Source organism: Streptomyces sp. NPDC015171, from assembly GCF_043079545.1.
Classification (GTDB): domain Bacteria; phylum Actinomycetota; class Actinomycetes; order Streptomycetales; family Streptomycetaceae; genus Streptomyces.
The window spans coordinates 115,344-169,577 of the sequence record NZ_JBIBUO010000011.1 but is presented as its reverse complement, the minus strand read 5'-3'; the positions used below and the strand labels follow the sequence as shown (position 1 = coordinate 169,577).

Below are 54,234 nucleotides of genomic sequence, written 5' to 3'. Positions count from 1 at the left end.
GCTTCAGGGCAGCGGCGGCCAGCGCGGCCCAGGTGCCGACGGCCAGGGCGAGCAGGCTGGCGGCGACGGCCGTGACCAGGCTCGTGGTGAGCGCCTGGAGGGCCTCGCCCCGGGTGGCGGCACGGTAGTTGGCGGTGGTCAGGCCCGAGGGCAGGACGCTGGACCAGTGGGTGGAGAAGGAGGCGCCGAGGACGACGAGCAGGGGCAGCGCGAACAGCGGCAGGAAGAGGACGAGGAACAGCGCCCACAGCGCCCACCTGGACTTGCGGCTATGCACCAGCACGACGGCTCACCACCCGGTACAGGCCGTACAGGCCCACGGATATCAGGACGTTGACGACGGCGACCGCGCAGGCGCCCGGGTAGTCGGACTCCAGGATCGCCTTGCTGTACACGAGCATCGGCAGGGTGGTGACCCCCTTCGCGCCGGTGAACAGCACGATCCCGAACTCGTTGAGGCACAGCACCAGGACGAGGCTGCCGCCGGCCGCGAGCGCGGGCAGCGCCTCCGGGAGGACCACCTGCCGGACGATCCGCGGTGCCCGCGCCCCCAGCGAACTCGCCGCCTCCAGCTGGGCGGTGTCGAGCTGCGCGAACGCGGCGAGCAGCGGGCGCATCACGAACGGCGTGAAGTAGGTGACCTCGGCGAGCAGCACGCCCCAGGGCGTGGTGAGGAACTGGAACGGCCCCTCGGCCGCACCGGTGAGGTCCGTCCACGCCCCGTTGGCCATGCCGACGCTGCCGTAGACGAACAGCAGCGCCAGGGTGATCAGGAAGGACGGGAAGGACAGGAACACGTCGATGAACCGGGCCACCGCCTTCGCCCCGGGGAACGGTACGAACGCGATGACCAGCGCCAGCAGGAAGCCGAGGACCAGGCAGCCGGCGGTGGAGGCGAGGGCGATCCACACGGTGGTCCACAGCGCGTGCCGGAAGGCCTCCGAGGCGAAGACGTCCGTGTAGGGCTGGAGCGAGGTGCCGCCGGTGTCCGGCTGGAAGGACTGCTGGACGACCAGGGCGAGGGGGTAGAGGAAGAACAGGGCCAGGAGGGCGAGCGGGGGCAGGGCCCACAGCGGTGCGGTGGCTCTCGCCGCGCGGCCGGCGCCGCGCGGGCGGGCCCGGCCGGGGGCGGCCCGCGGCTTCTCGGCGGCCTCAGCCACGGCTCACCCCCGCGGGCAGCAGCACCGCGTCCTCGGGTGCGAAGTGCAGGGTCACCGGCCGGCCGTGGACCGGCGGCTCCTTCAGTTCCCGTACGTCCGCCATGAGCCGGTGCCCGTCGACCTCCACGTACAGCCGGTGGGTCGCGCCCCGCCACTGGATCTCGGTGACGGTGCCGGTGAGCCGGTTGGGGCCCTCGCCGAGGCCGACGAGGTGCGGCCGTACGCACAGCGTGGCCCGGGCGCCCGCGAGCGCGCCGGCCGTGGCGACCTTCAGCTCCCGGCCGGCGAAGGCGACGCCCGCGGCGCCCACCGTCACCGGCAGCAGGTTCGCGCCGCCCACGAAGGACGCCGTGAACGCGTCGGCGGGCGCCCGGTACAGCTCCTGGGGGGTGCCGCAGGACCGCAGGCGGGCCTTGTCCATCACGGCGATCCGGTCGGCCAGGGTCAGCGCCTCGACCTGGTCGTGGGTGACGTACAGCATGGACACGTCCGGCAGTTCGCGGTGCAGCCGGGCCAGTTCGGCGAGCATGCCGGAGCGCAGCTGGGCGTCGAGCGCGCTCAGCGGCTCGTCCAGGAGCAGCACGCGGGGCCGGATGGCGAGGGCGCGGGCGATGGCGACGCGCTGCTGCTGGCCGCCGGACAGCTCGCGCGGGTGCCGGCGGGCGTAACCGGCCATGCCGGTCATCTCCAGCGCCTCGGCGACCCGGTGGCGGATCTCGTTCCTGGGGGTCTTGCGGGCCTTGAGGCCGAAGGCGACGTTCTCCTCGACGCGCAGGTGCGGGAAGAGGGCGTAGCTCTGTACGACCATGCCGATGCCCCGCCGGTACGGCGGCAAGTCCGTCACGTCCTCGCCGCCGAGGTGCACCCGCCCGGACGCGGGCCGCACGAACCCGGCGACCGCCCGCAGCGCGGTGGTCTTGCCGGATCCGGACGGTCCGAGGAGCGCCATCACCTCGCCGGGCCCGACGGTCAGGTCGAGCGAGTCGAGGACGACGTTGCCGTCGTAGGCGACCGTGACGGAGTCGAAGCGGATGCCCATGTCACCGCGCTCCGGCGAGCAGGGCGGGCAGGGCGGCGACGGAGTCCAGGACGTGGGTGGCACCGGCGGCGGCGAACTCCGCGTCGCCGTGGGCGCCGGTGCGCACGCCGGCGACCAGGCCCGCCCCGGCGCGTACGCCGCTGAGCACGTCGTACGAGGTGTCGCCTGCCACGGCGACCTGCCGTACGTCCTCGGCCGCCTTCGTCCGCAGGAACGCCTCCAGCACCATGTCCGGGTACGGCCGCCCGCGCCCGCCGGCGTCGGCCGGGCACAGGGTGAGCGGTACGAGGGTGCTCCAGCCGAGCGCGGCCAGGATGGCGTCCTGGGTGACGCGGGCGAAACCGGTGGTCAGGACGACGGTACGGCCGCTGTCCAGCAGTTCCTCGATGGTCTCGCGGGCCCCGGCGACCGGCGCGATCAGGCCGCTCTCGACCAGTTCGCCGTACGCCTTCTCGAAGGCGGCGTTGGCGCGCTGGGCGCGCTCCTCGGTGCCGAACAGGTGCCGGAAGACGGAGATCTTCGACTCGCCCATGGTGGCCCGGACGTAGGCCAGGTGCTCGGTGTGCTCGGCGGAGCCGGGCTCGACGCCCAGTTCGGCGGAGGCGGCCTCGAAGGCGCGCTCGACGAGGCCGCCGTCGGCGACGGTGGTACCGGCCATGTCGAGGACGACGAGACGGATGTCGCGGGTGTCTGTGGTCATGTTCCTCACCAGCCCAGTTCGTTCGCGGTGGTTTCGGCTATCGCCGGGGAGCAGGTCATGCCGCGCCCGCCGGGCCCGGTGACCAGCCACACCCCGTCGCTCACCTGCTGGCGGTGGACGACCCGGCTGGTGTCGGTGCACTGCGCGTACACGCCGGCCCAGCGGCGGCGGATCTTCGGCAGCGGACGGCCGAGGAGGGACTCGACGACCCCGGTGAGGTGGTCGTAGGGGTCCTCCAGGGTGTCGAAGGCGAAGGGGTGCTCGTACTCGTGGGTGTCGCCGATGGTCAGGCCGCCGTCGGCGCGCTGCACCATGAGCAGCTGCATCTTGTGCTCGGCCGCGGTCCGCGGCTGCGGCCGGCCGGCGTTGAGCGCGTCCAGCGCCGCTGAGGCGTAGGCCGGGTAGTAGCGGAAGCTGTCGGCGTCCGCGATCGAGGTGGTGAGTCGCTCGCCCAGCGGGGCGGTCTGCATCATCTGCAGGCGGACGCGGCGCACGGGCAGGCCGGGTCCGGCCAGCTCGCGGACGAGTCCGCCGAGCCAGGCGCCGGTGCACAGGACGACGGCGTCGGCCTCGTGGACGTCGCCGTGGTCGTCGCGGACGGCGCCCGTGCCGACCACGTCGCGCACCTCGCGGCCCGGCAGGAAGGTGTAGTCCGGGGACTTCAGCAGCTCCTCGCGCAGGGCGAGCTGGGCGGTGCGCGGCTCCACGGCGGCGTCGCGCTCGCAGTGCAGGGCCGCGGTGAACTCGCCGCGCAGGGCGGGGTTCAGCGCTCGGGCCTCGGCGGGGGTCAGGAGCTTGTAGCCGCGGTCGGCGGCGTCCGGGCGGGCGACGGCGGCCTCGGCGACGGCGAGTTCGAGGTCCCCGCGCACCGGGGTCAGCGACCCGTTGGCGCGGAAGCCGAGCCCGGGCACCTGCCCGCCGATGTCCTCCCACAGCTCCCGCGCCCTGAGCGCGGTCTCCAGCTCTTCTCCGCCGGCACGGCCGCTGACCCAGATCTGTCCGAAGTTGCGCAGCGAGGCGCCGCGCGCCTCGGCCTCACGCTCGATCTGGACGACCTGGTGGCCGCGCTGCACTGCTTGCCAGGCGTGCATGGTGCCCACCACGCCTGCTCCCACGACTGTCACTCTCACGACGGCAACGCTCCTCGGGATCGGGGAACCGGAAGGGTCCGGCTGACAACGAGAGCGTGAACGACCCATCACGTTTGGGCTAGACCCGTTATCTTCTCGTGATACTCCAAGCGGGCGATAACGGGCGATTTCCGGCCGGATTCAGCCGGTGAGGTGGGCCGTGAAGGAGAACCGGTCCCCCCGGTACAGGGTGCGCACGCGCTCCAGCGGGCGGCCCTCGGTGTCCCGGGACAGGCGGTGGATCAGCAGCATGGGCAGGGCCGGCGGGGTGCCGATGAGCAGGGCCTCGCGTGGGGTGGCCAGCACGGTCTCGATGCGCTCGTCGGCGTCGGCGAAGACGACGTCCTGGGACTTGAGGTAGGCGTAGAAGGAGGAGTCGGGCGCGAAGTCGGTGTCCAGCCGGGGCAGCAGCGCGACGGCGACGTACGTGCTCTCCAGGCCGACCCGCTCGTCGTCGGCGAGCAGCACCCGCTCCAGGTGCCAGACGGGCTCGCCCCGGGTCAGCCCGGTCTCGGCGGCGAGCGGCTCCGGGCAGGGGAAGCGGTCGAGGGTGACGAGCGTGCGGCCGGGCGTACGGCCCTGCCGCCGCACGCCCTCGGTGTAGCTCGCGAGCGAGAGCGGCTGGGCCAGCTTGGGCCCGGCGACGACGGTGCCCCGGCCCCGGCGTCGGAGCCGCCCCTCCAACACCAGCTCCCGTACGGCCTGCCGCACGGTCTCGCGAGCGACGTCGTAGCGCTCGGCGAGGTCCCGCTCGGTCGGGATGACGCCGTCCTCCCCCAGCTCCTCCAGGAGGGCGGCGATCCGCGCCTTCACCGCGTAGTACTTGGGGATGCGCCCGTGCTCGGGGATGCCGGAGCGGACGGGGGCGCCGGGGGCCTGGTCGTTCGGGTAGTCCACGCAGGGATCGTCGCAGACGGGACGGACGGCCGGGGACCGGACCCGGCTTCAGCGGCGGCGGCCCCGGGCCAGCAGGAACGCGCCGCCGGCCGCGCCGAGCAGCAGGGCGAGGGCCAGGACGAGCCCGTGCGCGAGGCCCGGACCGGTCCGCGCCAGCTCCCGCGCCCGCTCGCCGGCGTCCGCCGCCTCGGCGGCGTAGGGCGGGGCCGAGTCGGGGTCGGTGGCGGTGCCGGGCGGGGCGGAGGCGGGGGTGGCGGCGCCGGGGGCGGACGGGACGACCGGAATGCCGGAGGCGTCCTGCGCGGCTCGGGTCTCCAGGGGTTGCCGGGGCTGCTGGGACTCCTGAGTGCCCTGGCTCTCCTGGGACTTCTGGCTCTCCTGGACCTCCTGGGCGTCACCGTCCCTTTCTCCCGCGTCCTCCTTTTCCTCCTTTTCCTCCTTCCCGCCCTCCTTCTTCTCCTCGACCCCGAAGCGGTAGGCGTTCGACTCCCCGACCCAGTCCCCGTCCTGGCCCCGCCGCTGGACGACGGCGGCACTGGCGGTGACCTGGCCCAGGGCGGTGTCGGAGGCGAGCGCGAGCCGGACCCGGACGCTGACGGTCCTGCCGGGCGGCACGGTGAACCCGGCGAACCCGGCGCCGTCCAGCACGCCGACCAGTTCCTGCTCGTCGGTGCTCTCGAAGGTCACCGGCCGGGTCCGGGAGCCGTCGGAGAAGTCCAGGTGGGGCTGGTTCGGCCGCAGGGCGCGCTGGTCGTCGACGAGGACCACGACCGGGTGGACGCCGGCGCAGGTCCGCCGGGTGCCGTTGGTGAGGTCGATGTACCAGGTGCCGCGTCCGCCGCCGGCCTCGTAGGACTCGGGGCCGCCCCGGATCCGGGCGGTCAGCGGGAAGTCCCGTGTGTCGGTGCCGGCGCAGGACGGGGTCGTGTCGGCGTGGGCGACATCCGGTGCCACGGGGGATACGAGGACGGCTACGGGGACGACGATGACGGCGGCGGCTGCGGCAAGGCAGAGGGACAAGGGCGGGCACAGTCGCATAAACACATGACCATGCCGGGTGGGCGGGGGGATGAGCGGCACCACACCGGGGACGCCGGAGAAGTCCGCCCGACCGGCGGGCACCGGCCGGGCGACCGGGGCGGACCGGGCGGACCGGGCGGACCGCGGCCTGCGACCGCGGGCGGTCGTACCGCAAGGGGCGGCACGGGCGGGCGCGGCGGCACCCCGCGAGCGCGGGCGAGCGTCCCGGCCTCCGGCCCGGCACCGGCACCCGCACACCGGCCCGCGTCAGGCGTCCCCCCGTCCGAACAGCGGCGCCAGCAGCAGTTGCGCGGCGCCCTCGGCCACCACCCGCTCCCCGCGCGGAGCGACCCGTACCGGCACGGAGCCCCCACGCGCTCCCTCCCGCCGGGCCCGCGCCCCCAGCACCTCCCCGACCCCCCGCACATACGCCTCGGGCGCCCCGGCGACCGTCCGCCCGCCGAGCAGCACCACATCGATGTCGAGCAGCCCCACCAGGTTCCCGGCCGCCACCCCCAGCACCCGTGCCGCCTCGGCCACCTCGCCCCGTGCCACGGCCCCGAGGCACAGCACCTCCACACACCCCCGGTTCCCGCACTCGCACAGCGGCCCGTCCAGCTGGACCACCTGGTGCCCGAACTCACCCGCCCCGGTCCGCGCCCCGCGGTGCACGCTCCCGCCGATCACCAGTCCGGCGCCGAGCCCGGTGCCGAGGTGCAGATAGGCGAAGGAGCCGCCCGCCACGTCCTCCTCGCCCCCGACCGCGAGGCCGAGCGCCGCCGCGTTGGTGTCCTTGTCCACCACCACCGGCACCCCGAGCCGCTCCGCGAGCGCGTCCCGCAGCGGAAAGCCGTCCCACCCCGGGAACCCGGTGACCCGGTGCAGCACACCGTGCGCGTGGTCCAGCGGACCGGGCAGCGCGACGCCGACCCCCACCAGCGACCCGGCCCGGCCGAGCCCCGGCCCCCCGCCACCGGCCGGGGACCCCTCACCGGCCGCCCCGCCGGCCGAAGACGCCCCAGCGGACTCCGACCCGCAGCCGGACCCAGCGCCGCCGACCGACCGGCCGGCCGTCGCCGGCCCGCCCTCGTCCTCCGGCCCCACGCCGGTCCCCAGCTCCTCCTCCACCACCCCGCGCACCGCCGCGCACACCGCACCCAGCACGGCCTCGGCGCCCGCCCCCAGATCCAGCTCCCCGCGCCGTTCGGCCACCACGGTGCCGTCCAGGTCCACGAGGACCGCCCGCAGCTCGTCGCGGTCCAGGTGCACCCCGACCGCGTGCCCGGCCTCCGGCACCAGCCGCAGCACCGTGCGCGGCTTGCCGCCGGTCGACGCCCGCCGCCCGGCCTCCGCGGCGAGCCCCTGCTCCCGCAACCGCGCGGTGATCTTGCTGACGGCCTGCGGGGTCAGCCCGGTGCGCTCGGCCAGTTCGAGCCGGCTGATCCCCTCGGTTCCGGCATCCCGCAGCAGCCCCAGCACCAGCGCGGCGTTGTGGCTGCGCACCACGCCCAGATTCGCCCCGGCCGGCCCGCCGCCCCGCGCCGCCGTCCGTGCCGTCGCCCCCGGTGCCGTGCCCGCCGTGGCCTTCGCCGTCGCCCTGGTCCTGTTCACCCACCCATTCTCTCCACCGCTTGCACTTTCGCAACAGCGTTGCCAAAGTGGAGGGCATGACTGCTACCCCCCTCCGCGTCGGCCTGATCGGCTACGGCCTCGCCGGCTCCGTCTTCCACGCCCCGCTGATCGCCGCCACCGAGGGCCTCGCCCTGGACACCGTGGTCACGTCGAGCCCGGAACGGCAGCGGCAGGCCCGCGCCGAGTTCCCGGACGTGCGGATCGCCGCCACCCCGGAGGAGCTGTTCGGCCGCGCGGCCGAACTGGACCTGATCGTCATCGCCTCCCCGAACAAGACGCATGTCCCGCTGGCCACGACCGCCCTCCGGGCCGGTCTGCCGGTGGTCGTGGACAAGCCGGTCGCGGGCACCGCCGCCGAGGCCCGCGAGCTGGCCGCCCTCGCCGAGGAGCGCGGTCTGCTGCTCTCGGTGTTCCAGAACCGCCGCTGGGACAACGACTTCCTGACCCTCCGCCGGCTCCTCGCCGACGGCGAACTCGGCGACGCCTGGCGCTTCGAGTCCCGCTTCGAGCGCTGGCGCCCCCAGCCGAAGGGCGGCTGGCGCGAGTCCGGCGACCCGGCAGAGATCGGAGGTCTCCTCTACGACCTCGGCAGCCATGTCGTAGACCAGGCCCTGGTCCTCTTCGGCCCGGCCACCGAGGTGTACGCGGAGACGGACGTCCGCCGCCCCGGCGCCGAGGCCGATGACGACACCTTCATCGCGCTCACCCACGCGAGCGGTGTCCGCTCCCACCTCTACGTCTCCGCCACCACCGCCCAGCTCGGCCCCCGCTTCCGGGTCCTCGGCTCGCGCGCCGGCTACGTCAAGTACGGCCTCGACCCCCAGGAGGCCGCCCTGCGCGAGGGCGACCGCCCCGGCACCGGCGCCGCCTGGGGTGTGGAGGAGGAGTCCCTGTGGGGCCGTATCGGCTCCGGGGAGTCCCCGCTGACCGGCGGCGGCACCCCCGTACCGACCCTGGCGGGCGACTACCCGGCCTACTACGCGGCCGTCGCCGCCGCCCTGCGCGGCGCCGGCCCCAACCCGGTGACCGCCCTGGAGGCCGCCGCCGCGCTCGACGTACTGGAAGCGGCCCGCAGGTCCGCCCGTGACAAGGTGACGGTGACCCTCTGATGCCCGGTACCACCCCCGCGCCGGCCCCGACCGTCGAGGAACTCCAGGACCAGGAACGCCGGCTGGTCCTCCCCCGGTTCACCCACGACGACGCCTGGGCCCTCGGCTCGCTGCTGGTCGAACTGGCCCGGGAGCGCCGGGCGCCGGTCGCCGTCGACATCCACCGGGCGGGCCAGCAGCTCTTCCACGCCGCCCTGCCGGGCTCCACCCCGGACAACGACGCCTGGATCGCCCGCAAGCGCCGGGTGGTGGGGCGCTACGGCGCCGCCTCCTACCTGGTCGGCGCCCGGTTCCGCGCCAAGGGCACGACGTTCGAGGAGTCCTCCCGGCTCGACCCGGACACCTACGCGGCCCACGGCGGCTCCTTCCCGCTCACGGTCGAGGGTGTCGGTGTGATCGGCGCGGTGACCGTCTCCGGCCTGCCCCAGGTCGAGGACCACCGGCTCGTGGTGGAGGCGCTGGAGCGGTTCCTGAGCCGTTCGGCCGACTGAGCGAACGGCGGGAACCGACCCGGGACGCCCTCCGGCCGGCAGTGGCCGAAGACGTGATGATCACGGCACAGCCCACCCCCGGAGGGATCGGACCCGATGACCACCTCAGCGAAGGAGAGCGTCGGCCGGTACGGCGTCTGGAGCGTCGAGCTGCGCTCCGAGGACCCGGCCCGGCGCGGCGAACTGGACGAGGCCGCGGCCGAACTGGAGGAACTCGGCTTCGGCGCCGTCTGGCTGGGCGGCAACAGCACGGCGGCCCAGGCGGCCCCGCTCCTCGCGGCGACGCGCCGCCTCGTCGTCGGCACCAGCATCCAGAGCGTCTGGCAGCAGGACCCGGCCACGACGGCGGCGGAGTTCGCCGCGGTGGAGGCGGCCCGCCCCGGCCGCTTCCTGCTGGGCCTCGGCGTCAGCCACGGCCCGATGGTCAAGGACTACCGCCGGCCCTACGCGGCCATGACCGGCTACCTCGACGAGCTGGACGCGGCGGGCGTGCCGGCCGGGCGCCGGGTGCTCGCCGCGCTGGGCCCGAAGATGCTCGGCCTGTCCCGGGACCGCGCGGCCGGTGCGATCCCCTACCTGGTCACGCCCGAGCACACCGCGCGGGCCCGCGAGATCCTGGGCGGGCGTCCGCTGCTGGCCCCGGAGTTCAAGGTGGTCCTGGAGTCCGACCCCGCCCGCGCCCGGGAGACCGCCCGCGCCGGTCTGGCCCGGTATCTGGAACTCCCCAACTACACCGGCAACTTTCTGCGCCTCGGTTTCACGGAGGCCGATGTCACCGGCGGCGGCAGCGACCGCCTCGTCGACGCGGTCTTCGCCTGGGGCGACGAGTCCCGGATCCGCGAGCGCGTCGCGGCCTTCCACGAGGCGGGCGCGGACCATGTGGCCCTCCAGGTGGTGACGCAGGGCACGGGCGACAGCCTCCCGAGGGAGCAGTGGCGCACCCTCGCCGCCCTGCTCGCGTGAGGGGACCGGCCCGGAGGGGCGGGGGGAATGGCGCGCGGGACCATGACGGGCCCGCGGCCGCCGTACGCGCGCGTCCCCGCCCCGTCAGGCGTCCTTGAGCTCCTGCCGCTGCCGCCCGAGGCCCTCGATCTCCAGCTCGACGACGTCCCCGCCCCGCAGATACGGCTTGGGCTCGGGCTGCCCCATCGCCACCCCGGCCGGCGTCCCCGTGTTGATGACGTCCCCGGGGTACAGCGTCATGAAGCGGCTCAGATAGCGCACGACCTCGCCGACGGGAAAGATCTGCTCGGCCGTCGTACCGTCCTGCTTCACCTCGCCGTTGACCCACAGCCGCAGCGAGAGCCGCTGCGGGTCCGGCACCTCGTCCGCCGTCACCAGCCACGGCCCCAGCGGGTTGAACGTCTCGCAGTTCTTTCCCTTGTCCCAGGTCCCGCCCCGCTCGATCTGGAACTCCCGCTCGGAGACGTCGTGCGCCACCGCGTACCCCGCGACATGCGCGAGGCCCTCCTCGGCCGAGTCCAGATAGCGGGCCGTACGGCCGATGACGACGGCGAGTTCGACCTCCCAGTCGGTCTTGACCGAGTCGCGCGGCACCAGCACGGTGTCGTTCGGCCCGACCACCGTGTCCGGCGCCTTCAGGAAGACCACCGGCTCCGGGGGCGCCTCGACGCCCGTCTCGCGGGCGTGGTCGTGGTAGTTGAGCCCGATGCACACGACCTTCCCGATCCGGGCGAGCGGGGGCCCGATCCTAAGTCCGGCAGCGTCCAGCGCGGGCAGCTCCCCGGCCTCGGCCGCCGCCCGTACCCGGGCGAGCGCGGAGTCGTCGGCGAGGAGCGCGCCGTCGATGTCGTCCACGAGGCCCGACAGATCCCGCAGGGTTCCCTCGGCGTCGAGCAGTGCGGGGCGTTCCGCCCCCGCCGTACCGACTCGCAGCAGCTTCATGGTCACCGTCTCCCTCGATAGCGGGGCGCCCGCCCGACGGGTGCAGCCATCGGAGGACTGGCTGATCCTCCAATCACGCCGTCCACTCCGCAAGACCCTGTTCACGTACTGGACCGTAACCCGCGCCGCTCAGCGGTACGGCGCGCTCGCTCAGCGGTACAGCAGGGTCTGTTCCGCCGCGCTCCAGGCCGTGCTGGTGACCAGGTACAGCGCGGCGGCCAGCGGGACGACCGCCACGGTGACGAGCGTGAAGAAGGACAGGAACGGGGTGACCCGGGTGACCGCGGCGAGGCCGGGCACCTGGTCACCCGCGGCGGCCGGGGCCGGCCGTGCGGCCGTCGTCCGCCTGGCGCGCAGGTAGTTGGCGGTGGCGACGGCCGCGACGACGGCGAACAGGCCGAGGTAGACCAGGCCGGCCGCGCCGAACACCCCGCCGTTGGACAGCGCGTCGGCCCAGCGTCCGCCGAGCGGCGCCGCGAGCAGCCGGTGGTCGAGCAGGCTGTTGCTCCCGCCGCCGATCGAGGTGCCGGAGAAGAGGTGGTAGAGCAGGAAGAACGCGGGCAGCTGGAGCAGGCCGGGCAGGACGCCGGCGAAGGGCGAGACCTTCTCCTGCGTGTGCAGTTCCAGCACCGCCCGCTGCAAGCGCCGCGGATCCTTGGCGTGCTTCTTGCGCAGGTCGGCGATGCGCGGCTGGAGTGCGGCCTGGGCCCGCCTGCCGCGGGCGGCGGCCCGGGACAGCGGGTGGACGAGCAGCCGCACCAGCGCGGTGAACAGGATGATCGCGGCGGCTGCCGCGGAGGCGTGGAAGAGCGGGGTCAGCAGGTCGGCGAGCTGCTCGACCAGGCGGGCGAAGACAGACATGGGTGAGCCCTCCGAGGGGTCTCGTCGTGCCGGAAGTGAGCGGAGATCGGCATGACGACCCGCACGGGGTCACGTACTCAGGAAGGTGCGGACGTGCCCTGCGCGGCGGTCGCCGGACGGGCGTGTCCGGGTGCTCTGGGCCGCCGCCGGCCGGGCGCGTCGGGATCGCGCTGGGGCAGGAAGGCCGTACGCCGGGCCCGGTCGCGTATCGCCGTGCGGACGCGGGTGGGGGGTACGGCGGGCACGCTGCGCGCGGCCAGCAGGGCGCAGAACGCGAGGGCGGCCGCGGTGGTGGCGGTCGCGGCGAGGGCGACGGCGGTACCGAGACCGCCGGTGCCGAGGAGGGCCGCCTGGAGCACCAGCAGCTGCGCCAGCAGCAGCAGGGCGGCAAGGGGGGCCAGCGGTGCGCGCGGAGCGGCCGGGACCGCGGGACGCGTGGCGACACGGCTGCCCATCATCACTCCCCCCCTCCCGCTCGCTTCCGCGTCAGTGTGCCATGGGTGCCGGATCGACCTCCAGGGGCTCCAGCAGCCGCTTGGGCCGCAGCAGCGCCCTGCTGACCGGATCCGTCGGGGCCGAGTCCAGCTCCGGTCCCGGCATCATGACAACGTCCGCGACCGGCACGAGAGTTCCGCATGCGGCGCACGTTCCGTACGACTCGACCCTCCCGCCGCAGTCCACGTGCCGGAAGGTCCGCAGCCGGCTCTCGTCGATGTGGTCACGGCCCCACTGGCCCAGGGCGCGCAGCGCGGGCCACAGCGCGGCGCCGCGCTCGGTGATGACGTACTCGTCGCGGGGCGGCGCCTCCTGGTACCGGCGCTTTTCGAGGAGCCCCTCCTCGGTGAGCGTGCGCAGCCGGGCCGAGAGGACGGCGCGCGGGATGCCGAGGTGGCCGAGGAAGTCGTTGTAGCGCCGGACGCCGTAGATCGCGTCGCGCACGACCAGCAGCGTCCACCGCTCGCCGACGATCTCCAGCGCGCGGGCGATCGAGCACTCCTGCGTCACGTAGTCCTTGCCCAGTGCCATGCCGTCCACTGTAACCACTGCCCAGAAGTTGGTTCAATGAACGAACCAACGGTGCTACGGTGAGGACGACCGGTCAGTTCAATGACCGAACCGAAGGCCGCAGGCTCCGCCGGACCGGGGCCCGTAAGCACAGGACAGGACAGGCCATGACCCGGCTCGACTCCGGTACCGCCACCGCCGGCACCCGCGCTTCTGTGCGCCGCGCCACCTCCCGGGACGCCCCCGCGAACCCCCGCGCCACCCTCGCCCTGACCAGCGCGGCCACCGCCGTGGCCCTCATGACGTACACGGCCCCGATGGTCACGCTGCCGGAGACCGCCGCGGCCCTGCACACCCCGCTCTCCGCGCAGGCCTGGCTGCTCAACGGCACCCCCCTCGGCCTGGCCGCGCTCCTCCTGGTGGCCGGCAGCCTCGCCGACGACTACGGCCGCCGCCGGCTCTTCCTCGCCGGCACCCTCGCCCTCGGCCTCACCACCGCCGCCGGCGCCTTCACGACGTCGACCTGGCAGTTCACCCTGGCCCGCATAGCCCAGGGCGCGGCCTGCGCCGCCCTGCTCGCCAGCTCCCTCGGCCTGATCGTGCACGCCTTCCCGAGCCCGCGCGGCCGGCTGCACGCCACCGCCATGTGGGGCGCCTTCGTCAGCGGCGGCATCGCAGCGGGCCCGCTCCTCGCGGGCGCGCTGCCCAACTGGCGGGTGGGCTACGGCGTACTGGGCGCCGCCGCCCTCCTCGTGGCCGCGCTCGGCACCCGGGCCCTCGCCGAGTCCCGCGCCCCGCGCGGCGGCCGTCCTGACGTGCTCGGCGCGCTCACCTTCGGACTCGCCCTGGTCTCCCTGGTCGCCGCCCTGACCCTGGGCCGGGACGGCTGGCTGCGCGCCCCGGTCGGCCTGCTCCTGGCGGCGGCCGTCCTCCTCGTCGCCGCGTTCGTCGCGGTGGAGCGCCGCACCGGCACCCCGATGATCGACCTCGGGCTGCTGCGCCACGGCCGCTTCCTCGCCTCCTCGGCGGGCGGCCTGTTCACCGGCCTGGCCGTGATCGGCATGTTCAGCTTCCTGCCGGCGCTGCTCCAGCAGACGCTGCGGCTCTCCCCGCTGTCCACGGCCTGGCTGCTGCTGCTCTGGTCCGGCCTGAGCTTCGCCGTCGCCCTCCAGGTCAAGCACCTGGCAGGCCGTATCGCCCCGCGCGGCCAGCTGGCCCTCGGCTTCGCCCTGCACACGATCGCCGTGGTGACGATGCTCGGCGCCATCGGCTCCGGCTCCTGGGCCCGGCTGCTGCCCGGCCTGATCGTCGGGGGCGTCGGCAGCGGCCTGCTGAACGGCGCGCTGCCGCTGCTCGCCGTCGAGTCGGTACCGCGCGAGCGGGCCGCGATGGGCTCCGGCGCCCAGCAGACGTTCCGCTACATCGGCTCCTGCGCCGGGGTGGCCCTGACCATCGCCCTCGCCACCTCCTCCGGCGACCTGGCCCGCGGCACGAACATCGCCCTGCTGGTGTCGGCGGGCCTGGCGGTGGTGGGCGCGGCGAGCGTCCTGACCCTGCGGGACCGGGGCTGACGGGGCGCAGGGGCCCGCGGACCGGCCGCGGGGCAGGGCCGGCTCCCCTCGCTCACCTCGGCCGCACGGACACCAGCTTCGCCCACACCACCAGGCGGTAGCGCGAGGTGAACTCGGGGGTGCAGGTGGTCAGGGTGAGGTAGTGGCCCGGCTCGTCGTAGCCGTACCCGGGGCGCACCCGGGAGCGCGGGACCGCCCGGACCACCCCCGAGTCCGCCGCCGAGGTCCGCGGCAGCACCTGGTCGACGTCGTACGTGTACGTCGCCGAACGGGTCTCCACCTCGATGTCGTCCCCCCGCCGCAGCCGGGGCAGGTAGCGGAAGGGCTCGCCGTGCGTGTTGCGGTGCCCGGCGAGCGCGAAGTTCCCGGCCCGCCCCGGCTGCCCGGTCCCCGGGTAGTGGCCGACGTACCCCCTGTTCAGCACCTCCGCCTTGCTCACGCCCTCGGCGACGGGCACCCGCAGACCCAGCCGGGGGATGGCGAGGACGGCGTACGCCTGGGACCGCCGGGGCGGCGCCGCCGGCGGGTACGGGCCCCGGCCCGCACGGGACTTCCCCGAACCGCCCGGCTTCGCTCCGGAGCCCGCGCCCGGGCCGGCCGCACCGCCGTCCGACCCGCCGCCGGGATCCGCCGCACCGCCCCCGCCGCTCGCCGTACCGCTCCCCCACTCCCGCTCCAGCGCCGACACCTCCCGCTCGGCCCCGCGCCGGGCCTCGCGGTTGGTCCACCACAGCTGGTGCACGACCAGCAGCAGGAGCACGAGGCCGGCCGTCACCAGCAGCTCGCCCCCGCTCCACAGCACCCGTCTGCGCCGGGCCCGCCTGCGCCGGTCCCCGTGCCGTACGACCCGCACCCCCGCCGCCACCCGCGTCCGCATCCGCGCCACCTCCCGCCGGAGCCGCCCGCACGATAGGCGCACCGCCCTCAACTGGCCAGAGCCGGCGCGGAACACCGGCAGGCGGGTTCAGCCCAGCGGCAGGGCGTCCTGGTAGCCGTTGGACGGCCGGGCGATCTTCACGACGGTACGGGCGTCCAGCGCGACCGGCGCTGACCCGGTGCCCAGCGTGCCGCCCGGGTGCCAGGTCCCGGTGACCGCCACCCAGGTGTCGGCGGGCAGGGCGGGCCCGCCGTAGATCCGCACCTTCACCGACTGGGCGTCCGCCGCGCAGCAGTTGAGGATGATCCGCGTCAGTTCCCAGCCGCCCTTCCCGCCGGACAGGGGCGTGACGAACCCGGTCATCCGGATGCCGCGCCCCTTGATGGCCTGTCCCCGGTCCTCCAGCACCCGGCTGGTGAAGTCGGAGAGGGTCATGGGCAGCGGCGAGGTGCGCGGCAGCGGGTCGAAGTCGTCCGTGTGCGTGACGGGCCGGGGCGGCTGCCGGGAGGCGGTGAAGGCGCCCAGGGCGGGAGGGGCGTAGAAGAGCAGGCTGAGGGCGGGCAGGAGCAGCAGCCAGGCGACCCGGGGCAGGCCGGAGTGGTCGTGCCCGTGCCCGTCCCGCTCCTCCTCGCCCCGGTCGAGGACGGCGCCGGCGAGCCCCAGCAGGAGCAGGACGACGCCGGAGACGACGAGCAGGGGCCGCATGCCCTCCTTGACGTACCGCAGGCAGAGGTCGGTGAAGAGGGAGACGTGCAGCAGCCCCAGCCCGCAGAGGACGAGCAGCCCCGCCTGAAGCGACCGTTTCACAGCGTCCTCCGTTTCACAGCGTGCTCCGTTTCACTTCAGCCCCCCGGTTCACAGCAGCCCCCAGCCGATCAGCGCGCTGCACGCGACGGCGACGACGACGGTGGCGGCGGAGAACCGCACCGCGAAGGCCCGCCCGAAGGTCCCCGCCTGCAGGGCGATGAGCTTCAGGTCGACCATTGGCCCCACCACCATGAACGCCAGCCGCGCCACGGGCGGGAACCCGCTCAGCGACGCGGCGAGGAAGGCATCGGCCTCGGAGCACACCGCGAGCAGCACGGCGAGCCCGGCGAGGAAGAGCACGGACAGCCAGGGCGCGGCGGCGAAGGTGTCCAGCACGGAGCGCGGCACCGCGACATTGAAGGTGGCCGCGGCCATCGCCCCGAGCACGAGGAAGCCGCCGGCGTGCAGGAAGTCGTGCTGGAACCCGCGCCGGAACTCGTCCCACCGGCTGTGCCCCGCCCGGTGACCGGTGTGCCGAGGCGTGGGCCGCAACCACTCGGGCCGCCCGAACCGCAGCCACAGCCACCCCATGACGACGGCGGTGGCGAGCGAGGCGAGCAGCCGGGCCAGCACCATGGCGGGGCTGGCGGGGAACGCGATCGCCGTCGCGGTGAGCACGACGGGGTTGACGGCGGGCGCGGACAGCAGGAAGGCGAAGGCGGCGGCCGGGGCGACCCCGCGCCCGATCAGGCTGGCCGCCACCGGCACGGAGGCGCACTCGCAGCCGGGCAGGACGACCCCCGCCGCTCCCGCCACCGGCACGGCGAGTACCGGCCGCCGGGGCAGGATCCGCTGGAAGACCCCTTCCGGCACGAAGGCGTTGATCGCGCCGGACAGGGCCGTACCGAGCAGCAGGAAGGGCAGGGCCTGCACGGTCACGGCGAGACACACGGTCCGCCACGCCTGCACGGCCGGGGCGTCGCCCCACCGCCCGAGGAGGAAGAGCACGGCCCCGGGCACGACGGCGGCCCCGACGAGCAGCAGCGGCCAGTACCGGGGCGGCGCCGCCTCCCCCGCCGCACCCCCCGGTCCACGCCCCCGCACATGCCCGTGCGCGTGCCCCTGTGCATGCCCCGGGACATGTCCCTGGACCAGCCCACCGGTCTTCCGCATGCCCGACTCCGCGTGTAGATGTCGGCACGAAGATATCCGTAGCGCGACGGCCCGCCCCGGGGAGGTCGGTGGCGCCTCTCACACCCCCACCACGCCTCACATTCACCGGCGCCCGGCAGTACGGTGTCCCCCATGCGCCCCGACACGCCTGCCGAGAATGTCGACCACACCGCCGAAGCGGCACGCCTGGAGCGGACCGCCGGCCTGTACCCCGAGGACGCCGAGACCCTCCTCCTGCGGGCCGCGGCCCACCTGGAACTGTCCGGCGACCGCCCGGCCGCGACGACCCTCTACGACCGCCTGCTCAGCTCGGCGGCCGGCCTGGACGACCCCCACCTGGTACGCGCCCTGAAGGCGTCGAACCTCTGGGAGTACGGCCACGAGGCGGAGGCCAGGGCGATCATCGACGGCATCCGCGCCACGGCCCCGCGGGACCCCGCGCCCTGGGTGATCGTGGCCGAGGCCCTCGAATCCCATGACGAGCTGGAAGCGGCGGCGGACACCTTCACCGAGGGAGCCCGCCTCCTGCTGGCGGACACGGCGGAGCCCCCGTCCCCCACCCACCCCCTCCTCTACGGCCGCCACCGCGTCCGCCGCATGCTGGGCCTGCCGCACGACGACTGGGACGCCCTGGCCGACACCCTCCACACCTCCCCGGTCACCCTGGACGAACTCCACGACCCGAAACGCGTCTGGTCCCTGGGCTCGGACAACCCGGCGGAACTGGAAGCGGAGATCTCCCGCCTGCGCGCGGAACTCGGCGCCTACCGGGAGGCCCTCTCCCGCCCGTTCCCGGTGGCGGTCCTGCACTGGCCGGCCCCGGAACTGACGGAACTCCTGTCGACGTACCCGACCCTGTCCACGGAGTACCCGACCCACGCCGACCACCTGACGACCATAGAGTCCTCCCTCCGCGAACTCTCCGCCTCCGGCACCCCCAACCTGGGCATCGTGACCGGCACGGTCCCGTCCTACGAAGCCTTCGCAGCCTCGGAGGGCACACCCCCGACAGACGCCACACTGCTGCCGCAGTACGCGACGACACTGGCAGCACGGGGACGCGCGGTGGCCTGGCCGCCGGAGCGGGGGGCGGGGTGTTGGTGCGGGTCGACTCGGGCCTACGACACCTGCCACGGAGCCTAGGAACGGAAACTGGCCGCCACCATGGAATGGCCACGCGCCTAAATGCCGCAACCCCGGGGCCGCCCGCCCGCTCGTCCACCGCGCTAGGACGACAACGTTGAGATGCGGGCGGCCTTCACGGCTACTACAAGACCCCAGCGGCTGACTCGTACTCGCCCCCTAGCCTTCGTTCTCGGCCCATAGCCATCGCTTGTCTGAGGCTGCTGTTAGAACTGATTCCTATCGGCGCGCGAAGTCGTGCACGAGCATCACAAGGGGTCAGGGGGAGCAGCCGTGACAGAACCGATGGGCCTATCCGAGCCGATCGCGGGCGTCTACGAGAAGCTGATCACACGCGACGTACGCGATGAGCTGGAACGGCACGAGGCAGCCGGTTGGCAGGCCGTCGACGCCGAGGTCAGCGCTGAATCGGCTCCCCACGTCCTGGCTCGCTATATCGGTGACACTGTCGGGCAACGGTTGGCCCAGCTTCCGGCCGACGAACGAGTCAAGGTCGCCAATCGCATCCTTCAGGCCCTGGCCACCGCAGATGCTCCCGAGTCGAGTGACGGCGACGCAGTCAACGCCATCGTCGAAGGCCCACGACAGCTGCTGACTCTCGCGCGGCAAGAGGCCCCGGGCGTGTACGCCTTGCGCCCGCTGACGCCCCTGTCCGAGACCTCGCTCATCACTAACTCACCCGAGGACCTGAGTCTCGGTGCCGAACTCCGGGCAGAGCTGGCCACGGCAGACCGCATCGACCTGCTCTGCGCGTTCGTGAAGTGGTACGGCATTCGTGTCCTGGAAGACGCACTGCGCGCCGCTAGAGACAGAGGCGTACCGATTCGGGTCATCACGACTACCTACATCGGCGCCACCGACCGCCAAGCGCTCGACCGTCTAGTCCGGGACTTCGGTGCGACCGTCAAAGTCAACTACGAGATCCGCTCCACACGTCTGCACGCCAAGGCGTGGCTGTTCAGACGGAGAACAGGCTTTGATACCGCGTATGTCGGCAGTTCCAACCTGTCCAAGGCAGCACTTCTGGACGGCCTGGAGTGGAACGTGCGACTGTCGTCCGTCGCAACACCTGCCGTACTGAACAAGTTCGAGGCAACCTTCGACGCCTACTGGAACGACATCGCCTTCGAAACGTACGACCCGGACCTCCACGGCGTCCGCCTCGATGAAGCACTGGCCCAGGCGAGTGGATCGAGCTCCAGCACGGACCTGAAGATCAGCCTCTCCGGTCTGGAGGTACGCCCCTTTCCCCACCAGCGGGACATGCTGGAGCGACTCACCGTCGAGCGGGAGCTCCGCGGGCGACACCGCAATCTTCTGGTCGCGGCGACCGGAACGGGAAAGACAGTCATGGCCGCGCTGGACTACCGCTACCTGTGCAGCACGTCGGAAGGCAGGCGCCCACGACTGCTGTTCGTCGCCCACCGCAAGGAGATCCTGAAGCAATCGCTGCGCACCTATCGGGAGGTGCTGGACGATGCATCGTTCGGAGAGCTCCTGCATGCAGGGCAGGAGCCGGGCGAGTGGAACCATGTCTTCGCCAGCGTCCAATCGCTCAATGTGCAGCGTCTGGAGCAGTTGGCCGCCGATCACTTCGACATCATCGTCATTGACGAGTTCCATCACGCCACAGCCACCACCTATCGACGGGTCATCGACCACTTCACGCCGAAGGAGCTGCTGGGGCTGACGGCCACCCCAGAACGTATGGACGGGCAGAACGTCCAGGACGAGTTCTTCGACGGCCGGATCGCCGCTGAGATGCGGCTCTGGGAGGCTCTGGAGAACGACCTGCTGTGTCCCTTCCACTACTTCGGCATCCCCGACGGCACGGACCTGACGAACCTTGGCTGGCAGAAGGGTTCGTACGCGGAGCAGGAACTCGACCATCTCTACACCGGTAACCACGCGCGCTCCCGGATCGTGGTGAAGCAGATCCAGGACAAGATCCCTCAACCGGGCGCCATGCGGGCACTGGGCTTCTGCGTGACCAAGGCGCACGCCCACTTCATGGCGGAGTTCTTCCGGCAGGTCGGCTTCAAGGCAGTCGCTCTGGACAGTGACTCATCCCCTGATGTGCGCGCCCAAGCACTGTCCGACCTTCGGGACAGAAAGCTGCAAGTGATCTTCTCAGTCGACCTGTTCAACGAAGGTCTCGACATCCCCGACGTCGACACGCTGCTCCTCCTGCGTCCCACCAACAGCGCCACGGTCTTCCTCCAGCAGCTGGGGCGGGGACTGAGGCGAACCGAATCGAAGCCGGTACTCACCGTTCTCGACTTCATCGGACAGCACCGAGCGGAGTTCCGTTTCGAGGAACAGTTCCGCGCCCTGACCAATCTGTCGCGCAACCGACTCCTCGACCACGTCGAGCATGACTTCCCCCAGCTGCCGTCCGGCTGCCAGATCATCTTGGAAGACAAGGCCAAAGACCTCGTCATCAACAACATCCGGACCCAGTTGGGCGCCACGGTGAAGACTCTGGTGAAGGAGGTCAGCAGCTACGGCACCCCCCACCTCACGGACTATCTCCGAGAGAGCCGCCGGGAGATCAAGGAGCTGTACAAGAGCGACAACTCGTGGACGACGGTCCTGCGCCGCGCGGGCCTGACTGCTGAACCCGCACACCCCAGCGAGGCCGCGCTACTCAAGAGAGTCCACGCGTTCCTCCACGTTGACGACCCGGAGCGCGCGGATGCCTATCACCGCCTCCTCCAGGACGACGCTCCGCTGTACGACGATCTGAGTCCCACGGACCAGACCTACGCGCGCATGCTGTTCTTCAACATCTGGGACAACGCAGGTGGCTTCACCAGCTTTCAGGAGGGGCTGGAATCGTTGCGTACCCAGCGGGCGTTCCGCGACGAGCTGCGTCAGGTGATCTCACATGTCATGGAGCAGGCCGACCACTTCCCCCACCCGCTGTCTGGTCCCCTCAGCAAGGTCCCACTGAAGGTTCATAGCGCCTACAACCGCTCCGAGATCCTCGCCGCCCTCGACGTGGCTCGCTTCGGTGGTCAGATGCCCCGCTCCTTCGCACAGGGCGTGCAATGGGTCGAGGAGCTCAAGACGGACGCCCTTCTCATCACCTTGGACAAGAACGAGAAGGACTTCTCGCCCACCATCCGGTACAAGGACTATGCGTTGAGCCCCACGCTCTTCCACTGGGAGTCCCAGAACGCGACAGCAGTCGACTCCCCCACCGGCCTGCGCTACCAGCAGCACAAGGATCGCGGCAGCCATGTCCTGCTGTTCATGCGGCGCTACAAGAACACCGACATCGGCAAGTCCCAGCCGTGGATGCTCCTCGGGCCGGCCACCTATGAGGGCCACACCGGCAGCAAGCCGATGGCCATCTCGTGGCGCCTAGAGCATGAGCTGCCGGCCGATGTGTGGACCTATGCGGCCATCAACGCAGGCTAGTTGAGCAACATGGATGTCAGTGTGATCAGCTAACGTCAAGGTATGGGCATACCTGCGATCACTCCGGGGCTCCTGACCACCCGAGCGGAGATGGACAAGCTGTTTGGAGGGGGGAACCAGGCAGGGATCCTCCCCTCCACCACCACTCCCAACATCCTGATCTACGTTGACCACGAGAGCGGTAAACGGTACGGCTACGAGGACGGCTGGCTAGCAGAGGAAGACGAGCTCGGGCCGATCTTCGAGTACACAGGTCAAGGCCCTAGCGGGAACCAGACGTTCCTGCGCACGCAGGGGGCGCGCAACGCCGCCGTGCTGTACCACGCGGACGCCGGTAAGTCGCTACGAGTCTTCATGGCAGACGGGAAGGTCCCCGACCCTAAATCCAGCGCCAAGCAGCAACGTTACATCGGCGAATTCGCAGTGGACTCAAAGCAGCCGTACTCCGTACGCGAGGCGCTTGACATTCATGGCCAGCGGCGGCTCATCATCGTCTTCCGCCTGCGGCCCACGGGTGAGTTCGAGCGCCTAACCAAGGACAACGTCACGCGCGCTGGCGAGACGTACGCTCAAAAGGTCTTGGCGACCGTAGCCACGCCAAAGATGCCCGAGCCGAAAATGGTGGCGCCGAAGAAGAAGCGAGTGTCGGAGAGCAGACGCGCAGCCCAACCTAGCGTCATAGCAGAGCACCGCCAGTCGGACCTCCGAGAGGCATACCTCAAGGGTCTCGCAGAGCAAGGGCACAAAGTCTATGCGTATCAAATAAAGATAGCCGGCACAACAACCATTCTAACGACAGATCTGTACGACGCCACCACACATGAGCTGTACTCGGTACGCGGAGAAAGCAGTCGCGACGAAGTACGCACAGCGATAGGTCAACTCAAGGATTACGTACGGCACATACGGCCAGAAAATCCTAGACTGGTCACTTTGCTTCCAGGCAAGCCGCAGGACGACTTGGCGAGCCTTCTTCGCACAGAAGGAATCGATCTCGTGTATCGAGATGACAGCGGGTACGTAAGGATTCCAGCCAAGTAACGCACTTCCCATTACCTCCTGGAGCAGCCGTGGCAACATCGCGAGAGCATGAATATCTATCAAATGCGGCACTTCGCATCATGGAGAGCGCCTCACACTCTGGATTGTTCGGCTACACGGAGGGGCAGCGTAAGCTCTTCGACTTCTCGTGCGACCTCAAGAAGGACTGGTCGAAGGTAGTCGTAGGACAGACGCTCTGGAAGCACGGCGGCGACGGCATCGACAAGGATCTTAGAACGCTCCTCAACGAGCGGGATGTCGCGGCTGCCGTATACATAGCGCGACATGAAAGCCGCCTCCGCGCTCGTTTTGCTGAGGTGACTCAGTCCTACCTTGACACGCCGATGCGGGGCCGCCTCTCTCGTCTGCGCGTCTTCTGGGTACCGGCGGATTTCAAGGTGGGCGACGACAGAGTCACCGAGTCCATCTATGCGTCCCTGAAGGAGGAGATGACGAAAGATCTCCTCCTTCACGTAACACTTGGCGGTCTCAGCCCGCGGGACGTACTACGCTTCTCCTCTTCTAGGCGCCCGGGCCTCCCCGTTGCGATCCTTTCGCACGTCAAGAAGCACGGCTATCGCAGCCATAAGCACACAGCCATGACTCTCGACACAAACCTGAATGCCCTGAAGTACGAAACCGAACGACTCTTTATCATCGGGTTCCTCGAAAGCGAGAGCCTCCAGGGCGGCATTTATCAAGTCACCGAGAGTAGAAATGCCATGCTCGATGTCTGCTCTCGCCTACGTGACTACCTCAACGGGAATCTCGGAGAGGAAAACAAGAACGATGAATTCGAGCACATATGCCGCGTACTGGGTATAACCTATCCATCCATACCAGTCACAGCTCGCCTGCTAGGAAAGGGAGCTGAGGTCGACATACAGGACCCCACAGCCCTTCTGTTGCAGCATGTAGCTCAAGCCGATTCGGATGGTTCAGTAGATTGGTCCACGCCTTACTTCGCACTGCCTTCATCTTCAGCCATGTCAGCCGCGCATTAGGGTGACCGAAAGCAGGCTGGAGATGGCACCGTCACATAAGGCCTACGCCGCCGCCGCCAGATCCGCCCGTCCGAACAACAGCGCATACCCCGGCGGAAGTTGTGACAGCAGGTCGGCCGTCAGGGGCTCGCCCAGGCGGGATGGCAGGACGCTCAGGACCGAGCTGACGTGCCAGCGGGCCGTCGCGGGGGTCGAGTCCTCGATGTCGGTCGCCGCCGCGTCGACGAACTCCCGGGCCGTCAGGGCGTGGAGGGAGGGGATCCGGGATGCGACGAGCCGGCCCGCCTCACTCGGGAGGGCCTGGGCCAGGGCCACGCGTTCGTCGCCGGACACCTGGGCGCCCAGGGCCGTGAGGACCGCGCGGGTCACCCGTTCCGCTTCTGATCTCGTCGGGTACTCGCCCGCCTCGCGTACCGCCTCCGTCAGCTCCAGCCAGTCGGCGTCTTCACGGGGACTCGGGGGCGGGGCGAGGGTGGTGGTGGTCGGCTGCGGGGTCGTCACGGTCATCGGGCTGGCTCCTTCTCCGGGATGCTTGGGGCACCGGAACGCCGATACCCCGTAACCGCACCCGCATGGGAAAGAGTTCGGCCAATGTGTGTCCCGTGTGGCCCCTGACGGCGCCTGGCGGCCCCGGGGAAACTTGATATGCCTCGACTCAAGTCCGGGGCGCCCCGCGGTCCCGGCGTTAGCCTCAGGGCAGACATAAGGGATATCGGACAGCGGATACGAGGAGGCAATCATGGCCAGGATTCCCAGCGCGGTCGTCGCCGCCACCGGGCTCGTCGGCGGGTACGGCGTCGCCCGCTGGACCAAGAAGCGGCAGCTCGGCGGGGCCGTGCTGGCCGTCGCCGGGGCCGCTGCCGCGCAGCAGTGGCGAAGGCAGGCCGGCGGGAAGGCCGCGGGCGCGCTGAGCGCCGCGTACGTCGCCGCGTTCGCCGGGTCCCACCCCCTCGCCAAGAAGGTCGGCGCCTGGCCGTCCGTCCTCGGTGTCGCCGGCGCCGTCGCCCTCGCCTCCTGGGTCGTCGCCGACCGCAACGGATAGCCGCCCCGCAGCGCCCTCCCCTTGCGAGGCCCCCGCAGCCCCAGCGCCCCTACGACACCCGCTCGCCCGACCGGAAAGCCCTCCGGTACCCCTGCGGGCTCGTCCCCACCACCCGGCGGAAGCGGTCCCGGAACGCCGTGGGCGAGCCGAAGCCCGTCTGGGCGGCGATGCGCTCCACCGCGCGGTCCGTCGTCTCCAGCAGGTGCTGGGCCCGGCGCACCCGCGCCCGGTGCAGCCACTGGAGCGGTGTCGTACCGGTCTGGTCGCGGAAGCGGCGGTTGAGGGTACGGGTGCTCATGCCGGCCCGCGCCGCGATCTCGTCCAGTGCCAGATCGCGGTCGCAGTGGTCCTCCAGCCAGGACAGCAGCGGTTCGAGGGTCGCGCCGGCGGGCGCCGGAGGCAGGTCGCGGACGATGAACTGAGCCTGCCCGCCCTCCCGTTCCAGCGGCATCACGGACATCCGGGCCGCGTGCGCCGCGACCGCCGAACCGAAGTCCCTGCGGATCATGTGCAGGCACATGTCCATGGCCGCCGCCGCCCCCGCCGAGGTCAGGAACTGGCCGTTGTCGACGTACAGGACGTTCGGGTCGACCGTCACCTCCGGGTGGCGCAGGGCCAGTTCCGGGGCCGCGATCCAGTGGGTCGTCACGCGCAGCCCGTCCAGCAGGCCCGTCGCCGCGAAGAGGAACGCGCCGACGCAGATCGAGGCGATACGCGTGCCGTCCGCCGCCGCCGCGCGCAGGGCCTCGGCGACCCCCGGCGGCAGTGTCCGCGGCGGTTCCGCGACCCCGGGCAGGATGATCGTGTCGGCCTCCGCCAGCGCTTCGAGGCCGTACGGCGCCCGCACCGTGAAGGCCCCCGCGCCCACCTCCTCCCGCACCGAGCAGACCCGCACCCGGTACGGCTCCCGGCCGTCGGGCAGCCGCGCCCGGCCGAAGGTGTCGACCGGGGCGGAGAGGTCGAACGGGATGACGCCTTCCAGTGCCAGTACGGCCACGGTGTGCATGGCGGGAATCTAGCCGTACGACGGAGTCTCGCCAAGCCGTTCCAGCAGCGCTCGCGAGGGGGGAGTGGCCGCGTGAGCGCCGTGGCGGAAATCCGTTGAAGGGTGGCAGTCCGGCCACTGGTGGCGGATCCCGGCGGCCCCTACCGTCCCTCCGTGACCAAGTTCCTCCTCGCCGTCCACGTCATCGCGGCGATCCTCGCCATAGGCCCCGTCGCCGTCGCCGCCAGCATGTTCCCGCCCGTCGCCCGCCGGGCCCTGGCCGCCGCCGGGCCCGCCGGCCGCGGTAGCTCGGGGAGTCCTACCGGTCCCGACGGTCCCGTCGCCGCCGCATCGCTTCAGCTGCTGCACCGGATCTGCCGGGTCTACGCCGTCGTCGGCGTCGTCGTCCCGGTCTTCGGGTTCGCCACCGCGAGCCGGATGGGGGTGCTCGGCAGTGCCTGGCTGATCGTGTCGATCGCGCTGACCGCCCTCGCCGCCCTCGTCCTCGCCGCGCTGGTGCTGCCGGCCCAGACCGCGTTCGTCGAAGGGGCCGCCGAACCCCGGCTGGCGGCCCGCCTCGCGATGTCCACCGGACTGTTCAACCTGCTGTGGGCCGCCGTGACGGTCCTGATGATCGTGCGGCCCGGCTCCACGACGGGGGCGTAGGCGAGAGCAAGGACAGAGCTACGCGGTCACGGGCTGCTCGCCGCCGGTGGTGCCGTGGGGCCCTGACCCCGGCCCCCGCCTCCCGGCGCGGCGTTCCGCACAGCGGCCTTCGCCTTGCCGGCCACCGCCGTCAGCGGGCGCGCGATGTCCTCCAGGGAACGGCGCTCGGCCGCCACCGCCAGGACCGCCGCGACCAGGCCGGCCGCGCACATCAGCGCCGCGCCGATCGAGAAGGCGAGGACCGTGTCGCCGACCTTCCCGGTACTCGTGAGGTCGGCGAACAGCAGCGGGCCGCTGATACCGCCGGCCGCCGTGCCGAGCGCGTAGAAGAAGGCGATCGACATCGCCCGCGTCTCCATCGGGAAGATCTCCGAGACGGTGAGATAGGCACTGGACGCGCCCGCCGAGGCGAAGAAGAGGACCACGCACCAGCACGCCGTCAGCGTGAGCGCGCTCAGCGAGCCCCGGCCGAACAGCCAGGCCGTGCCGAACAGCAGCAGGCCCGAGAGCAGGTACGTGGAGGAGATCATGATGCGCCGGCCCACCGTGTCGAACAGCCTGCCCAGCAGCAGCGGGCCGCAGAAGTTGCCGACCGCGATCACCGCGAAGTAGTAGCCCGTACGGTCCGTGGGCACGTCGAAGAACTTGGTCAGGATCGCGCCGAAGCCGAACGTGATCGCGTTGTACAGGAACGCCTGGCCGATGAAGAGCGAGAAACCGAGCACCGCGCGCTTGCGGTACTGGCCGAAGACCGTGCGGGCGATCTCCATGAACGTCACGCTCTTGCGCTGGTGGATCTCCAGCTCGCCCTGCGGCTCCGGCAGCCGCTCGCCGCTCTCCGCCTCGATCTGCCGCTCGATGCCGGTGACGATCTCCTCCGCCTCCGCGTCCCGGCCGTGGATCAGCAGCCAGCGCGGACTCTCCGGGACGTGCCGCCGTACGAGGAGGATGACCAGCGCGAGGACCGCGCCGAGGGCGAACGTCAGCCGCCAGCCGACGTTCTCGGCCACGAGGTCCGTGTTCAGCGCGACGATGGACAGCAGCGAACCGCCCACCGCGCCCAGCCAGAAGCTGCCGTTGATGATCAGGTCGACCCGGCCGCGGTAGTTCGAGGGGATCAGCTCGTCGATCGCGGAGTTGATCGCCGCGTACTCACCGCCGATGCCGAAGCCGGTGAGGAAGCGGAACGTGAAGAACCACCAGGCCTCCCAGGAGACGGCCGTCAGCGCCGTCGCCGCGAGATACACCGCCAGCGTGATCATGAAGAGCTTCTTGCGGCCCCAGCGGTCCGTCAGGCGGCCCCAGAACAGGGCGCCGATGCAGGCACCGGCCACATACAGCGCGGCCGCGACACCGGTGACCTGGCCGGAGGAGATCGACAGGCCGCTGCCCGGCTCGGAGAGCCGGCCGGCGATGTTGCCGACGACCGTGACCTCCAGGCCGTCCAGGATCCATACGGTGCCCAGACCGATCACGATCGTCCAGTGCCAGCGCGACCAGGGCAGGCGGTCCAGCCGGGCGGGAATGTCGGTGGTGAGGGTCCGGCCGGTCTCGGCCCCGGCTGTGCTCATGCGCTCCTCCTCGCCGAAGAACGGCTCCTGCCGGAAAACGGGCGTCCCCAGGGACCGTTCCGGAGAACAGACCATCCCGAAGGACGGCTCATCGGGTGCCCCGGCCGCGCCGGAACAGTCCGCCGGAACAATCCGATCGGGTGACCGGCCCCGCCCGAACGGCACCGGCCGGCCGAACGCGCACGCCCGAACGGCACCGGCTGAACGGCACCGGCCGCCCGGACGCCCACGCCCGAACGGCACCAGGACCACGCCGCCACGCCGCCCCGCCCGGAACCACGCAGCCCCGCAGGAAGCGCCCGTCAGGCCCCCAGCCCCCGCGAGACCGTATAGATCACCAGCCCCGCCAGGGACCCCACCACCGTGCCATTGATCCGGATGAACTGCAGATCGCGGCCGATGTGCGCCTCGATCTTCCGGGTGGTGTGCTCGGCGTCCCAGCCCGCCACCGTGTCCGTGATCAGCGAGGTGATCTCCGTGCGGTACGTCGTCACGACATGCACCGCCGCGCCCTCCACCCAGCTGTCGACCTTGCCCTGCACCTTCTGCTCCGTCGCCATCCGCGAACCCAGCGACAGCAGCGCCGCCCGCACCCGCAACCGCAGCTCGCTGTGCTCGTCCTCCGCCGCCGTCACGATCATCGACCGTACGGCCGTCCAGGCGGACGCGATCAGATCCTGCACCTCGCCCCGGCCCAGCACCTCGCCCTTGAGCCGCTCCACCTTCGCCCGCGTCTCCGTGTCGGACTGCAGATCGGACGCGAAGTCGCCGAGGAACCGGTCCAGCGCCCCGCGCGCCGGATGCGCGGGCATGTCCCGCATCTCCGTGACGAACCGCAGCAACTCCTTGTAGACCCGCTCGCCGACCTTCCGGTCCACGAACCGCGGCGTCCAGCCGGGCGCACCGCCCTCCACCGCGACCATCACGTCGTCCCGGTGCAGCACCAGCCAGTCGTGCGCACGGGCCACCACCAGGTCCACCACCCGCCGGTGCCCGCCGTCGGCGACGATCTTCTCCAGCATCGCGCCGAGACCCGGCGCGATCTCCTGCGCCTCGGCCCGCCGGGTGATCGCCTCGCCGACCACCGCCTGCACATCCGAGTCGCGCAACACGGTCAGCGCCCCCCGCAGCGCGGTGGCGAGCTCCGCCGTCACCCGGTCGGCATGCTCCGGCTCGGCCAGCCAGGCCCCCAGCCTGCTGCCGATACCGACCGCGCGCAGCCGCTGCCGTACGACGTCCTCGGAGAGGAAGTTCTCCCCCACGAACTCACCCAGCGAGACACCCAGCTGGTCCTTCTTCGTGGGAATGATCGCGGTGTGCGGGATGGGCAGCCCCAGCGGATGCCGGAACAGCGCCGTGACCGCGAACCAGTCGGCCAGCGCGCCCACCATGCCCGCCTCGGCCGCCGCCGCCACATACCCCGTCCACGCCCCGGCACCCGCGTGCCCGGCCGCCTTCGCCAGCACATAGACCACCGCCACCACCAGCAGCAGGCCCGTCGCCGTCAGCTTCATCCGCCGCACCCCGCGCCGGCGCTCCTCGTCGGCCGGGGTGAACGCCGTCATCGTGCGGTACGACGCGGCCCGCACCGGTGTTCCGCTCTCGCTAGGTTCCATCAGCTCCACCCGTTCGGTGATCCCGCACACAATTGTCCCTTCCTGACCGACTCCCGGAACGGAACAGGAGTTCCCGGCGTCTGTCTGAGCGGGGTCGTGGGCAGGTTCCTGTCAGACCTCTCCGGCCCATGACGCATCATGGGTTCCACAAGATCGGAGCCTCGGGCTCCCATCTCCCGAGGAGAGCAACACAAGCGTGACCAAGCGTCATGGTTATGGGGTGCTCGGTGCGCTGATCGCCCTGGTCGTCGCGCTGTGCGCCGCCATCTACGTCACCGTGTCGGCCGACGCCGGCACCCCCCGCGGCGCGCTCGCCGACAGCCGCCCGCACCGCGACCCCGCCGCCGCACCCGCCTCCGCGGGCACCTGGGTCGGCGCCTGGGCCACCGCCCCCGTCGGCGGCGAACCCGGCACCGAGACCGCCGGCCTCGCCGGACACTCGGTCCGCAACGTGGTGCACACCAGCACCGGCGGCACCGGCGCCCGCGTCACCCTGTCCAATCTCTACGGCCAGTCACCCCTCACCCTCACCCACGCCTCCATCGCGCTGTCCACCGGCGACGGCACCGCGGCCGCCGACGCGGAAACGATGCGGCGGCTCACCTTCAACGGCAGCACCAGCGTCGTCATACCCGCCGGCGGACAGACCGTCAGCGACCCGGTACGCGTGACCCTCCCGCACGACACCGACGTCCTGGTCACCACCTACTCCCCCACCCCCTCCGGGCCGGTCACCTACCACCCGCACGCCCGCCAGCTGTCGTACGTCGCCTCCGGCGACCGCACCGAGGACACCACGGGTACCCCGTACACCGAACAGACCCCGTACTGGCGGTACCTGACGGCCCTTGACGTCCTCAGCAACGAGGCCGCCGGCACCATCGTCTTCTTCGGCGACTCCATCACCGACGGCATCACCTCCACCGTCGGCGCCAACCACCGCTGGCCCGACGTCCTCGCCGGCCGGCTCCGCGGCGCCCTGGAGACCGGACAGCGACTGCCGCGCTACAGCGTCGTCAACGAGGGCATCAGCGGCAACCAGGTCCTCACCGACGGCCTCGGCATCCCCCAAGCGCTCGAACATACTCGTGCAGGGGGGACCCCCATCGCCGAGAACCAGAGCGGCCTCGGCCGCCTCGGCCGCGACGCGCTCTCCCGCACCAACGCCAAGGTCGTCGTCGTCGAACTCGGCATCAACGACATCCTGCGCAACCCCAGGCTCGCCGACCCCGACCGCATCGTCACCGGACTGCGCACCCTGGTCCGCCAGGCCCACGCCCGCGGCCTGAAGGTCGTCGGCGCCACCCTCATGCCCTTCAAGGGCCACCGCGGCTTCACCCCGGCCCGGGAGGCCGTACGCCAGCAGGTCAACGCCGAGATCCGCGCCGGCGGCGTGTACGACGCCGTGGTCGACTTCGACAAGGCCCTCCGGGACCCCTACGACCCGCGCCGGCTGCGCCCCGAGTACGACTCGGGCGACCATCTGCACCCCAGCGACCTCGGCTACCGCACCATGGCCGAGACCTTCGACCTGCGCGCACTGCAGGGCGCGGGGCAGGCGGAGCTGTAACCGGGCGGCGAGGAATACTGTCGGACATGACCCGCCTGATCCTCGCCACCCGCAACGCCGGAAAGATCACCGAACTGAGGGCGATCCTCGCCGAAGCAGGCCTGCCGCACGAACTGATCGGCGCCGACGCCTACCCCGAGATCCCCGACGTCAAGGAAACCGGCGTCACCTTCGCCGAGAACGCCCTGCTCAAGGCGCACGCCCTCGCCCAGGCCACCGGCCTCCCCGCCGTCGCCGACGACTCGGGCCTCTGCGTCGACGTCCTCGGCGGCGCCCCCGGCATCTTCTCCGCCCGCTGGGCCGGCCGGCACGGCGACGACAAGGCCAACCTGGACCTGCTGCTCGCCCAGCTCTCCGACATCGCCGAGGAGCACCGCTCCGCCCACTTCGCCTGCGCGGCGGCCCTCGCCCTGCCGGACGGCACGGAACGCGTGGTGGAGGGCCGGCTGCCGGGCACCCTGCGGCACGCCCCCGCGGGCACGCACGGCTTCGGCTACGACCCGGTCCTCCAGCCGGAGGGCGAGACCCGGACCTGCGCCGAACTGACCCCGGCCGAGAAGAACGCGATCAGCCACCGCGGAAAGGCGTTCCGGGCACTGGTACCGGTGGTACGCACCCTGCTGGGCTGACCAACACAAAAGGGGCCGCCCTGCCGGACGGCCCCTCACCTGTGCGGTCGGTGGGACTCGAACCCACACGGGATTTCTCCCACGGGCACCTAAAACCCGCGCGTATAGCCTATTTCGCCACGACCGCCCCAAAACGGACACTACTCACTCGCAGGCCGCATGACGCCGCCCAGTGTACGGGGCGCCGCCTTTCGCCGTCCGCCTCCTCGGCACCAGGTACTCGTGGACGCGTGGCAGTTGGGGCAGAGCAGCCGAAGATTCTCGCGGCGGTCGTCACTCCAGTCACCGTTGACATGGTCGACCTCCAGAGTCATCGGCCATCCCAGCCACTCCGGCCCGACGCCGCACTCGGCGCACTCCTCCGGCACGCCCACCTCCGCGAGCGCACGGCGCAGGAGTCGGGTTCGCGTCCGGCGGCGGCCGTTGTGCCGGACCAGGACGTCCTCAGGGCGCTTGGCCCACGCGGTGTGCGTCGCGCCCCGCTGGTGCGCCTGACCGAGGAAGTGCACCGTCGGCACACCGTCCTCGACGACCCAGCGTCGCAGCAGCGCACGCTGGGTGCCGGTGTCCGGGCGCCCCAGGCGGCGCAGCGCCTGCGCGAGGGAGACCGATTCGGTGACCGCGGCGCGCAGTTCCTCGGGTGCGGGGCGGGCAGGCCTGCCGGAGCCGGAGAAGTGCGAGGTGTCGATCCCGAAGTGCGCGAATCGCCGCACGAGATAGCGGCGGAGTTTGTCGTAGGGACGCGTGCCGAAGAAGGCGATGACCTCGTCAAGGCTCGTGCACTTCTCGGCGGCCTCGGCCAGCCGGTCGCGCGTGTACCGGACGCCTGTGCTCATCCGGCGCCGCCCCGGGAACGGTGCTTGCCGCGCCCCCGGTACGTGTCCGTGGCCGAATGACAGTTGGGGCAGAGCAGCCGAAGGTTCTCGATCCGGTTGTCGCGCCAGTTGCCGTCGATGTGATCGACCTCCAGCGGGAGCGGACGGCCCCGCCACACCGGCCCCGTGCCGCAGCGGGCACAGCACTCCGGTACACCTTCCGCCGCCATCGCCCGCTTGAGCCGGTCACCCGGGACCCGCCGGGCCTCTCCGGCCGGCTGCTCGACGAGCAGCGTCTGCGGCCTCCGGGCCCGCCAGGGTTCGCCGCGCCTCGTCGGTGCCTGGAAATGCGAGATGTCGATCCCGTACGCCTTGATCCGGCGGGTGATGTGCGTGTGGTGGCCCCCGACGACCTCCAGCCCGAGGTGGCGCAGCACCTCGCACATGTTCGTGGAGGCAGCCGCTGCCTCCTCAAGCACGTCCTTCGTCCACTTCACCCCCTCCCTCTCGAAGTGCGAGACGTCCACCCCGAGCTTCCTCATCCGTTGCAGGACGTACCGCCGGGACGGGCTCTTCGGATCCACCCCCAGCCTCTCCAGCGCCTCCGTCAGCGTCCGTGCTCCGCGAGCCGCCGTCTCCAGGCGGTCCTTGGTGTACGCACTGGTCCTCATCGAGCCCCCTCCGCTCAGGCATGCGTTCGCCATTCGTACGGATCAACGAGTCACCCGGAGCGCGGTCACGCCCGGTGGCAGGAAAGAACGGCTCGCCCCGGGGTGTTCCGGGGCGAGCCGTCTGGGGGCGGAATGCGGGTGGGGCTCAGATCTTCAGGTCCTTGAGGATCTTCGCCACGTGACCGGTGGCCTTGACGTTGTAGAGGGCTCGTTCGACCTTGCCGTCCTCGTCCACGACGATCGTGGAGCGGATGACGCCGACGACCGTCTTGCCGTACAGCTTCTTCTCGCCGAAGGCGCCGTACGCCTCCAGGACCTGCTTGTCCGGGTCGGCCAGGAGGGTCACCTTCAGGGACTCCTTCTCGCGGAACTTCGCGAGTTTCTCCGGCTTGTCCGGCGAGATGCCGATGACGTCGTAGCCGGCGGAGGCCAGCACGTCCAGGTTGTCGGTGAAGTCGCAGGCCTGCTTGGTGCAGCCGGGGGTCAGGGCGGCCGGGTAGAAGTAGACGATGACCTTGCGGCCCTTGTGGTCCGACAGGGACACCTCGTTGCCGTCGGCGTCGGGGAGGCTGAAGGCGGGGGCAACGTCCCCGGGCTGGAGTCGCTCGCTCATCGGACTAGCGTAACCGGGGGGCCTTGCGGTGCGATGCGCTCATGAGCTGACAGACTGTCCGGAACAGGATCAGCAGACTTCGGCAGACTTCGGAGGCCGTACGGTGGCGGACACGTCGGACACCAGAACCCCGGCGCAGATCGAGGCGGACATCAAGCGCCGCCGCGAAGTGCTGGCGGAGACGCTCGACGAGATCGGGGTGCGGGTGCACCCGAAGACCATCGTCGGCGATGCGAAGGCGAAGGTCGCCGCGAATGTCGATCACACGATCGGGCGAGCGTATGTGCAGGTCAACCGACTCGTGAGCGATGTCCGGGCGCAGTTCGTCGATGAGGGCGGGGCGCCTCGGATGGAGCGGGTGGTGCCCGTCGCGCTGGTCGCCGTCGGCGTCGTGGGGCTGCTCGCCCTCGGGGCCCGGCGGCGCAAGGGCTGACCGGGGCAGGTAGGTTCGAGCCGTGAGCGCCAACAGAAACGAGCACAGCACTCCCCACCACGACAAGCTGCCCATCCGGATGCTGCACGACCGGGTTCTCGTGCGGCAGGACGCCGGTGAGGGCGAGCGGCGGTCGGGGGGCGGGATTCTGATTCCCGCCACGGCGGCGGTCGGCCGGCGGCTGGCCTGGGCCGTGGTCGTCGCGGTCGGGCAGAACGTCCGGACGGTGGAGCCCGGCGACCGTGTCCTGTTCGACCCGGAGGACCGGGCGGAGGTCGAGGTGCGGGGCGTGGCGTACGTGCTCATGCGCGAGCGTGATCTGCACGCCGTGGCCGCCGACCGGTTCGAGGGGTCGGAGGACTCGACGGGGCTGTATCTCTGAGCGGCCGCTGAATCTTCGAAACAGGCACGAAGAGGGCCGGTGACCATCGTCACCGGCCCTCTTCGTCGTGCCTTTGCTATGTTCGGAAGGAACCCGACGAGACGCGCCGTACCGGGTCGAAGGCAAAGACGACGCACCCCAGGAAGAACGCGGCGAGGACGCCGCTACGTCTCGGAGGTGCCTGTCATGGCGTGGGTTCTGCTCGTCGTCGCCGGTCTGCTGGAAGTGGGCTGGTCGATCGGGATGAAGTACAGCGAGGGTTTCACCCGGCTGGTTCCCAGTCTGTTCACCGGCGCCGGCATCGTCGCCAGCATGGTCCTGCTGTCGTACGCCGCGAAGTCCCTGCCCATCGGTACGGCCTACGGCGTGTGGGTGGGCATCGGCGCGGCCGGTGCGGCGGTGCTCGGCATGGTGGTGCTGGGTGAGCCGGTCACCGCCGCCCGGATCTTCTTCGTGTGTCTGCTGCTGGTGGCCGTCGTGGGGCTGAAGGCGACCAGCGGCCACTGATCAGGTGCCCGGGCCTCCGCCGATGTCCCCGCCGGGGCCGGTGTCCCCGCCGGTCGGGGAGCCCGGGCCGCCCGTTCCGCCGGCGGTGGTCGTCTGGCCGCCGGTGGTGGGGCTTCCCGTGCCGCCGCCGTCGGCGGTCTGCCGGCCGGTCGTGTCCCCGCCGGTGGTGGCGGCGCCGCCGTCCGTGGTGGCGCCGCCGCCGGTGGTGGCGCCCCCGTCGGTGGTCGTGCCGCCGTCGGCCGGGGTGCCGGTGGTGCCGCCGGTGGTCGGGGTGGCGGTCGCGCCGCCGTTCTGCTCGCCGCCGTCGCCGGTGGTGGTGCCGCCGTTCTGGCCGCCGTCGGTGCCGGGCTTGGCCGTGCTGCTGGCCGGGGGCTCCTGGATCCGGTCGGCGCCCTCCTGGAGCTGGAGGTCGAAGTCGGCGACCGGCTTGCCCTTCAGCGCGTCGCGCGTGTACTGCGCCCAGATCTCGGTGGGCGGGCCGCCGCCGTTCATACGGGGCTGGCCGAGCGCGCCGTACAGCGGCTTCTGCGCGGCCGTGACCGGGTCCTGGCCCATGACGGAGACCACGGTGGCCAGGTCGGGGGTGTAGCCGGCGAACCAGGCGGCCTTGTCGCTCTCGGCGGTACCGGTCTTGCCGGCCGCCGGGCGGCCCGCGGCCTGCGCGGCGGTGGCGGTGCCGCTCTGGACCACGCTGCGCAGGACGGACGTGGTGGTGTCGGCGGCTTCCCGGCTGACGGCCTGCTTGGCCGTGGCGTCGGGCAGCTTGACCTCGTCGCTGCCGTTCTTGGTGATCTTCTCGACCAGTGTGTACGTGCCGTGCTTGCCGTGGTTGGCGAGCGTCGCGTACGCCTCGGCCATGTCCAGCACGCTGGCGGTGGCGGTGCCGAGGGCGATGGACGGGTACGGCTGCAGGTCGCGGGTGTCGGAGGGGATGCCGAGGTCGACCGCGGTCTGCTTGACCTTGGCGGGGCCGACGTCGACGGCCATCTGCGCGTACACCGAGTTCACCGACAGGTCGGTGGCCTTGCGGACGGTGATGTCGCCGTACGACTTCTGGTCCTCGTTCTCGGGGGCGTAGGCGCCGCCGCTCCAGCCCTGGACGGGGCGCTGGTTGGTGCCGTCGTAGACGGTGTTCGGGGTGATCGTCCGGCCGTCCTGGGTGGTGGACCCGTTCTGCACGGCGGAGGTGAACACGAACGGCTTGAAGGTGGAGCCGACCTGGAAGTCGCCCCGGGTGGCGCCGTTGGTGTACTGCTTCACGTAGTCGATGCCGCCGTACATGGCGACGACCTTGCCGGTCTTGGGGTCGACGGAGGCGCCGCCGGCCCGGACGTAGGTGTCGGCCTTGCGGTTCTTCTTGTCCAGCTGGGAGATCAGCTTGTCGTCGACGGCCTTGACGAAGGCGTCCTGCCGGTTCTTCTGGATGGTGGTGGTGATGCGGTAGCCGCCGGCCTCCAGCTGATCGGCCGTGACGATCTTGTTGGTGATCAGGTAATGCCTGACCGCCTCGACGAGGTAGCCGCGCTGACCGGACAGCCCCGTGGAGAGAATCTGCTCCTTGGGCATGGGGAACTTCATGCCGGTGCGCTCGGCCTGGCTGAGCCAGCCCTTCTTCACCATGCCGTCCAGGACGTAGTTCCAGCGGGCGAGGGCCGCCTTCTTGTTCTCGGGGTGGGCGACGACGTCGTACTCGCTGGGCGCGTTGACGAGCGCGGCGAGGTAGGCGGCGCGGGCCGGGTCGAGGTCGACGGCGTCCTTGCCGTAGTAGGCCTGGGCAGCGGCCTGGATGCCGTAGGCGTTGCGGCCGAAGAAGCTGGTGTTGAGGTAGCCCTCGAGGATCTCGTCCTTGGACTTCTCACGGTCCAGCTTGATCGAGATGAAGAACTCCTTGGCCTTGCGGGTGAGCGTCTGCTCCTGGGCCAGGTAGTAGTTCTTCACGTACTGCTGGGTGATCGTCGAGCCGGACTGCTTGCCCTTGCCGGTCGCGCTGTTCCAGGCGGCGCGGACCATCGCCTTGGGGTCGACGGCGGACTCGGTGTAGAAGTCGCGGTCCTCGGCGGCCAGTACGGCGTGCTGGGCGTCCTTGGAGATCTCGGCGAGATCCACGTTCTCGCGGTTGACCTGGCTGTCGCGGGTGTCGCGGGCGATCTGGGAGCCGTCGGCGTACAGGTAGACATTCGCCTGCTTGGTGGCCAGAGCGTTGGCCGGCGGGATGTTCACCATCGAGTAGCCGACGAAGAAGAGGCCGATCAGCAGCAGTACGCCGATGACGAAGGTGCCGAGCACCATGCGCCAGGTCGGGATGATCCGCCGCCACCCGGTGCGCTTGGGCCGCTTGCCCTTCTTGCCCTTGCCGCCGCCGGTGGCCGTGGCGGTGGGTGTGGCGGTGCCGCCGCCGTTGCCGCCGCCCTTGCCGGTGCCGGTGGCACCGGCGGCGAGGGCGGTGGTCGCGGCCTCGGAGCCCGGCGCGGAGGAGGCGGTGGCGGCAGCGGAGGCGCCCGCGGCGGCACCGGCCGCGCGGGCGGCGCGGGCGGCACGTGCGGCGCGGTCCGGGCCCGCGGGGCGGGGGACGGACGCGCCGGGGGCGCGGCCGGCGGGCTTCGGGGCGTCGGCGGAGGAGGCCGCGGCGGTGCCGGAGGCGCCCGGCTCGCCGGCGCGCGGTGCGCTGACCCGCCGGAGCACCTGCGTGGTCTCGGGCGCCTTCCCGGCGCCGGCGGGGGAAGCCCCGCCCTTGCCGGTGCCGGAGGAGGTGCCGGCCGCCGGAGCGGACGGGGCGGCCTCGGATTTCCTGGGCGGGGTGATACGCCGGAGCACCTGGGTGCTCTCGGCCGGCTGAGCCTCCTCGGGACCGGCGGAGGCGGGCTTCTCGGTGCCGGAGGACGCGGAACCCCCGCCACCCTTGCCGGGTGCCGGGGCGCCGCCGGGCCGCGAGCCGCGACCGGGTGCCGGAGCGCCGCCGGCCGTGGCCTGGCCGGTGCCGGAGGCCGTGCCGGTGGGCCCGTCCGGGGCGGCCGGCTGCTCGTTCCGGGCGCCACGGGACGCCTGGCGGGCCCGTGCCATGGAGGCCGTGCGGTCCTGCGCCGCCGCGTCCGGCCGGCCGGCACCGCGCTCGGCCGCGTCGCCGCGGTCGCCGTCGGCGGGGCGGCCGGCGGCTTCGGCGCGCTTGGTGCTCGCGCTGCTCGCGCCCCCGTCGCCGGGCCGGGCGCCGGTGCCCGTGTCGCCCTTCCGGGATGCCCCGGGGTCCACCCCCTTGTCGCCCTTCTCTGCCATACGCGGCTCGGCGGCCGTGTCCTCGCGGCCCCCCGGCTTCCCGGGCCCTTCAGCCGGCAGCGGCCGTTTCGGTGCCACGCCTTCGTTCGGCTGCTGCGGCTGCGGCTCGTCGCTCATGTCGTGCACGGACTCCTGTTTCGCGTCGTACGTTTCCCGTACGCCTCGTACGCTTCTGCGCTCCCCCTGTGTGAAGACTCTCGCACCTGGCGTTCCGTTCCCGGATTCCGGCACGGTTCCACGGAAAATGCGTGGCCGGCCACCGGGCCGTCGGACTAGGCTCCTGCGCTTCGGTGTCGAGCGTCCGAGGAGGTGGACTCGCGTGGGTGCGGGACGGTTGTACGCGGCCGTCGCGGCAGGGGGGTTCCGACGGTACGCGACCTATCGGGCCGCCACTGCGGCAGGGGTCTTCACGAACACGGTCTTCGGGCTGATTCTCGTGTACACGTACCTCGCGCTGTGGAGCGAGAAGCCGCACCTCGGGGGGTACGACCAGGCCCAGGCCGTGACGTACGTATGGCTCGGGCAGGCCCTTCTCTCGACGCTCGCGATCGGGGGTGGCGGCGTCGAGGACGAGTTGATGGAACGCATCCGTACGGGGGACGTGGCGATCGACCTGTACCGGCCGGCCGATCTGCAGCTGTGGTGGCTCGCGGCCGATCTGGGCCGGGCGTTCTTCCAGCTGCTGGGCCGGGGGACCGTCCCGTTCTTGTTCGGGGCGCTGTTCTTCCCGCTGTACCTGCCGGCCGACGCGGGCACCTGGGCGGCCTTCCTGGTCTCCGTCGTCCTGGCGATGCTGGTCGGCTTCGGCATCAGGTACCTGGTGGCGCTGAGCGCGTTCTGGCTGCTGGACGGTGCCGGTGTGGTGCAGATGGCGTGGCTGGCGGGGTTCTTCTGCTCGGGGATGCTGCTGCCGCTGAACGTCTTCCCGGGCATGCTCGGCGAGGTCGTACGGGCCCTGCCCTGGTCCTCGCTGCTGCAGGCGCCGGCGGATCTGCTGCTCGGGCACGGCGACCCGCTGCGGACGTATCTCTTCCAGGCGGGCTGGGCGGCGGCGCTGCTGGGTGCCGGGCGGCTGGTGCAGGCCGCTGCGACGCGCCGGGTGGTGGTGCAGGGTGGCTGAGGGGAGTGCGCGGGCGCAGCGGACGCCGGGGCACCGGCTGGCCGAGGGGGTGCGGACGTACCGGCTGATCGCGGCGATGTGGGTGCGGTCCACGATGGCCTATCGGGCGTCCTTCGTCATGACCACGGTGGGGAACTTCGCGGCGACCTTCCTCGACTTCGTCGCGATCATGCTGATGTTCTCCCGGGTGGACGCGCTGGGCGGCTACCCGCTGGCCGAGGTGGCGTTCCTGTACGGGCTGTCCGCGGTCTCCTTCGGGCTGGCGGACCTGCTGATCGGGTCGATGGACCGGCTGGGCCGGCGGGTGCGGGACGGCACGCTGGACACGCTGCTGGTGCGGCCGGCGCCGGTGCTCGCGCAGGTGGCGGCCGACCGGTTCGCGCTGCGCCGGCTGGGCCGGGTGACCCAGGGGGCGCTGGTGCTGGGCTGGTCGCTGAGCCGGGTCGACATCGACTGGACGGCGGACAGGCTGCTGCTGATGCCGGTGATGCTGGTGAGCGGCTGCGGGATCTTCTGCGCGGTGTTCGTGGCGGGGGCGGCGTTCCAGTTCGTGGCGCAGGACGCCTCGGAGGTGCAGAACGCCTTCACCTACGGCGGTACGACGCTGCTGCAGTACCCGCCGACGGTGTTCGCGAAGGAGCTGGTGCGCGGCGTGACGTTCGTGCTGCCGCTGGCCTTCGTCAACTGGCTGCCCGCGACCTATGTGCTGGGGCGGCCGTACCCGCTGGGGCTGCCGCACTGGGTGGCGTGGACTCCGCCGCTGGTGGCGGCGGGGTGCTGTGCCCTGGCGGGTCTCGCGTGGCGGGTGGGGCTTCGTTCGTACCGCAGCACAGGGAGCTGAGCGTGGGTGACTTCATCGCACTGGAGAAGGTCGAGAAGGTCTTCGAGGTGCGCCGCAAGACGGGATTCCTCAGGCGGGAGCGGCGTGAGGTGCGGGCGGTCGACTCGCTCTCGTTCACCGTGCCGCGCGGGGAGATGGTCGGGTACATCGGGCCGAACGGCGCCGGCAAGTCGACCACGATCAAGATGCTGACCGGGATCCTGACGCCGAGTGCCGGGCGGCTGCGGGTGGCGGGCATCGACCCGGCGCGGGAGCGGACCCGCCTCGCGCACCGGATCGGGGTGGTGTTCGGGCAGCGGACCACGCTGTGGTGGGATCTGCCGCTGATCGACTCGTACCGGCTCGCGCACCGCATGTACCGGATCCCGGACGCGCGGTACCGGGAGAACCTGGACCGCATGGTGGCGCTGCTGGAGCTGGACAGTCTGCTGGACGTGCCGGTGCGGCAGCTGTCGCTGGGGCAGCGGATGCGCGGGGACATCGCGGCGGCGCTGCTGCACGATCCGGACGTGGTGTACCTGGACGAGCCGACGATCGGTCTGGACGTCGTCTCGAAGGCCAAGGTGCGGGAGTTCCTGCGGGAGTTGAACGCCGAGCGCGGCACGACGGTGCTGCTGACCACGCACGACCTGCAGGACATCGAGCAGTTGTGCTCACGGGTGATGGTGATCGACCACGGGCGGCTGATGTACGACGGCCCGCTGGCGGGGCTGCACGAGGCCGGGGAGAGCGAGCGGACGCTGGTGGTCGACCTGGAGCGGGAGTTGCCGCCGGTGGAGGTGCCGGGGGCCCGGGTGGTGCGGGTGGAGGGGCCGCGGCAGTGGCTGGCGTTCCCGGCGGGGCAGTCGGCGGCGCCGCTCGTCGCGCATCTGGCGGCCCGCTGGCCGCTGGTGGACCTGTCGGTGCGGGAGCCGGACATCGAGGCCGTCATCGCCAGGATGTACGCGGAGAAGGCGGTCTCGTAGGCTGCTGGCATGAGCGACGACGCAGCCCCGGACCTCCGGGCGTCCGACGCCGACCGCGAGCGGGTCGCCGAGGTCCTGCGGGACGCCCTCGCCGAGGGCCGGCTGGACATGGGTGAGTTCGAGGAGCGTCTCGAGGCGGCCTACACGGCGCGGACGTACGGCGAACTGGCTCCGCTGACCCGTGATCTGCCGGCCGCCGGGGCCGCCGCCCCGCCCGTCCCGGTCTCCTTCGTCAAGGAGCCGGTGCGGGGCACGGGGTGGGCGGGCCGGATCACCGGCGGCGAGGGGTCCTCGACGGGGGCGGTGGCCATCCTGTCGGGGTTCGAGCGCAAGGGCCGCTGGACGGTGCCGAAGCGGTTCTCCTGCTTCGCCTTCCTGGGCGGCGGCGAAGTGGACCTGAGGGACGCGGATTTCGCGGACCGCGAGGTCGAGATCAACTGTGTCGCGGTCATGGGCGGTGTGCAGGTGATCGTGGAGCCGGGGGTCGAGGTGGTGGTCCGCGGCATCGGTGTGATGGGCGGCTTCGAGCACCCGAGGGACGACGGGCCGCCGGAGCCGGGTGCCCCGCGGGTGGTCATCGGCGGGTTCGCGTTCTGGGGCGGGGTCGGCGTGGAGCGCAAGCTTCCGCGCGCGGAGCGCCGGCGGCTGAAGGAGCAGCGCCGCCAGGAGCAGCTGGATCGGCGCGCGGAGCGGCACGAACTGCACCGGGCGCGGCACGAGGAGCTCTACGAGCGGCACCGGGAGCGGCACGAGGAACGCCTCGGACGGCAGCTGGAGCGGCACGAGGAGTTGTTCGAGCGGCACCGGGAGCGGTCCGCCGAGCGCAAGCGCCGGCGCGACCGGGAGTACTGAGACCGCCCGGCCGCCCCGGCGGCCGGCGCCGGCCTCCGGCTAGCTCGTGCACACCTTCGTCAGTTCGCCGGCCGCGTTGGTGACCGGGCCGACGTCGGGCGTGCTGTCGCCGTCCTTGATGGCGGCACGGACGTTGCCGACGGCCTTGTCCAGATCGTCCACGGCCTTGTTGACGTCGGTGTTGTCCGTCTTGTCGCTGAGCTTGCCCAAGCTCTTCTCGATGGAGTCGAGCGAGGCGTCGGCCTGGGAGGGATCGTTCGCGGCGTTCTCCACGGCCTGCTGGAGGTCGGTGACGCTGTCGGCGATGGCATCGGCGGTCTGTACACAGTCCAGTGCCTTGTCCACGGCGTCGCAGCCGGTGGTCAGGCCGGCGGTGAGTGCGGCGGCGGCCACGGCGGCGGCGATGGCGGTGAACCGGCCCCGGCGTGCGCGTCGGCTGGCGGACATGACGTGTTCCCTCCCCTGGGACGACTGGCCGGGCGCACGCTGGTGGGTCGCGCGCCCGTAACCACAGGGACGCCGGGACGGCCCGGCAGGTTGCCCGGGCCTTGGGGATTTCTTTACGCGCCGGCGTCCGCCGGCATACGCCCCGTCAGGCGCCCCGTCAGGCGCCGGCGTCAGCGCCCGCCGTCAGGTGTCAGCGCCCGCCGTCACGCGCCCGTGGCCGCCAGCGCCGCCCGCTGGATCGCGGTCAGCTCGGTGCAGCCGGCGACGGCGAGGTCGAGCAGGGCGTTGAGTTCCTCGCGGGCGAACGGCTCGGCCTCGGCGGTGCCCTGGACCTCGACGAAGCGGCCGTCGCCGGTGCAGACGACGTTCATGTCGGTCTCGGCGCGCACGTCCTCCTCGTAGCGGAGGTCGAGCAGCGGGACCCCGCCGACGATCCCCACGGAGACGGCGCTCACGGTGTCGGTGAGCGGCTGCCGGCCGGCCTTGATCAGCTTCTTGCCCTGGGCCCAGGCCACGGCGTCGGCCAGTGCCACGTACGCGCCGGTGATCGCCGCCGTCCGCGTGCCGCCGTCGGCCTGGAGGACGTCGCAGTCGAGGACGATGGTGTTCTCGCCGAGGGCCTTGTAGTCGATGACGGCGCGCAGGGAACGGCCGATGAGCCGGGAGATCTCGTGGGTGCGGCCGCCGATCTTGCCCTTGACGGACTCGCGGTCGCCGCGGGTGTTGGTGGCGCGGGGCAGCATGGCGTACTCCGCGGTGACCCAGCCCTCGCCGCTGCCCTTGCGCCAGCGCGGGACGCCTTCGGTGACGGAGGCGGTGCAGAAGACCTTCGTGTCGCCGAAGGAGATGAGGACGGAGCCCTCGGCGTGCTTGCTCCATCCCCGTTCGATGGTGACCGGGCGGAGCTGTTCGGGGGTACGGCCGTCGATGCGAGACATGCCGCCGAGCCTATCCGGACATACGGAAGGGGCTCCTCCCGCGTCGGGAAGAGCCCCCTGACGGTGAACCGTGTTCACCGGTGAACCGGGGGGTTCACATCATGTCTTCGATCTCCGAGGCGATCGGGTCGGCGTCGGTGCCGATGACGACCTGGACGGCCGTGCCCATCCGGACGACACCGTGGGCGCCGGCGGCCTTCAGGGCAGCCTCGTCGACGAGGTCGGGGTTGCTGACCTCGGTGCGGAGCCGGGTGATGCAGCCCTCGACCTCTTCGATGTTGTCGATGCCGCCGAGCCCGGCGACGATCTTCTCAGCCTTGCTGGCCATGTTCCTTCTCCCTGCTCCGAACCGCTTTGTCGCAGTAACCCACAGTTGGCCCATCTTCGCGAGCGGTCATGCCGTACGTGTCGGATGATGGCGATCACGACAGCGGAACCGTCCGCCGACTGGTCTACACCACCGTGGGGAAGGTCGCCAAACCGCGTCCCGGTCGGGCGGCCGGGAAGGGACGCCCATGAGCGCCGAGAGTACGGCCGGCCCCGCGCGGGTCCGCTGGAACGGGCTGTTCCAGGCCATGCAGAAGATGGGCCGGAGCCTGCAACTGCCCATCGCGGTGCTCCCGGCGGCGGGCATCCTGAACCGGCTCGGCCAGCCCGATGTGTTCGGGGCCGACGGCCTCGGCTGGACCGATGTCTCGCGGGTGATGAAGGGCGCGGGCGGCGCGCTGCTCGACGGCTCGCTCGGCCTGCCCCTGCTGTTCTGCGTGGGCGTCGCGATCGGCATGGCCAAGAAGTCGGACGGCTCGACCGCGCTGGCGGCGGTGGCGGGGTTCCTCGTCTACTACGGCGTCCTGCACCAGTTCCCCGAGGGGTGCCCGGGCGGTGCCACGACCGTCCGGGACGTCGGCTGCCAGGTCGTCGTCGACACCGGGGCGGACAAGGTGACGGCCTTCACCTTCCAGAACCCGGGTGTCTTCGGCGGCATCGTCATGGGCCTGCTGACGGCCTTCTTCTGGGTCCGCTTCCACCGCACCAGGCTGGTGGACTGGCTGGGCTTCTTCAACGGGCGCCGGCTGGTGCCGATCATCATGTCCTTCGTCGCGATCGTGTTCGCGGTGCTGTGCCTGTGGGTCTGGCCGCCGGTGGGCGGCGCCCTGGAGAGCTTCAGCCAGTGGCTGCGGGACGCGGGCTCCTGGGGCGCGGGCGTCTTCGGTCTGGCCAACCGCGCGCTGCTGGTGGTGGGCCTGCACCAGTTCCTGAACGTGCCCATCTGGTTCCAGTTCGGCAGCTACACCACGCCCGACGGCGCGGTGGTGCACGGCGACATCAACATGTTCCTGCAGGGCGACCCGCACGCCGGCCAGTTCACCTCGGGCTTCTTCCCGATCATGATGTTCGCGCTGCCGGCCGCGGCGCTCGCCATCACGCACTGCGCCCGCCCCGAGCGCCGCAAGGAGGTCGGCGGCCTGATGCTCTCGGTCGCGCTGACCTCGTTCGTCACGGGCATCACCGAGCCGCTGGAGTACTCGTTCCTCTTCATCGCGCCCGCGCTGTACGCCGTCCACGCCGTGCTCACCGGTGTCTCGATGGCGGTGACCTGGGCGCTCGGGGTGCACGACGGGTTCAGTTTCTCGGCGGGCCTGATCGACTACGTCATCAACTGGCACCTGGCGAGGCGGCCGTGGGCGGTCATCCCGATCGGCCTGTGCTTCGCGGCCGTGTACTACGCCGTCTTCCGCTTCGCGATCACGCGGTTCGACCTGCGGACGCCGGGACGGGAACCGCCGGAGACGGCGGAGGAGATGGAGCGCGACAACGTCCGGTAGGGACGGCCCTGCCGGCCCGCGCGGGCGAGTACGCGGCGTAGCGCAGCGGTAGCGGATTCGTGGGTTCCTTATCCCGCCTTCATCGTGCTACAACAGGTCTACACCACTGAGTGGTGTAGACCAGAGACGCTGCCGTCCCCTTCCATGGTTCCCGGGCGGCGCCCTGCCCACATGGAGGAAGTTGTGACCACGGCCAGCGCCGCTCCCGCGGCCGACAAGAAGAAGGGCGCGGGAGTGATGGCTGTGCTCCAGCGTATCGGCCGCAGCCTGATGCTCCCGGTCGCCGTGCTGCCGGCCGCCGCCCTCCTGGTGCGCCTCGGCAACAGCGACATGCTGGGCCGCCCGTCGTTCCCGACGTTCCTGACGAAGATAGCCGGGTTCATGGCGGCCGGCGGCAACGCGATCCTCGACAACATGGCGCTGCTGTTCGCCGTCGGTATCGCGATCGGCTTCGCGAAGAAGTCGGACGGTTCCACGGCCCTCGCGGCGGTCGTCGGCTACCTGGTCTTCAAGAACGTCCTCGGCACGTTCACCGACAAGAACCTGCCGAAGGTGGCGACCGCCGTCGACGGCAAGGTCGTCATGATGGACGCCCCGGTGGACGCGAAGGTGCTCGGCGGTGTGGTGATGGGCCTCGTGGTGGCCCTGCTGTACCAGCGCTTCCACCGCACCAAGCTGCCCGACTGGGCGGGCTTCTTCGGCGGGCGCCGTCTCGTCCCGATCCTGTCGGCCTTCGCCGGTCTGCTCATCGGCATCGTCTTCGGCTACATCTGGCCGGTCCTCGGCACGGGTCTGCACAACTTCGGCGAGTGGCTGGTGAAGTCGGGCGCGGTCGGCGCGGGCATCTTCGGTGTCGCCAACCGCGCGCTGATCCCGATCGGCATGCACCACCTGCTCAACTCGTTCCCGTGGTTCCAGGCGGGCGAGTACCACGGCAAGAGCGGTGACATCGGGCGCTTCCTGGCCGGCGACCCGACCGCGGGCCAGTTCATGACCGGCTTCTTCCCGATCATGATGTTCGCCCTGCCGGCCGCCTGCCTGGCCATCGTGCACTGCGCCCGCCCCGAGCGCCGCAAGGTCGTCGGCGGCATGATGTTCTCGCTGGCGCTGACGTCCTTCGTCACCGGCGTCACCGAGCCCATCGAGTTCACCTTCATGTTCATCGCGCCGGTCCTGTACGCGATCCACGCCGTGCTCACCGGTGTCTCGCTGGCGCTGACCTGGGCGCTGGGCATGAAGGACGGCTTCGGCTTCTCGGCGGGCGCGGTCGACTTCGGTCTGAACCTGGGCATCGCCAGCAACCCGTGGGGCCTGGTCCTGGTCGGCCTGTGCTTCGCGGCGGTCTACTACGTGATCTTCCGCTTCGCGATCACCAAGTTCAATCTGCCGACCCCGGGCCGCGAGTCCGACGAGGAGCTGGCGGAACTGCAGAAGGCCGAGGCCAAGTAGCCCGGACCCGAAACGCCGAAGGCCCCGGAACCGTCGCGGTTCCGGGGCCTTGTGCCTGTCCGGGGTCAGATCTCGTACGCCTGCCTCGGCGCGGCCAGCTCCACGGGACCGCTGAAGGTCTCGCGGGCGTCGCGCAGGTTGGCCTGGGGGTCGGTCCACGGCGGGATGTGCGTGAGGACCAGCCGGCGCGCACCGGCGCGGGCCGCGGTCTCCCCCGCCTCGCGGCCGTTGAGGTGCAGGTCGGGAATGGTCTCCTTGCCGGACGTGAACGCGGCCTCGCACAGGAACAGGTCCGTGTCCCGGGCCAGCTCGTCCAGCGCCTCGGTGACGCCCGTGTCGCCGGAGTACGTCAGGGACCTCCCGCCGTGCTCGACCCTGATGCCGTAGGCCTCCACGGGATGGCGGACCCGCTCGGTGTGCACGGTGAACGGGCCGATCTCGAACGTGGACGGCTTGACCGTGTGGAAGTCGAAGACCTCGCTCATCGAGGAGGCGGAGGGGGTGTCCGCGTAGGCCGTGGTCAGGCGGTGTTCGGTGCCCTCGGGGCCGTAGACCGGGATGGGGGCGCACCGGCCGCCGTCATGGCGGTAGTACCGCGCCACGAAATAGGCGCACATGTCGATGCAGTGATCGGCGTGCAGATGGCTGAGGAAGATCGCGTCGAGGTCGTAGAGACCGCAGTGGCGTTGCAGCTCGCCCAGGGCGCCGTTGCCCATGTCGAGAAGCAACCGGAAGCCGTCGGCCTCGACGAGGTAGCTCGAACAGGCCGATTCCGCGGACGGGAACGACCCCGAGCAGCCGACGACGGTGAGCTTCATGAAGCAGAAACCTCCGTTGGCGGGAGAGCGAATGGGCGGGAGGAGGGGCCACTCGGGATGAGGGCTGTCGGGGGTCGTGCGGTTCGTCGAGCGTAAGGCGCGAGAGCGCGGGTCGCTCCTCCGCCAGGGGCCGTTGTGGGCGAACTCACCTGTGCTGTCACCGGTTCGGCTGGACCGAGGGCGCACAAGGATCCGAGAGGGCGCGCGATGTGCGGCGCACGCCGGTAACGTCATCGTATGGACACGTCATGGTGGCTGGCGCTCGCGGCGGTGGTGCTGCTCGCGCTCGTCGCCACGCTCGTCGACGGATGGGGCCGGGGCAGCCGGCCCGGCGGGCGGCGGCTGAGGCCGCCCGGCCGGGCGGGCACCCGCGGGGCGCGCACGCCGCTGCCCGCCCCCGGGGACATCTGGTGGGCGAACGTGCCGTACGAGGACCGGGCCGGTGTCAAGGACCGGCCGTGTCTGGTGCTGGCCGTGCGCGGGGACCGGGCCACGGTCGCGAAGATCACCAGCAAGTACCACGACGAGCGCAGCGGGGTGATCCCGCTGCCGCCCGGCGCGGTCGGCGACGCCCAGGGCCGGCCCAGCTTCCTGGAGACCGATGAGCTGCGCGAGGTACCGGTCGACGGCTTCCGCCGCCGGGTGGGCGTGGTCGACCCGGTCCTGTGGGACCAGGTACGGCACCTGGCCGGTTAGGTCAGCCCTGGCTCACCCGGACGGTGACCGCCCACTCCTCGATGCCCTTGCAGGACACCTGTCCGGGCGCGGTGGGCTGGGCGCACAGCGGACGGGACGAGGTGAGTTCCACCGTGCCGGCGGACACCGCCCGGTAGGCGGCGGTGGCGTCACCGGGCCGGAGCACGAAACCGCTGTTGACCGCCTTGAGGCCGGTGCCGCGTGCGGCGACCGGCTTCCAGGGGCGGGCCGCGGTGCCGTCCAGGGTCAGCCGGATCTCGCCGCCCTCGCGCAGGCAGACGGTACGGCCGTGATCCGCCGCCGTCAGCTCGGAGCGCGCGGTGCAGCCGCCGGCCGGGCGGGTGGGCGACGGGGTGCCGCCGCGGGGCGGCGCCGACACCTTGTCACTGCTCCCGGTGTCCTTCTGGGCGCCGCAGCCCGCGAGCAGCAGCGCGGCCGCCGCCAGGGCGAGGGGCGTCGTACGGCGCATGGGTTTTCCGCCTTTCTGCCGTCCGCTGCCGGGCCGGGCGGCCCGGCAGCCTGGTGCAGATGAGACGTACCACCGGCGCGAACGGATCCCTCGGGGTCCGCCGGCCGGTCCGCCGTCAGGCCCAGAGCTGGCCCTGGAGCGTCTCGATGGCCTCCGCGGTGGTGGCCGCCGTGTAGACGCCGGTGGAGAGGTACTTCCAGCCGCCGTCGGCCACGACGAAGACGATGTCGGCGCTCTCGCCCGCCTTCACGGCCTTCTTGCCGACGCCGAGCGCCGCGTGCAGGGCGGCGCCGGTGGAGACGCCCGCGAAGATGCCCTCCTGCTGGAGCAGCTCGCGGGTGCGGGTGACCGCGTCGGCCGAGCCGACCGAGAACCGGGTGGTGAGCACGGAGGCGTCGTACAGCTCGGGGACGAATCCCTCGTCGAGGTTGCGCAGCCCGTAGACCAGGTCGTCGTAGCGCGGTTCGGCGGCGACGATCCGCACGTCCGGCTTGTGCTCGCGCAGATAGCGGCCGACGCCCATCAGGGTGCCGGTGGTGCCGAGGCCGGCCACGAAGTGGGTGATCGAGGGGAGGTCGGCGAGGATCTCCGGGCCGGTGGTCGCGTAGTGGGCGCCCGCGTTGTCCGGGTTGCCGTACTGGTAGAGCATGACCCAGTCGGGGTGCTCGGCGGCCAGCTCCTTGGCCACGCGCACGGCGGTGTTGGAGCCGCCGGCGGCCGGCGAGGAGATGATCTCGGCACCCCACATGCCGAGCAGGTCCCGGCGCTCCTGCGAGGTGTTCTCCGGCATCACGCACACCATGCGGTAGCCCTTGAGCTTGGCCGCCATGGCGAGGGAGATGCCGGTGTTGCCCGAGGTGGGTTCGAGGATCGTGCAGCCGGGGGTGAGCCGGCCGTCCTTCTCCGCCTGCTCGACCATGTGCAGGGCGGGGCGGTCCTTGACCGAGCCGGTGGGGTTGCGGTCCTCCAGCTTGGCCCAGACGCGGACCTCCGGGGACGGCGACAGCCGCGGCAGGCGCACCAGAGGGGTGTTGCCCACCGCGGCCAGCGGGGAGTCGTAGCGCATCGCTGCTCAGCGACCGATCAGCGCATGCCGCCGGCCACGGCCGGCAGGATCGTCACGCTGTCGCCGTCGGACAGCTTGGTGTTGATGCCGTCCAGGAAGCGGACGTCCTCGTCGTTGAGGTAGACGTTGACGAAGCGGCGCAGCTGGTCGCCGTCCACGATGCGGGCCTGGATGCCGGCGTGCCGGGTCTCGAGGTCGGCGAACAGCTCGGTGAGGGTGCTCCCGCTGCCGTCCACCGCCTTCTGGCCGTCGGTGTACTGGCGGAGGATGGTCGGGATGCGGACCTCGATGGCCATGGCTCAGGGCTCCTGTCGGAAGATGACTGGTCGGTGGGCGCGCGGCGGCGCGGAGCGCACGGGCGGCGTACGCGGGTCTGGGCGCCACGGCTCACGGCCGTACGGCGGCAGGCCGGCGTCAACAGATGGCGCTGGCGAGCCTGCACAGGTCGACGTGCAGCCGCGCCACGAGCAGCGTGCCCGGCGTCTTGTCGCTCACGTCGTGGAAAACCATGGGCTCATCGTATCGATTCCCCCTCCGGTTCCCGGAGTGTGATTCCAGATGCCGGACTGGTTTCAACCACGTAGTGAGATGGGCGGCGGTGTGGGATCAGTAGGCCGCGACGATCCGCACCTCCTCCTCCGCGACCTCGCCCTCCCGGATCCGGAACGAGCGGAACTGGAACTCGCCGAGGCCGTCGGTGTCGGCGGTGGACACGAGGACGTAGTGCGCGCCGGGCTCGTTGGCGTAGGAGATGTCCGTGCGGGAGGGGTGGGCCTCGGTCGCCGTGTGGGAGTGGTAGATCACGACCGGTTCCTCGTCGCGGTCGTCCATCTCGCGGTAGAGCTTGAGCAGATCGCCCGAGTCGAACTCGTAGAACGTGGGCGACATCGCCGCGTTCAGCATCGGGATGAAGCGCTCGGGGCGGTCCGAGCCGGCCGGGCCCGCGACGACGCCGCACGCCTCGTCGGGGTGGTCCTCGCGGGCGTGCGCGACGATCCGGTCGACGAGTTCCTGGGTGATGGTCAGCATGTCGGCCAGGATAAGCAGTGGGGCCGCCCCGTACCGATGGTTGGTACGGGACGGCCCGCATGCTGGACGTCCTGAGCGGCGGCCGCCGGGGGCGCCACGAGTGCTCCCGGCGGCCGGACGTCCTGGGGAGGGTGTCCTTGGCGGTGGCCGTACGGCCGCCGCGTCAGCGCTTGCGGAAGGCGGCGGCCTCCGGGTTGCGGCGCTTGAGCACCAGGTACGCGACGGCGAGGGCCAGACCCCACAGCGGCGCGCAGTACAGCGAGACCCGGGCGTCCTTGTCGATGCCCATGAGCACGATCACCATGCCGATGAAGGCGAGCGCGAACCAGCTGGTGTACGGCGCACCCGGGGTGCGGAACTCCGACTGGGGCAGCTCCCCGCGGTTGGCCTTGGCGCGGTAGCGGATCTGGCAGAACAGGATCACGATCCACGCCCACATGCCGGAGATGGTCGCGAAGGAGACCACGTAGTCGAACGCCTTGCCCGGCCACTGGTAGTTGATCCAGACGCCGACGAGCATCAGCGCGGCGGAGAACGTCGTGCCGACCAGCGGGGTACCGCTGCGCGTCAGCTTGGTGAAGACCTTCGGGCCCTGGCTGTTGAGCGCGAGGTCGCGCAGCATGCGGCCGGTGGAGTACATGCCCGAGTTGCAGGACGACAGCGCGGCGGTGAGCACGACGAAGTTGACGATGCCCGCGCCGGCGGCGAAGCCCATCTTCTCGAAGGCGGCCACGAACGGGCTGACGCCGGGGTGGAAGCTGGTCCACGGCACGACCGAGAGGATCATGATCAGCGCGCCGACGTAGAAGACGGCGATGCGCCACGGCACGGTGTTGATCGCCTTGGGCAGCACGGTCTTGGGGTCCTTGGACTCGCCGGCGGTCACACCGACCAGCTCGACGGCGAGGAAGGCGAACATGACCATCTGGAGCGTCATCAGCGTGCTGCCGACGCCGTGCGGGAAGAAGCCGCCCTGGTTCCACAGGTGGGACACGGAGGCGGTGTCGCCGGCGTCGGAGAAGCCGACCGTCAGGATGCCGACGCAGATGAGGATCATGCCGATGATGGCGGTGACCTTGACCATGGAGAACCAGAACTCCAGCTCACCGAAGAGCTTCACGGAGATCAGGTTGGCGCCGTACAGGACGACCGTGAAGATCAGGGCCGACACCCATTGCGGGATGTCGAACCAGTACGTCATGTAGGCGGCTGCCGCGGTGACCTCGGTGATGCCCGTGACCACCCAGAACAGCCAGTACGTCCACCCGGTCACGAACCCCGCGAAGGGGCCGATGAACTCACGCGCGTACTCCGAGAAGGAACCCGACACCGGGCGGTACATCAGCAGCTCGCCGAGTGCCCGCATGATGAAGAAGATGACGAGGCCCGCGACGGCGTAGGCCAGGATCAGGCTGGGGCCGGCCTTGGAAATGCCCTTGCCCGCGCCGAGGAAGAGGCCGGTGCCGATGGCACCGCCGATGGCGATCATCTGGATCTGCCGGGCTCCGAGCCCGCGCTGGTATCCCTCGCCGCCCTCGGCCTGCACGGCCTCATTGCCGTCGTGATGCTGGTCGACCTGCGCTGAGGTCATGTGTGGTGCGCCTTTCTCCATGCCGACCCAGGCCTGGCGTCGGCCTCGGATCGGGTCTCGATCCCCCCGGATGATGGAGCTGTTGCCTGGCCGACGGTCGTCGGCTCGGTGGCGCACCCGGCCGAACATGGGTGGTGTTGGCCGGGCGGTCGTGAAGATTTATCACGGCCGCAACATTGATCACAGAGGCGGGATGTGGGCCATCACACAGGAAGAAGCGGACAAAGAACGTACAAACGCGTCAAATCAGGCCACAAAGGTGACGGGATCGTTATCCGGATTTGAGCGTCCTCTGAGCGAACAGTCGCCCGAGGCAAACGTGTCAGGGTCACACCGTACGGCCTACGGCATCAGGGTGGTCACCAGGGTCTCCTGGAGCCCGCCGAGCCAGAGATAGGCCAGCACCATCGGCTTGCGCGCGTCCTCCTCCGGAAGCCGGAAGAGCAGATCGGTGTCCTCCTCCTCGGTGATCTCCAGCCGGGCGCCGATCGCCAGCCGGAGGTCGTTGAGGGCGCCGACCCACTGCCGGGACTCCTGCGCGGACAGCTTGAGCACCGCCCCGCCCTCGTCGACCGGGGCGAGCGCGTCCAGGCTGCGGATCACGCCGAGCGCGTTCTCCCGCTTGCCGGTGCGCAGGTCGTTCTCGGTGTAGCGGCGGAACTCGGCGGAGTGCGCCCGCTCCTGGTCGGCGTCGGCCGGCGAGCGGGGGGCCAGCTCCGGGTCGCCGTAGGCGTCCGGGAAGAGCCGGCGCAGCACCGGGTCGGAGGGCGGCTCGCTGGGGCCCTCGGCGAACAGCTCGGCGAGCGGGTCGTCGGGGGCGTCGGCGCCGGGTCCCGGTCCGATCAGCTCCAGCAGCTGGACGGCCAGCGACCGGATGATGGAGATCTCGACGTCGTCGAGCGCGACGGCCGCGCCGCCGCCGGGGAGCGGTTCGAAATGTCCGGGCATCTGAGTCGGTCGCTACTTCCGGTCCTGCTGGAGGGTGGCCCACAGACCGTAACCGTGCATCGCCTGCACGTCGCGCTCCATCTCCTCGCGGCTCCCGCTGGAGACGACCGCCCGGCCCTTGTGGTGGACGTCGAGCATGAGCTTGGTGGCCTTGTCCTTGGTGTAGCCGAAGTACGTCTGGAAGACGTACGTCACATAGCTCATGAGGTTGACCGGGTCGTTGTGGACGATCGTGACCCAGGGGACGTCGGGCTCGGGTACGGCGAAGACCTCCTCCGCCGACTCGGTGCGTTCGATCTCTACGGGAGCGGGTGACGTCACAGAGCCCATGCTGCCACGGAGCCCAGAAATCGTCACACCGACGAAAAGGGAGTACGCTCTCCAGTCATGAACACAGCGGACCTTGGGCTGCCGGTGGACGTTCCCTCGACGGCGCTCTTCACGGACCAGTACGAGCTGACGATGCTGCAAGCCGCGCTGA

Annotated in this window: 58 protein-coding genes, 1 tRNA gene and 1 riboswitch (2 of these 60 running past the window's edge); of the genes, 23 read left to right on the top strand and 36 right to left on the bottom strand. The window is 71.4% G+C overall.

Annotated features, from left to right (window positions below; translation table 11 throughout):
- From ACF073_RS28010 to ACF073_RS27975, 8 genes are all read right to left on the bottom strand, one after another.
- Positions 1-283 carry the beginning of an ABC transporter permease gene (locus tag ACF073_RS28010; protein ID WP_392074156.1) on the bottom strand. It extends 515 nt beyond the left edge of the window, so only the first 283 of its 798 coding nucleotides appear in the window; it begins with the start codon at positions 281-283; its stop codon lies beyond the left edge, outside the window.
- Complete coding sequence (locus ACF073_RS28005; RefSeq protein WP_392074155.1) at positions 270-1,160, bottom strand: 2-aminoethylphosphonate ABC transporter permease subunit; 891 nt, start codon at positions 1,158-1,160, stop codon at positions 270-272. Before ACF073_RS28005 ends, ACF073_RS28010 begins: the two co-directional genes overlap by 14 nt.
- Entirely contained in the window at positions 1,153-2,199 is a 1,047-nt protein-coding gene (locus tag ACF073_RS28000) for an ABC transporter ATP-binding protein (protein ID WP_392074154.1), read from the bottom strand. The genes ACF073_RS28005 and ACF073_RS28000 overlap by 8 nt, the downstream gene beginning before the upstream one ends.
- 1 nt (position 2,200) lies before the next feature.
- Positions 2,201-2,899: a phosphonatase-like hydrolase gene (locus tag ACF073_RS27995; protein WP_392074153.1), complete on the bottom strand. Its 699-nt coding sequence runs from the start codon at positions 2,897-2,899 to the stop codon at positions 2,201-2,203.
- Positions 2,900-2,904: 5 nt separating this feature from the next.
- Positions 2,905-4,029, bottom strand: coding sequence for a TIGR03364 family FAD-dependent oxidoreductase (locus ACF073_RS27990; protein ID WP_392074152.1), 1,125 nt, complete (start codon positions 4,027-4,029; stop codon positions 2,905-2,907).
- Between the two features lie 141 nt (positions 4,030-4,170).
- Positions 4,171-4,926, bottom strand: coding sequence for a GntR family transcriptional regulator (locus ACF073_RS27985; protein ID WP_392074151.1), 756 nt, complete (start codon positions 4,924-4,926; stop codon positions 4,171-4,173).
- A 48-nt stretch (positions 4,927-4,974) separates the two neighbouring features.
- Positions 4,975-5,946 carry a hypothetical protein gene (locus ACF073_RS27980; protein WP_392074150.1) on the bottom strand — a complete coding sequence of 324 codons (972 nt, stop codon included), beginning with the start codon at positions 5,944-5,946 and terminating at the stop codon, positions 4,975-4,977.
- Between the two features lie 267 nt (positions 5,947-6,213).
- Positions 6,214-7,557 (bottom strand): ROK family protein, encoded by a 1,344-nt coding sequence (locus ACF073_RS27975; RefSeq protein WP_392074149.1) that lies wholly within the window; start codon positions 7,555-7,557, stop codon positions 6,214-6,216.
- Positions 7,558-7,613: 56 nt separating this feature from the next.
- Here ACF073_RS27975 and ACF073_RS27970 point away from each other — a divergent pair, with 56 nt between their 5' ends.
- The 3 genes from ACF073_RS27970 to ACF073_RS27960 all read left to right on the top strand — a co-directional run bounded on the left by ACF073_RS27970 (position 7,614) and on the right by ACF073_RS27960 (position 10,141).
- The gene (locus ACF073_RS27970) at positions 7,614-8,687 is read left to right on the top strand and encodes a Gfo/Idh/MocA family oxidoreductase (protein ID WP_392074148.1); all 1,074 of its coding nucleotides are present in this window, start codon (positions 7,614-7,616) and stop codon (positions 8,685-8,687) included.
- Complete coding sequence (locus ACF073_RS27965; RefSeq protein WP_392074147.1) at positions 8,687-9,178, top strand: heme-degrading domain-containing protein; 492 nt, start codon at positions 8,687-8,689, stop codon at positions 9,176-9,178. Before ACF073_RS27970 ends, ACF073_RS27965 begins: the two co-directional genes overlap by 1 nt.
- Before the next feature lie 96 nt (positions 9,179-9,274).
- The gene (locus ACF073_RS27960) at positions 9,275-10,141 is read left to right on the top strand and encodes an LLM class F420-dependent oxidoreductase (protein ID WP_392074146.1); all 867 of its coding nucleotides are present in this window, start codon (positions 9,275-9,277) and stop codon (positions 10,139-10,141) included.
- Positions 10,142-10,225: 84 nt separating this feature from the next.
- Here ACF073_RS27960 and ACF073_RS27955 read toward each other — a convergent pair whose 3' ends face one another.
- The 4 genes from ACF073_RS27955 to ACF073_RS27940 all read right to left on the bottom strand — a co-directional run bounded on the left by ACF073_RS27955 (position 10,226) and on the right by ACF073_RS27940 (position 12,979).
- Positions 10,226-11,083 carry a fumarylacetoacetate hydrolase family protein gene (locus tag ACF073_RS27955; RefSeq protein ID WP_392074145.1) on the bottom strand — a complete coding sequence of 286 codons (858 nt, stop codon included), beginning with the start codon at positions 11,081-11,083 and terminating at the stop codon, positions 10,226-10,228.
- Positions 11,084-11,233: 150 nt separating this feature from the next.
- Positions 11,234-11,944: a YidC/Oxa1 family membrane protein insertase gene (locus ACF073_RS27950; protein WP_392074144.1), complete on the bottom strand. Its 711-nt coding sequence runs from the start codon at positions 11,942-11,944 to the stop codon at positions 11,234-11,236.
- A 77-nt stretch (positions 11,945-12,021) separates the two neighbouring features.
- Positions 12,022-12,399: a DUF6412 domain-containing protein gene (locus tag ACF073_RS27945; RefSeq protein ID WP_392074303.1), complete on the bottom strand. Its 378-nt coding sequence runs from the start codon at positions 12,397-12,399 to the stop codon at positions 12,022-12,024.
- A 31-nt stretch (positions 12,400-12,430) separates the two neighbouring features.
- Positions 12,431-12,979 (bottom strand): winged helix-turn-helix transcriptional regulator, encoded by a 549-nt coding sequence (locus tag ACF073_RS27940; protein ID WP_392074302.1) that lies wholly within the window; start codon positions 12,977-12,979, stop codon positions 12,431-12,433.
- A gap of 137 nt (positions 12,980-13,116) precedes the next feature.
- On the opposite strand from ACF073_RS27940, the gene ACF073_RS27935 reads away from it, so the two are divergent.
- Positions 13,117-14,520: an MFS transporter gene (locus ACF073_RS27935; RefSeq protein WP_392074143.1), complete on the top strand. Its 1,404-nt coding sequence runs from the start codon at positions 13,117-13,119 to the stop codon at positions 14,518-14,520.
- A gap of 52 nt (positions 14,521-14,572) precedes the next feature.
- Here ACF073_RS27935 and ACF073_RS27930 read toward each other — a convergent pair whose 3' ends face one another.
- The 3 genes from ACF073_RS27930 to ACF073_RS27920 form a co-directional block, all read right to left on the bottom strand.
- Positions 14,573-15,397 carry a class E sortase gene (locus tag ACF073_RS27930; RefSeq protein ID WP_392074142.1) on the bottom strand — a complete coding sequence of 275 codons (825 nt, stop codon included), beginning with the start codon at positions 15,395-15,397 and terminating at the stop codon, positions 14,573-14,575.
- 87 nt (positions 15,398-15,484) lie between these two features.
- On the bottom strand, positions 15,485-16,204 hold the full coding sequence (locus tag ACF073_RS27925; RefSeq protein WP_392074141.1) for a TIGR03943 family putative permease subunit: 720 nt from the start codon (positions 16,202-16,204) through the stop codon (positions 15,485-15,487).
- Between the two features lie 48 nt (positions 16,205-16,252).
- A complete protein-coding gene (locus tag ACF073_RS27920) occupies positions 16,253-17,317 on the bottom strand; it encodes a permease (protein ID WP_392074140.1) in 1,065 nt (354 codons plus the stop codon).
- Between the two features lie 132 nt (positions 17,318-17,449).
- On the opposite strand from ACF073_RS27920, the gene ACF073_RS27915 reads away from it, so the two are divergent.
- From ACF073_RS27915 to ACF073_RS27900, 4 genes are all read left to right on the top strand, one after another.
- Positions 17,450-18,460: a hypothetical protein gene (locus ACF073_RS27915; protein ID WP_392074139.1), complete on the top strand. Its 1,011-nt coding sequence runs from the start codon at positions 17,450-17,452 to the stop codon at positions 18,458-18,460.
- 285 nt (positions 18,461-18,745) lie between these two features.
- Positions 18,746-21,883: a DUF3427 domain-containing protein gene (locus ACF073_RS27910; RefSeq protein ID WP_392074301.1), complete on the top strand. Its 3,138-nt coding sequence runs from the start codon at positions 18,746-18,748 to the stop codon at positions 21,881-21,883.
- 42 nt (positions 21,884-21,925) lie between these two features.
- Positions 21,926-22,924, top strand: a complete 999-nt coding sequence (locus tag ACF073_RS27905; protein ID WP_392074138.1) for a hypothetical protein — start codon at positions 21,926-21,928, stop codon at positions 22,922-22,924.
- A gap of 29 nt (positions 22,925-22,953) precedes the next feature.
- Positions 22,954-23,928 (top strand): hypothetical protein, encoded by a 975-nt coding sequence (locus ACF073_RS27900; protein WP_392074137.1) that lies wholly within the window; start codon positions 22,954-22,956, stop codon positions 23,926-23,928.
- Positions 23,929-23,970: 42 nt separating this feature from the next.
- On the opposite strand, the gene ACF073_RS27895 is transcribed toward ACF073_RS27900, so the two are convergent.
- Complete coding sequence (locus ACF073_RS27895; RefSeq protein WP_392074136.1) at positions 23,971-24,435, bottom strand: DUF2267 domain-containing protein; 465 nt, start codon at positions 24,433-24,435, stop codon at positions 23,971-23,973.
- A 232-nt stretch (positions 24,436-24,667) separates the two neighbouring features.
- On the opposite strand from ACF073_RS27895, the gene ACF073_RS27890 reads away from it, so the two are divergent.
- Positions 24,668-24,970: a hypothetical protein gene (locus ACF073_RS27890; protein WP_392074135.1), complete on the top strand. Its 303-nt coding sequence runs from the start codon at positions 24,668-24,670 to the stop codon at positions 24,968-24,970.
- Between the two features lie 49 nt (positions 24,971-25,019).
- Here the strand turns inward: ACF073_RS27890 and ACF073_RS27885 are convergent, their stop codons facing one another.
- Positions 25,020-25,976: a GlxA family transcriptional regulator gene (locus ACF073_RS27885; RefSeq protein ID WP_392074134.1), complete on the bottom strand. Its 957-nt coding sequence runs from the start codon at positions 25,974-25,976 to the stop codon at positions 25,020-25,022.
- Between the two features lie 153 nt (positions 25,977-26,129).
- On the opposite strand from ACF073_RS27885, the gene ACF073_RS27880 reads away from it, so the two are divergent.
- Positions 26,130-26,621, top strand: coding sequence for a hypothetical protein (locus ACF073_RS27880; RefSeq protein ID WP_392074133.1), 492 nt, complete (start codon positions 26,130-26,132; stop codon positions 26,619-26,621).
- A gap of 26 nt (positions 26,622-26,647) precedes the next feature.
- Here the strand turns inward: ACF073_RS27880 and ACF073_RS27875 are convergent, their stop codons facing one another.
- Together ACF073_RS27875 and ACF073_RS27870 are read right to left on the bottom strand one after the other, a co-directional pair.
- Positions 26,648-28,192 (bottom strand): MFS transporter, encoded by a 1,545-nt coding sequence (locus tag ACF073_RS27875; RefSeq protein ID WP_392074132.1) that lies wholly within the window; start codon positions 28,190-28,192, stop codon positions 26,648-26,650.
- Between the two features lie 302 nt (positions 28,193-28,494).
- Positions 28,495-29,838: a DUF445 domain-containing protein gene (locus ACF073_RS27870; protein ID WP_392074131.1), complete on the bottom strand. Its 1,344-nt coding sequence runs from the start codon at positions 29,836-29,838 to the stop codon at positions 28,495-28,497.
- Positions 29,839-30,004: 166 nt separating this feature from the next.
- Between ACF073_RS27870 and ACF073_RS27865 the strand changes: the two genes are divergently transcribed.
- The gene (locus ACF073_RS27865) at positions 30,005-31,378 is read left to right on the top strand and encodes an SGNH/GDSL hydrolase family protein (protein WP_392074130.1); all 1,374 of its coding nucleotides are present in this window, start codon (positions 30,005-30,007) and stop codon (positions 31,376-31,378) included.
- Positions 31,379-31,404: 26 nt separating this feature from the next.
- Positions 31,405-32,007 carry an RdgB/HAM1 family non-canonical purine NTP pyrophosphatase gene (rdgB, locus tag ACF073_RS27860; protein ID WP_392074129.1) on the top strand — a complete coding sequence of 201 codons (603 nt, stop codon included), beginning with the start codon at positions 31,405-31,407 and terminating at the stop codon, positions 32,005-32,007.
- A 42-nt stretch (positions 32,008-32,049) separates the two neighbouring features.
- On the opposite strand, the gene ACF073_RS27855 is transcribed toward rdgB, so the two are convergent.
- The 4 genes from ACF073_RS27855 to bcp all read right to left on the bottom strand — a co-directional run bounded on the left by ACF073_RS27855 (position 32,050) and on the right by bcp (position 34,106).
- Positions 32,050-32,134, bottom strand: a tRNA-Leu gene (locus ACF073_RS27855).
- A gap of 13 nt (positions 32,135-32,147) precedes the next feature.
- On the bottom strand, positions 32,148-32,843 hold the full coding sequence (locus ACF073_RS27850; protein ID WP_392074128.1) for an HNH endonuclease: 696 nt from the start codon (positions 32,841-32,843) through the stop codon (positions 32,148-32,150).
- Complete coding sequence (locus tag ACF073_RS27845; protein WP_392074127.1) at positions 32,840-33,493, bottom strand: HNH endonuclease signature motif containing protein; 654 nt, start codon at positions 33,491-33,493, stop codon at positions 32,840-32,842. The genes ACF073_RS27850 and ACF073_RS27845 overlap by 4 nt, the downstream gene beginning before the upstream one ends.
- A gap of 145 nt (positions 33,494-33,638) precedes the next feature.
- Positions 33,639-34,106 (bottom strand): thioredoxin-dependent thiol peroxidase, encoded by a 468-nt coding sequence (gene bcp / locus ACF073_RS27840; RefSeq protein ID WP_392074126.1) that lies wholly within the window; start codon positions 34,104-34,106, stop codon positions 33,639-33,641.
- A gap of 103 nt (positions 34,107-34,209) precedes the next feature.
- Here bcp and ACF073_RS27835 point away from each other — a divergent pair, with 103 nt between their 5' ends.
- The 3 genes from ACF073_RS27835 to ACF073_RS27825 all read left to right on the top strand — a co-directional run bounded on the left by ACF073_RS27835 (position 34,210) and on the right by ACF073_RS27825 (position 35,428).
- Positions 34,210-34,539, top strand: coding sequence for a DUF3618 domain-containing protein (locus ACF073_RS27835; RefSeq protein ID WP_392074125.1), 330 nt, complete (start codon positions 34,210-34,212; stop codon positions 34,537-34,539).
- Between the two features lie 22 nt (positions 34,540-34,561).
- Positions 34,562-34,921, top strand: a complete 360-nt coding sequence (locus ACF073_RS27830; protein WP_392074124.1) for a GroES family chaperonin — start codon at positions 34,562-34,564, stop codon at positions 34,919-34,921.
- 65 nt (positions 34,922-34,986) lie between these two features.
- Positions 34,987-35,059: riboswitch (guanidine-III (ykkC-III) riboswitch) on the top strand.
- A gap of 48 nt (positions 35,060-35,107) precedes the next feature.
- Positions 35,108-35,428 carry a multidrug efflux SMR transporter gene (locus ACF073_RS27825; RefSeq protein WP_225810301.1) on the top strand — a complete coding sequence of 107 codons (321 nt, stop codon included), beginning with the start codon at positions 35,108-35,110 and terminating at the stop codon, positions 35,426-35,428.
- On the opposite strand, the gene ACF073_RS27820 is transcribed toward ACF073_RS27825, so the two are convergent.
- Positions 35,429-38,242, bottom strand: a complete 2,814-nt coding sequence (locus tag ACF073_RS27820; protein WP_392074300.1) for a transglycosylase domain-containing protein — start codon at positions 38,240-38,242, stop codon at positions 35,429-35,431. It abuts the gene before it with no gap.
- 775 nt (positions 38,243-39,017) lie between these two features.
- Here ACF073_RS27820 and ACF073_RS27815 point away from each other — a divergent pair.
- Genes ACF073_RS27815 through ACF073_RS27800 form a run of 4 tightly spaced genes read left to right on the top strand, consistent with a single transcriptional unit; the run spans position 39,018 to position 42,476 of the window.
- Positions 39,018-39,818 (top strand): ABC transporter permease, encoded by an 801-nt coding sequence (locus tag ACF073_RS27815; protein WP_392074123.1) that lies wholly within the window; start codon positions 39,018-39,020, stop codon positions 39,816-39,818.
- Complete coding sequence (locus tag ACF073_RS27810; RefSeq protein ID WP_392074122.1) at positions 39,811-40,659, top strand: ABC transporter permease; 849 nt, start codon at positions 39,811-39,813, stop codon at positions 40,657-40,659. Before ACF073_RS27815 ends, ACF073_RS27810 begins: the two co-directional genes overlap by 8 nt.
- Complete coding sequence (locus ACF073_RS27805) at positions 40,617-41,624, top strand: ATP-binding cassette domain-containing protein (RefSeq protein WP_392074121.1); 1,008 nt, start codon at positions 40,617-40,619, stop codon at positions 41,622-41,624. Before ACF073_RS27810 ends, ACF073_RS27805 begins: the two co-directional genes overlap by 43 nt.
- A gap of 9 nt (positions 41,625-41,633) precedes the next feature.
- Positions 41,634-42,476, top strand: a complete 843-nt coding sequence (locus tag ACF073_RS27800) for a DUF1707 domain-containing protein (RefSeq protein ID WP_392074120.1) — start codon at positions 41,634-41,636, stop codon at positions 42,474-42,476.
- Between the two features lie 39 nt (positions 42,477-42,515).
- Here the strand turns inward: ACF073_RS27800 and ACF073_RS27795 are convergent, their stop codons facing one another.
- The 3 genes from ACF073_RS27795 to ACF073_RS27785 form a co-directional block, all read right to left on the bottom strand.
- Positions 42,516-42,923 carry a hypothetical protein gene (locus ACF073_RS27795; protein WP_392074119.1) on the bottom strand — a complete coding sequence of 136 codons (408 nt, stop codon included), beginning with the start codon at positions 42,921-42,923 and terminating at the stop codon, positions 42,516-42,518.
- Positions 42,924-43,126: 203 nt separating this feature from the next.
- Positions 43,127-43,861: a ribonuclease PH gene (gene rph / locus ACF073_RS27790; RefSeq protein ID WP_392074118.1), complete on the bottom strand. Its 735-nt coding sequence runs from the start codon at positions 43,859-43,861 to the stop codon at positions 43,127-43,129.
- Positions 43,862-43,955: 94 nt separating this feature from the next.
- Positions 43,956-44,189, bottom strand: a complete 234-nt coding sequence (locus tag ACF073_RS27785; protein ID WP_392074117.1) for a glucose PTS transporter subunit EIIB — start codon at positions 44,187-44,189, stop codon at positions 43,956-43,958.
- A gap of 187 nt (positions 44,190-44,376) precedes the next feature.
- Here ACF073_RS27785 and ACF073_RS27780 point away from each other — a divergent pair, with 187 nt between their 5' ends.
- Positions 44,377-45,687 carry a PTS transporter subunit EIIC gene (locus ACF073_RS27780; protein ID WP_392074116.1) on the top strand — a complete coding sequence of 437 codons (1,311 nt, stop codon included), beginning with the start codon at positions 44,377-44,379 and terminating at the stop codon, positions 45,685-45,687.
- Positions 45,688-45,870: 183 nt separating this feature from the next.
- The gene (locus ACF073_RS27775) at positions 45,871-47,136 is read left to right on the top strand and encodes a PTS transporter subunit EIIC (protein WP_392074115.1); all 1,266 of its coding nucleotides are present in this window, start codon (positions 45,871-45,873) and stop codon (positions 47,134-47,136) included.
- 65 nt (positions 47,137-47,201) lie between these two features.
- On the opposite strand, the gene ACF073_RS27770 is transcribed toward ACF073_RS27775, so the two are convergent.
- Positions 47,202-47,954, bottom strand: a complete 753-nt coding sequence (locus ACF073_RS27770; RefSeq protein ID WP_392074114.1) for an MBL fold metallo-hydrolase — start codon at positions 47,952-47,954, stop codon at positions 47,202-47,204.
- A 237-nt stretch (positions 47,955-48,191) separates the two neighbouring features.
- Here ACF073_RS27770 and ACF073_RS27765 point away from each other — a divergent pair, with 237 nt between their 5' ends.
- The gene (locus ACF073_RS27765) at positions 48,192-48,650 is read left to right on the top strand and encodes a type II toxin-antitoxin system PemK/MazF family toxin (RefSeq protein ID WP_392074113.1); all 459 of its coding nucleotides are present in this window, start codon (positions 48,192-48,194) and stop codon (positions 48,648-48,650) included.
- Position 48,651: 1 nt separating this feature from the next.
- Here ACF073_RS27765 and ACF073_RS27760 read toward each other — a convergent pair whose 3' ends face one another.
- From ACF073_RS27760 to clpS, 8 genes are all read right to left on the bottom strand, one after another.
- Entirely contained in the window at positions 48,652-49,119 is a 468-nt protein-coding gene (locus tag ACF073_RS27760) for a hypothetical protein (RefSeq protein WP_392074112.1), read from the bottom strand.
- A 115-nt stretch (positions 49,120-49,234) separates the two neighbouring features.
- Complete coding sequence (locus tag ACF073_RS27755) at positions 49,235-50,185, bottom strand: PLP-dependent cysteine synthase family protein (RefSeq protein ID WP_392074111.1); 951 nt, start codon at positions 50,183-50,185, stop codon at positions 49,235-49,237.
- Positions 50,186-50,202: 17 nt separating this feature from the next.
- Positions 50,203-50,481 (bottom strand): MoaD/ThiS family protein, encoded by a 279-nt coding sequence (locus tag ACF073_RS27750; protein WP_392074110.1) that lies wholly within the window; start codon positions 50,479-50,481, stop codon positions 50,203-50,205.
- A 118-nt stretch (positions 50,482-50,599) separates the two neighbouring features.
- Positions 50,600-50,695 (bottom strand): putative leader peptide, encoded by a 96-nt coding sequence (locus ACF073_RS27745; RefSeq protein WP_317926516.1) that lies wholly within the window; start codon positions 50,693-50,695, stop codon positions 50,600-50,602.
- A gap of 96 nt (positions 50,696-50,791) precedes the next feature.
- Positions 50,792-51,214, bottom strand: coding sequence for a Mov34/MPN/PAD-1 family protein (locus tag ACF073_RS27740; protein WP_392074109.1), 423 nt, complete (start codon positions 51,212-51,214; stop codon positions 50,792-50,794).
- A 163-nt stretch (positions 51,215-51,377) separates the two neighbouring features.
- Positions 51,378-52,805 carry an amino acid permease gene (locus ACF073_RS27735; RefSeq protein WP_392074108.1) on the bottom strand — a complete coding sequence of 476 codons (1,428 nt, stop codon included), beginning with the start codon at positions 52,803-52,805 and terminating at the stop codon, positions 51,378-51,380.
- Between the two features lie 342 nt (positions 52,806-53,147).
- Positions 53,148-53,753, bottom strand: a complete 606-nt coding sequence (locus tag ACF073_RS27730; RefSeq protein WP_392074107.1) for a DUF2017 domain-containing protein — start codon at positions 53,751-53,753, stop codon at positions 53,148-53,150.
- A gap of 12 nt (positions 53,754-53,765) precedes the next feature.
- Positions 53,766-54,083: an ATP-dependent Clp protease adapter ClpS gene (gene clpS, locus ACF073_RS27725; protein ID WP_361118760.1), complete on the bottom strand. Its 318-nt coding sequence runs from the start codon at positions 54,081-54,083 to the stop codon at positions 53,766-53,768.
- A gap of 57 nt (positions 54,084-54,140) precedes the next feature.
- Here clpS and ACF073_RS27720 point away from each other — a divergent pair, with 57 nt between their 5' ends.
- On the top strand, positions 54,141-54,234 hold the beginning of the coding sequence (locus ACF073_RS27720; protein ID WP_392074106.1) for a nicotinate phosphoribosyltransferase. 1,253 nt of this gene lie beyond the right edge of the window; 94 of the gene's 1,347 nt are visible here — the first part of the coding sequence; its start codon is at positions 54,141-54,143; its stop codon lies off the right edge, out of view.

Bases quoted from the DNA above. Each gene is read 5' to 3' on its own strand.
- ACF073_RS27800 (WP_392074120.1), top strand. From the start codon at position 41,634: ATGAGCGACGACGCAGCCCCGGACCTCCGGGCGTCCGACGCCGACCGC.
- ACF073_RS27765 (WP_392074113.1), top strand. From the start codon at position 48,192: ATGGACACGTCATGGTGGCTGGCGCTCGCGGCGGTGGTGCTGCTCGCG.
- ACF073_RS27905 (WP_392074138.1), top strand. From the start codon at position 21,926: ATGGGCATACCTGCGATCACTCCGGGGCTCCTGACCACCCGAGCGGAG.
- ACF073_RS27760 (WP_392074112.1), bottom strand. From the start codon at position 49,119: ATGCGCCGTACGACGCCCCTCGCCCTGGCGGCGGCCGCGCTGCTGCTC.
- ACF073_RS27780 (WP_392074116.1), top strand. From the start codon at position 44,377: ATGAGCGCCGAGAGTACGGCCGGCCCCGCGCGGGTCCGCTGGAACGGG.
- ACF073_RS27965 (WP_392074147.1), top strand. From the start codon at position 8,687: ATGCCCGGTACCACCCCCGCGCCGGCCCCGACCGTCGAGGAACTCCAG.
- ACF073_RS27745 (WP_317926516.1), bottom strand. From the start codon at position 50,695: ATGGTTTTCCACGACGTGAGCGACAAGACGCCGGGCACGCTGCTCGTG.
- ACF073_RS27845 (WP_392074127.1), bottom strand. From the start codon at position 33,493: ATGAGGACCAGTGCGTACACCAAGGACCGCCTGGAGACGGCGGCTCGC.
- ACF073_RS27910 (WP_392074301.1), top strand. From the start codon at position 18,746: ATGGGCCTATCCGAGCCGATCGCGGGCGTCTACGAGAAGCTGATCACA.
- ACF073_RS27955 (WP_392074145.1), bottom strand. From the start codon at position 11,083: ATGAAGCTGCTGCGAGTCGGTACGGCGGGGGCGGAACGCCCCGCACTG.
- rdgB (WP_392074129.1), top strand. From the start codon at position 31,405: ATGACCCGCCTGATCCTCGCCACCCGCAACGCCGGAAAGATCACCGAA.
- clpS (WP_361118760.1), bottom strand. From the start codon at position 54,083: ATGGGCTCTGTGACGTCACCCGCTCCCGTAGAGATCGAACGCACCGAG.
- ACF073_RS27960 (WP_392074146.1), top strand. From the start codon at position 9,275: ATGACCACCTCAGCGAAGGAGAGCGTCGGCCGGTACGGCGTCTGGAGC.
- ACF073_RS27740 (WP_392074109.1), bottom strand. From the start codon at position 51,214: ATGCTGACCATCACCCAGGAACTCGTCGACCGGATCGTCGCGCACGCC.
- ACF073_RS27770 (WP_392074114.1), bottom strand. From the start codon at position 47,954: ATGAAGCTCACCGTCGTCGGCTGCTCGGGGTCGTTCCCGTCCGCGGAA.
- ACF073_RS27755 (WP_392074111.1), bottom strand. From the start codon at position 50,185: ATGCGCTACGACTCCCCGCTGGCCGCGGTGGGCAACACCCCTCTGGTG.
- ACF073_RS27920 (WP_392074140.1), bottom strand. From the start codon at position 17,317: ATGCGGAAGACCGGTGGGCTGGTCCAGGGACATGTCCCGGGGCATGCA.
- ACF073_RS27750 (WP_392074110.1), bottom strand. From the start codon at position 50,481: ATGGCCATCGAGGTCCGCATCCCGACCATCCTCCGCCAGTACACCGAC.
- ACF073_RS27950 (WP_392074144.1), bottom strand. From the start codon at position 11,944: ATGTCTGTCTTCGCCCGCCTGGTCGAGCAGCTCGCCGACCTGCTGACC.
- ACF073_RS27945 (WP_392074303.1), bottom strand. From the start codon at position 12,399: ATGGGCAGCCGTGTCGCCACGCGTCCCGCGGTCCCGGCCGCTCCGCGC.
- ACF073_RS27730 (WP_392074107.1), bottom strand. From the start codon at position 53,753: ATGCCCGGACATTTCGAACCGCTCCCCGGCGGCGGCGCGGCCGTCGCG.
- ACF073_RS27785 (WP_392074117.1), bottom strand. From the start codon at position 44,189: ATGGCCAGCAAGGCTGAGAAGATCGTCGCCGGGCTCGGCGGCATCGAC.
- ACF073_RS27875 (WP_392074132.1), bottom strand. From the start codon at position 28,192: ATGAGCACAGCCGGGGCCGAGACCGGCCGGACCCTCACCACCGACATT.
- ACF073_RS27995 (WP_392074153.1), bottom strand. From the start codon at position 2,899: ATGACCACAGACACCCGCGACATCCGTCTCGTCGTCCTCGACATGGCC.
- ACF073_RS27935 (WP_392074143.1), top strand. From the start codon at position 13,117: ATGACCCGGCTCGACTCCGGTACCGCCACCGCCGGCACCCGCGCTTCT.
- ACF073_RS27825 (WP_225810301.1), top strand. From the start codon at position 35,108: ATGGCGTGGGTTCTGCTCGTCGTCGCCGGTCTGCTGGAAGTGGGCTGG.
- ACF073_RS27970 (WP_392074148.1), top strand. From the start codon at position 7,614: ATGACTGCTACCCCCCTCCGCGTCGGCCTGATCGGCTACGGCCTCGCC.
- ACF073_RS27895 (WP_392074136.1), bottom strand. From the start codon at position 24,435: ATGACCGTGACGACCCCGCAGCCGACCACCACCACCCTCGCCCCGCCC.
- ACF073_RS27795 (WP_392074119.1), bottom strand. From the start codon at position 42,923: ATGTCCGCCAGCCGACGCGCACGCCGGGGCCGGTTCACCGCCATCGCC.
- ACF073_RS27890 (WP_392074135.1), top strand. From the start codon at position 24,668: ATGGCCAGGATTCCCAGCGCGGTCGTCGCCGCCACCGGGCTCGTCGGC.
- ACF073_RS27885 (WP_392074134.1), bottom strand. From the start codon at position 25,976: ATGCACACCGTGGCCGTACTGGCACTGGAAGGCGTCATCCCGTTCGAC.
- ACF073_RS28000 (WP_392074154.1), bottom strand. From the start codon at position 2,199: ATGGGCATCCGCTTCGACTCCGTCACGGTCGCCTACGACGGCAACGTC.
- ACF073_RS27915 (WP_392074139.1), top strand. From the start codon at position 17,450: ATGCGCCCCGACACGCCTGCCGAGAATGTCGACCACACCGCCGAAGCG.
- ACF073_RS27850 (WP_392074128.1), bottom strand. From the start codon at position 32,843: ATGAGCACAGGCGTCCGGTACACGCGCGACCGGCTGGCCGAGGCCGCC.
- ACF073_RS27735 (WP_392074108.1), bottom strand. From the start codon at position 52,805: ATGACCTCAGCGCAGGTCGACCAGCATCACGACGGCAATGAGGCCGTG.
- rph (WP_392074118.1), bottom strand. From the start codon at position 43,861: ATGTCTCGCATCGACGGCCGTACCCCCGAACAGCTCCGCCCGGTCACC.
- ACF073_RS27930 (WP_392074142.1), bottom strand. From the start codon at position 15,397: ATGCGGACGCGGGTGGCGGCGGGGGTGCGGGTCGTACGGCACGGGGAC.
- bcp (WP_392074126.1), bottom strand. From the start codon at position 34,106: ATGAGCGAGCGACTCCAGCCCGGGGACGTTGCCCCCGCCTTCAGCCTC.